This window comes from Phocaeicola sp. RTP21198st1_B8_RTP21198_201120, from assembly GCF_040929485.1.
GTDB classification, from domain to species: Bacteria; Bacteroidota; Bacteroidia; order Bacteroidales; family Bacteroidaceae; genus Phocaeicola; species Phocaeicola dorei.
The window spans coordinates 1-57,671 of sequence record NZ_JBCOCI010000019.1 but is presented as its reverse complement, the minus strand read 5'-3'; the positions used below and the strand labels follow the sequence as shown (position 1 = coordinate 57,671).

Annotated in this window: 56 protein-coding genes (1 of these 56 running past the window's edge); 19 read left to right on the top strand and 37 right to left on the bottom strand. The window is 43.3% G+C overall.

Translation table 11 applies throughout. The features are described 5' to 3' along the window. The 4 genes from AB5935_RS09850 to AB5935_RS09835 form a co-directional block, all read left to right on the top strand. Positions 1–263, top strand: the 3' portion of a protein-coding gene (locus AB5935_RS09850) for a putative porin (protein WP_007842433.1). Its footprint begins 1,849 nt before the window's first position; 263 of the gene's 2,112 nt are visible here — the last part of the coding sequence; its start codon lies beyond the left edge, outside the window; its stop codon occupies positions 261–263. Between the two features lie 8 nt (positions 264–271). Continuing rightward, positions 272–1,090 carry a transporter substrate-binding domain-containing protein gene (locus AB5935_RS09845; protein ID WP_007837160.1) on the top strand — a complete coding sequence of 273 codons (819 nt, stop codon included), beginning with the start codon at positions 272–274 and terminating at the stop codon, positions 1,088–1,090. Positions 1,091–1,178: 88 nt separating this feature from the next. Further along, positions 1,179–2,168, top strand: a complete 990-nt coding sequence (locus AB5935_RS09840) for a Gfo/Idh/MocA family protein (protein WP_007837159.1) — start codon at positions 1,179–1,181, stop codon at positions 2,166–2,168. 9 nt (positions 2,169–2,177) lie between these two features. Next, the gene (locus tag AB5935_RS09835) at positions 2,178–3,305 is read left to right on the top strand and encodes a DUF4421 domain-containing protein (protein ID WP_007837158.1); all 1,128 of its coding nucleotides are present in this window, start codon (positions 2,178–2,180) and stop codon (positions 3,303–3,305) included. Between the two features lie 142 nt (positions 3,306–3,447). On the opposite strand, the gene AB5935_RS09830 is transcribed toward AB5935_RS09835, so the two are convergent. From AB5935_RS09830 to AB5935_RS09815, 4 genes are all read right to left on the bottom strand, one after another. Then, the gene (locus AB5935_RS09830) at positions 3,448–4,344 is read right to left on the bottom strand and encodes an Rpn family recombination-promoting nuclease/putative transposase (protein ID WP_008652829.1); all 897 of its coding nucleotides are present in this window, start codon (positions 4,342–4,344) and stop codon (positions 3,448–3,450) included. 132 nt (positions 4,345–4,476) lie between these two features. Then, a complete protein-coding gene (locus tag AB5935_RS09825; protein WP_007845439.1) occupies positions 4,477–6,048 on the bottom strand; it encodes a hypothetical protein in 1,572 nt (523 codons plus the stop codon). Positions 6,049–6,091: 43 nt separating this feature from the next. Then, positions 6,092–7,489, bottom strand: a complete 1,398-nt coding sequence (locus AB5935_RS09820) for a hypothetical protein (RefSeq protein WP_038606001.1) — start codon at positions 7,487–7,489, stop codon at positions 6,092–6,094. A 373-nt stretch (positions 7,490–7,862) separates the two neighbouring features. Beyond that, complete coding sequence (locus AB5935_RS09815; protein WP_038605998.1) at positions 7,863–8,486, bottom strand: HU family DNA-binding protein; 624 nt, start codon at positions 8,484–8,486, stop codon at positions 7,863–7,865. A 404-nt stretch (positions 8,487–8,890) separates the two neighbouring features. Between AB5935_RS09815 and AB5935_RS09810 the strand changes: the two genes are divergently transcribed. From AB5935_RS09810 to prmA, 3 genes are all read left to right on the top strand, one after another. Further along, positions 8,891–10,978: a BT4734/BF3469 family protein gene (locus AB5935_RS09810; RefSeq protein ID WP_038608933.1), complete on the top strand. Its 2,088-nt coding sequence runs from the start codon at positions 8,891–8,893 to the stop codon at positions 10,976–10,978. A gap of 287 nt (positions 10,979–11,265) precedes the next feature. Beyond that, the gene (locus tag AB5935_RS09805; RefSeq protein WP_007837142.1) at positions 11,266–11,526 is read left to right on the top strand and encodes a thioredoxin family protein; all 261 of its coding nucleotides are present in this window, start codon (positions 11,266–11,268) and stop codon (positions 11,524–11,526) included. Between the two features lie 10 nt (positions 11,527–11,536). Further along, positions 11,537–12,382 carry a 50S ribosomal protein L11 methyltransferase gene (gene prmA, locus AB5935_RS09800; protein WP_007842410.1) on the top strand — a complete coding sequence of 282 codons (846 nt, stop codon included), beginning with the start codon at positions 11,537–11,539 and terminating at the stop codon, positions 12,380–12,382. 220 nt (positions 12,383–12,602) lie between these two features. Here prmA and AB5935_RS09795 read toward each other — a convergent pair whose 3' ends face one another. The 3 genes from AB5935_RS09795 to AB5935_RS09785 form a co-directional block, all read right to left on the bottom strand. Then, positions 12,603–12,971, bottom strand: a complete 369-nt coding sequence (locus AB5935_RS09795; RefSeq protein ID WP_005846143.1) for a YccF domain-containing protein — start codon at positions 12,969–12,971, stop codon at positions 12,603–12,605. Positions 12,972–13,017: 46 nt separating this feature from the next. After that, on the bottom strand, positions 13,018–13,884 hold the full coding sequence (locus AB5935_RS09790) for a glycoside hydrolase family 25 protein (protein WP_007842408.1): 867 nt from the start codon (positions 13,882–13,884) through the stop codon (positions 13,018–13,020). A gap of 126 nt (positions 13,885–14,010) precedes the next feature. Further along, positions 14,011–15,654, bottom strand: coding sequence for a diphosphate--fructose-6-phosphate 1-phosphotransferase (locus AB5935_RS09785; RefSeq protein ID WP_008652858.1), 1,644 nt, complete (start codon positions 15,652–15,654; stop codon positions 14,011–14,013). A gap of 150 nt (positions 15,655–15,804) precedes the next feature. On the opposite strand from AB5935_RS09785, the gene AB5935_RS09780 reads away from it, so the two are divergent. Both AB5935_RS09780 and AB5935_RS09775 read left to right on the top strand, forming a co-directional pair. After that, positions 15,805–16,053: a hypothetical protein gene (locus tag AB5935_RS09780; RefSeq protein WP_005846136.1), complete on the top strand. Its 249-nt coding sequence runs from the start codon at positions 15,805–15,807 to the stop codon at positions 16,051–16,053. A gap of 10 nt (positions 16,054–16,063) precedes the next feature. After that, the gene (locus AB5935_RS09775; protein ID WP_007837128.1) at positions 16,064–16,621 is read left to right on the top strand and encodes a lysophospholipid acyltransferase family protein; all 558 of its coding nucleotides are present in this window, start codon (positions 16,064–16,066) and stop codon (positions 16,619–16,621) included. A gap of 85 nt (positions 16,622–16,706) precedes the next feature. On the opposite strand, the gene glaB is transcribed toward AB5935_RS09775, so the two are convergent. Beyond that, positions 16,707–18,524, bottom strand: coding sequence for an alpha-1,3-galactosidase (glaB, locus tag AB5935_RS09770; protein WP_038608931.1), 1,818 nt, complete (start codon positions 18,522–18,524; stop codon positions 16,707–16,709). Positions 18,525–18,606: 82 nt separating this feature from the next. Between glaB and AB5935_RS09765 the strand changes: the two genes are divergently transcribed. The 4 genes from AB5935_RS09765 (at position 18,607) to AB5935_RS09750 (ending at position 26,275) form a co-directional block, all read left to right on the top strand. Beyond that, positions 18,607–21,477 (top strand): xanthan lyase, encoded by a 2,871-nt coding sequence (locus AB5935_RS09765; RefSeq protein ID WP_038608929.1) that lies wholly within the window; start codon positions 18,607–18,609, stop codon positions 21,475–21,477. Between the two features lie 90 nt (positions 21,478–21,567). Beyond that, positions 21,568–21,885: a hypothetical protein gene (locus tag AB5935_RS09760; RefSeq protein ID WP_007837119.1), complete on the top strand. Its 318-nt coding sequence runs from the start codon at positions 21,568–21,570 to the stop codon at positions 21,883–21,885. Between the two features lie 41 nt (positions 21,886–21,926). Next, on the top strand, positions 21,927–23,804 hold the full coding sequence (locus tag AB5935_RS09755; RefSeq protein ID WP_007845454.1) for a YgiQ family radical SAM protein: 1,878 nt from the start codon (positions 21,927–21,929) through the stop codon (positions 23,802–23,804). Between the two features lie 266 nt (positions 23,805–24,070). After that, a complete protein-coding gene (locus tag AB5935_RS09750; protein ID WP_007845456.1) occupies positions 24,071–26,275 on the top strand; it encodes a sodium-translocating pyrophosphatase in 2,205 nt (734 codons plus the stop codon). A 124-nt stretch (positions 26,276–26,399) separates the two neighbouring features. Here AB5935_RS09750 and AB5935_RS09745 read toward each other — a convergent pair whose 3' ends face one another. The 22 genes from AB5935_RS09745 to AB5935_RS09640 form a co-directional block, all read right to left on the bottom strand. After that, a complete protein-coding gene (locus AB5935_RS09745) occupies positions 26,400–26,816 on the bottom strand; it encodes an ACT domain-containing protein (protein WP_038608927.1) in 417 nt (138 codons plus the stop codon). 13 nt (positions 26,817–26,829) lie between these two features. Further along, complete coding sequence (locus tag AB5935_RS09740; RefSeq protein ID WP_007837108.1) at positions 26,830–28,131, bottom strand: phenylacetate--CoA ligase family protein; 1,302 nt, start codon at positions 28,129–28,131, stop codon at positions 26,830–26,832. Between the two features lie 94 nt (positions 28,132–28,225). Further along, positions 28,226–29,530 carry an aminotransferase class I/II-fold pyridoxal phosphate-dependent enzyme gene (locus tag AB5935_RS09735; protein ID WP_038608925.1) on the bottom strand — a complete coding sequence of 435 codons (1,305 nt, stop codon included), beginning with the start codon at positions 29,528–29,530 and terminating at the stop codon, positions 28,226–28,228. A 4-nt stretch (positions 29,531–29,534) separates the two neighbouring features. Further along, positions 29,535–30,116 (bottom strand): indolepyruvate oxidoreductase subunit beta, encoded by a 582-nt coding sequence (locus tag AB5935_RS09730; protein ID WP_007837105.1) that lies wholly within the window; start codon positions 30,114–30,116, stop codon positions 29,535–29,537. Then, positions 30,113–31,729, bottom strand: a complete 1,617-nt coding sequence (locus tag AB5935_RS09725) for a thiamine pyrophosphate-dependent enzyme (RefSeq protein ID WP_007837104.1) — start codon at positions 31,727–31,729, stop codon at positions 30,113–30,115. The genes AB5935_RS09730 and AB5935_RS09725 overlap by 4 nt, the downstream gene beginning before the upstream one ends. 23 nt (positions 31,730–31,752) lie before the next feature. Then, positions 31,753–32,514: an amidohydrolase gene (locus AB5935_RS09720; RefSeq protein WP_038608923.1), complete on the bottom strand. Its 762-nt coding sequence runs from the start codon at positions 32,512–32,514 to the stop codon at positions 31,753–31,755. Positions 32,515–32,776: 262 nt separating this feature from the next. After that, complete coding sequence (locus tag AB5935_RS09715; protein WP_038612212.1) at positions 32,777–35,092, bottom strand: DEAD/DEAH box helicase; 2,316 nt, start codon at positions 35,090–35,092, stop codon at positions 32,777–32,779. 342 nt (positions 35,093–35,434) lie between these two features. After that, a complete protein-coding gene (locus AB5935_RS09710; RefSeq protein ID WP_038608921.1) occupies positions 35,435–37,159 on the bottom strand; it encodes an ATP-binding protein in 1,725 nt (574 codons plus the stop codon). Between the two features lie 127 nt (positions 37,160–37,286). Further along, positions 37,287–37,703 carry a hypothetical protein gene (locus tag AB5935_RS09705; protein ID WP_038608919.1) on the bottom strand — a complete coding sequence of 139 codons (417 nt, stop codon included), beginning with the start codon at positions 37,701–37,703 and terminating at the stop codon, positions 37,287–37,289. A 12-nt stretch (positions 37,704–37,715) separates the two neighbouring features. Next, positions 37,716–38,588, bottom strand: a complete 873-nt coding sequence (locus tag AB5935_RS09700; protein ID WP_120053302.1) for a YjbH domain-containing protein — start codon at positions 38,586–38,588, stop codon at positions 37,716–37,718. 5 nt (positions 38,589–38,593) lie between these two features. Continuing rightward, positions 38,594–38,869, bottom strand: a complete 276-nt coding sequence (locus tag AB5935_RS09695) for a hypothetical protein (RefSeq protein WP_038608915.1) — start codon at positions 38,867–38,869, stop codon at positions 38,594–38,596. Further along, a complete protein-coding gene (locus AB5935_RS09690) occupies positions 38,866–39,972 on the bottom strand; it encodes an MraY family glycosyltransferase (protein ID WP_038608913.1) in 1,107 nt (368 codons plus the stop codon). The genes AB5935_RS09695 and AB5935_RS09690 overlap by 4 nt, the downstream gene beginning before the upstream one ends. A gap of 454 nt (positions 39,973–40,426) precedes the next feature. Beyond that, the gene (locus AB5935_RS09685) at positions 40,427–41,524 is read right to left on the bottom strand and encodes a glycosyltransferase family 4 protein (protein WP_038608909.1); all 1,098 of its coding nucleotides are present in this window, start codon (positions 41,522–41,524) and stop codon (positions 40,427–40,429) included. A gap of 18 nt (positions 41,525–41,542) precedes the next feature. Then, positions 41,543–41,707 (bottom strand): hypothetical protein, encoded by a 165-nt coding sequence (locus AB5935_RS09680; protein ID WP_227235867.1) that lies wholly within the window; start codon positions 41,705–41,707, stop codon positions 41,543–41,545. 7 nt (positions 41,708–41,714) lie between these two features. Beyond that, complete coding sequence (locus AB5935_RS09675; RefSeq protein ID WP_038608907.1) at positions 41,715–42,821, bottom strand: glycosyltransferase family 4 protein; 1,107 nt, start codon at positions 42,819–42,821, stop codon at positions 41,715–41,717. Between the two features lie 68 nt (positions 42,822–42,889). Next, positions 42,890–43,921, bottom strand: coding sequence for an EpsG family protein (locus AB5935_RS09670; RefSeq protein WP_038608905.1), 1,032 nt, complete (start codon positions 43,919–43,921; stop codon positions 42,890–42,892). A gap of 33 nt (positions 43,922–43,954) precedes the next feature. After that, a complete protein-coding gene (locus AB5935_RS09665) occupies positions 43,955–44,749 on the bottom strand; it encodes a glycosyltransferase family 2 protein (RefSeq protein WP_051926254.1) in 795 nt (264 codons plus the stop codon). 33 nt (positions 44,750–44,782) lie between these two features. Then, the gene (locus AB5935_RS09660) at positions 44,783–45,547 is read right to left on the bottom strand and encodes a glycosyltransferase family 32 protein (protein WP_038608903.1); all 765 of its coding nucleotides are present in this window, start codon (positions 45,545–45,547) and stop codon (positions 44,783–44,785) included. A gap of 26 nt (positions 45,548–45,573) precedes the next feature. Beyond that, positions 45,574–46,026: an acyltransferase gene (locus AB5935_RS09655; RefSeq protein ID WP_051926253.1), complete on the bottom strand. Its 453-nt coding sequence runs from the start codon at positions 46,024–46,026 to the stop codon at positions 45,574–45,576. Between the two features lie 30 nt (positions 46,027–46,056). After that, positions 46,057–46,332, bottom strand: a complete 276-nt coding sequence (locus tag AB5935_RS09650) for a hypothetical protein (protein WP_368327413.1) — start codon at positions 46,330–46,332, stop codon at positions 46,057–46,059. A 28-nt stretch (positions 46,333–46,360) separates the two neighbouring features. Then, on the bottom strand, positions 46,361–46,534 hold the full coding sequence (locus AB5935_RS09645) for a hypothetical protein (protein ID WP_165861705.1): 174 nt from the start codon (positions 46,532–46,534) through the stop codon (positions 46,361–46,363). A gap of 17 nt (positions 46,535–46,551) precedes the next feature. After that, on the bottom strand, positions 46,552–46,704 hold the full coding sequence (locus AB5935_RS09640) for a hypothetical protein (RefSeq protein WP_165861706.1): 153 nt from the start codon (positions 46,702–46,704) through the stop codon (positions 46,552–46,554). Between the two features lie 125 nt (positions 46,705–46,829). Between AB5935_RS09640 and AB5935_RS09635 the strand changes: the two genes are divergently transcribed. Beyond that, complete coding sequence (locus AB5935_RS09635) at positions 46,830–47,870, top strand: hypothetical protein (RefSeq protein WP_038608901.1); 1,041 nt, start codon at positions 46,830–46,832, stop codon at positions 47,868–47,870. Between the two features lie 134 nt (positions 47,871–48,004). Next, positions 48,005–49,912 (top strand): bifunctional DNA primase/helicase, encoded by a 1,908-nt coding sequence (locus tag AB5935_RS09630; RefSeq protein WP_038608900.1) that lies wholly within the window; start codon positions 48,005–48,007, stop codon positions 49,910–49,912. 146 nt (positions 49,913–50,058) lie between these two features. Here the strand turns inward: AB5935_RS09630 and AB5935_RS09625 are convergent, their stop codons facing one another. Beyond that, positions 50,059–50,298 (bottom strand): DUF4248 domain-containing protein, encoded by a 240-nt coding sequence (locus AB5935_RS09625; RefSeq protein WP_007845481.1) that lies wholly within the window; start codon positions 50,296–50,298, stop codon positions 50,059–50,061. A 275-nt stretch (positions 50,299–50,573) separates the two neighbouring features. Here AB5935_RS09625 and AB5935_RS09620 point away from each other — a divergent pair, with 275 nt between their 5' ends. The 4 genes from AB5935_RS09620 to AB5935_RS09605 all read left to right on the top strand — a co-directional run bounded on the left by AB5935_RS09620 (position 50,574) and on the right by AB5935_RS09605 (position 51,986). Then, positions 50,574–51,047: an HU family DNA-binding protein gene (locus AB5935_RS09620; protein ID WP_007845482.1), complete on the top strand. Its 474-nt coding sequence runs from the start codon at positions 50,574–50,576 to the stop codon at positions 51,045–51,047. A 76-nt stretch (positions 51,048–51,123) separates the two neighbouring features. Beyond that, positions 51,124–51,228, top strand: a complete 105-nt coding sequence (locus AB5935_RS09615; protein ID WP_007845483.1) for a smalltalk protein — start codon at positions 51,124–51,126, stop codon at positions 51,226–51,228. A 9-nt stretch (positions 51,229–51,237) separates the two neighbouring features. Next, the gene (locus AB5935_RS09610; protein WP_007845484.1) at positions 51,238–51,651 is read left to right on the top strand and encodes an N-acetylmuramoyl-L-alanine amidase; all 414 of its coding nucleotides are present in this window, start codon (positions 51,238–51,240) and stop codon (positions 51,649–51,651) included. A 26-nt stretch (positions 51,652–51,677) separates the two neighbouring features. After that, positions 51,678–51,986: a hypothetical protein gene (locus AB5935_RS09605; protein WP_007845487.1), complete on the top strand. Its 309-nt coding sequence runs from the start codon at positions 51,678–51,680 to the stop codon at positions 51,984–51,986. A gap of 148 nt (positions 51,987–52,134) precedes the next feature. Here the strand turns inward: AB5935_RS09605 and AB5935_RS09600 are convergent, their stop codons facing one another. From AB5935_RS09600 to AB5935_RS09575, 6 genes are all read right to left on the bottom strand, one after another. Beyond that, positions 52,135–53,022 carry a hypothetical protein gene (locus AB5935_RS09600; protein WP_007845489.1) on the bottom strand — a complete coding sequence of 296 codons (888 nt, stop codon included), beginning with the start codon at positions 53,020–53,022 and terminating at the stop codon, positions 52,135–52,137. A gap of 9 nt (positions 53,023–53,031) precedes the next feature. Further along, a complete protein-coding gene (locus AB5935_RS09595; RefSeq protein ID WP_227235871.1) occupies positions 53,032–53,613 on the bottom strand; it encodes a hypothetical protein in 582 nt (193 codons plus the stop codon). Positions 53,614–53,668: 55 nt separating this feature from the next. Then, positions 53,669–53,986 (bottom strand): hypothetical protein, encoded by a 318-nt coding sequence (locus AB5935_RS09590; RefSeq protein ID WP_227235870.1) that lies wholly within the window; start codon positions 53,984–53,986, stop codon positions 53,669–53,671. Further along, on the bottom strand, positions 53,983–55,401 hold the full coding sequence (locus AB5935_RS09585; RefSeq protein ID WP_007845493.1) for a lipopolysaccharide biosynthesis protein: 1,419 nt from the start codon (positions 55,399–55,401) through the stop codon (positions 53,983–53,985). Before AB5935_RS09585 ends, AB5935_RS09590 begins: the two co-directional genes overlap by 4 nt. A gap of 492 nt (positions 55,402–55,893) precedes the next feature. Further along, the gene (locus AB5935_RS09580; protein WP_007845495.1) at positions 55,894–57,195 is read right to left on the bottom strand and encodes a cytidylyltransferase domain-containing protein; all 1,302 of its coding nucleotides are present in this window, start codon (positions 57,193–57,195) and stop codon (positions 55,894–55,896) included. Positions 57,196–57,212: 17 nt separating this feature from the next. Then, positions 57,213–57,671: CBS domain-containing protein (locus tag AB5935_RS09575; RefSeq protein WP_368327412.1), on the bottom strand; the 459-nt coding region annotated here is incomplete at its 5' end.

Below are 57,671 nucleotides of genomic sequence, written 5' to 3'. Positions count from 1 at the left end.
GTTATTTCAGTAAATATTACGCGCCAGACTACTCCCCCGTCATCGGACAATTCTATAACCAGAATCCTGATGACAAAATCGAGATAGGAGCTTTTCCGATAGTCAACGTCTATGCCAACCTGCATTTAAAACGTACCCGCTTCTTTATTATGATGTATCATGTCAATGCCGGTTCGGGAAAATCCAATTACTTCCTGGCGCCACACTACCCAATCAATCCGCGAATGATAAAGTTCGGCCTTTCATGGAATTTCTTTGATTGACGGTCTATATGAAAAAATATCTGAAATACGTTCTGATGGGTATCCTTGCAGCAACCCTATCCTCCATCTTCTTCAAAAAGAAAACGGAGGCTGAAACCAGTCTGCCCCGCGATTATGCAGAAATAGCGGCATCGGGAATCCTGCGTGCCGTTACCGAGTACAACTCAATCAGTTTTTATGCCGACGGCGACACCGTTTCCGGTTTCCACTACGAACTGCTCCATGCTTTTGCACACAGCAAAGGACTGAAACCGGAAATCACTCCCGAAATGAGCTTTTCCAAAAGACTGGAAGGCGTACAAAAAGGAACATACGATATATTGGCCAACAGCACGGTAGTTACCACAGAATACAAAGACTCCCTGTTGTTTACCCGCCCCATTATACTGAACAAACAAGTACTGGTACAGCGTAAACCCGAAAAAGAAAACGATAGTCTGTACATTCACAGCCAGTTGGAACTAGCCCGCAAGACCCTTCATCTAGTCAAAAACTCACCTGCCATTCTGCGCATACATAATTTAAGTAACGAAATAGGTGATACCATCTATATCAAAGAAGTGGAGAAATACGGACAAGAACAATTACTGGCCATGGTAGCACATGGTGACATAGACTATGCCGTATGCGACGAGAGCATTGCCAAAGCTTCCATCAATGATTTTCCACAATTGGATATAGAAACAGCCATCAGCTTCTCACAATTCTATTCATGGGGAGTAAGCAAACATTCTCCAATATTGCTTGACAGCCTGAATTCCTGGTTAAATGATTACGTCAAGACTCCTGCATTCAAACTGTTGCGCAAGAAATATTACAATAACTGATTTTTATCCGGCTGAAATTGCAAAATAGTCCTATCTTTGCAATATAAATTGTTATTATTTTAAGCGGAATGACAAAAAAGTTATTACCATGGTTAAATTAGACAAAGTAAAATGGGGCTTCATCGGTTGCGGAGAAGTGACCGAGAAGAAAAGCGGACCAGCCTTTGCCCTGATCGAAGGTTCAGAGGTAGTGGCTGTAATGAGCCGTGACAAAGAAAAAGCTCAATCATACGCCAAAAGACACAACATTCCCCGCTGGTACTCCGATCCGCAGCAGTTAATAGGAGATGAAGATGTCAATGCTATTTATATAGCCACTCCCCCTTCCTCTCATGCCACTTTCGCCATTATGGCTATGAAGGCAGGAAAGCCCGTGTATATTGAAAAACCAATGGCAGCCAGCTATGAGGACTGCGCACGCATCAACCGCATATCACAAGAAACTGGTATCCCTTGTTTCGTCGCTTACTACAGACGTTATCTTCCCTATTTCCAAAAAGTACGCCAAATGGTAGAGGATGGTGAAATAGGTAATGTCATCAATATACAGATACGTTTCGCCCAGCCTCCCCGTGATTTGGATTACAACAGCACCAACCTGCCCTGGCGTGTACAACCTGATATTGCCGGCGGCGGTTATTTCTATGATCTGGCTCCTCACCAGCTGGATTTATTACAAGATATGTTCGGCTGCATTCTCGAAGCCCAAGGATACAAGAGCAACCGTGGCGGGTTATATCCGGCAGAAGATACGATAAGTGCCTGCTTCAAATTTGATTCCGGTCTGCCGGGATCAGGATCATGGTGTTTTGTCGCCCATGAATCGGCCAAGGAAGACCGTATAGAAATCATCGGAGACAAGGGGATGATCTGTTTTTCCGTTTTCACTTACGATCCCATCGCCCTACATACTGAAAGAGGACGCGAGGAATTTCTTCCCGAAAATCCCCCTCATGTACAACTTCCGCTCATAAAAGCCGTAGTAGAACACCTGCAGGGAAAAGCTGTCTGTACCTGCGACGGCATCAGTGCGACACCCACCAACTGGGTAATGGACCGTATACTTAATAAACTCTGATTTCCGCCTATGGACATCCGTAAATTATGCCTGCTCTGTCTGTCTTTTCTTTCTGCCTTTAATGTATATGCACAAGCGGAAAAGAAAGACTCGACAGTACAGGACAACAAGGGTGTTCTCATTACATTGACTGACGGAATAGCAACGACTGTCCGCCATACCGGAAGAAAAATAAGGAAAGTAGGAAAAGAATTCAATGCGATTGACACTACCTATATCTCGCCCAACCTTTACAATCTGGCTTTCATGCTGGAATCCAGCAGTTGGTACGAATACTATCGGTTAGGTAGTAAAGGAAACAACGGCGAACAAAGTTTGGGATTCTCCCCCAATGCCAGTTTCAAGCTGGGAGTCTATTTCGGATGGCGCTGGATATTTCTAGGATATTCTTTCGATGTAAAAGATATTTTCGGCGGACATAAAAACAAGGCAAAGAAAACCGAAATGGCACTGAATCTTTATAGTTCCAAATTTGGTGTGGATTTATATTACAGAAAGACAGGAAGCGATTTCAAGATACGTTCTTCCAGCGGTTTTGATCTGAATACTCCCATTAAAAATTTGAATTTCAACGGATTGCAAAGTAAAATCAAAGGACTGAACGCCTATTGGATTTTCAATTATAAAAAATTCTCTTATCCGGCAGCCTATAGCCAGTCCACCAACCAGCGTAAAAGCGCGGGTTCCCTGATGGCGGGCTTTTCTTATTCCCAGCACAACATATCTTTTGATTACGAAAAGCTTCCCGGTGAAGTGAGAGTCCAACTACATGATGCTTTACTTTTCAAGAAAGTGAAATATTCTGATTACAGCATCAACGTGGGTTATGGCTATAACTGGGTATTTGCAAAAAACTGGGTTTCCAATCTTTCACTCTTACCGGCCATTGCCTATAAAAAATCAAAAATAGACGATACACCTAATACTGACAATCATTGGATAAAGGATATCAATTTTGACCTGATAACACGTGCTGCCGTGGTCTATAACACCAACAAATATTTTATAGGAGCTTCGTTGGTGATGCATACATACGACTATCGAAAAAAGGACTTCTCCCTCACTAATACTTTCGGAACTGTCCGTATATATGCAGGATTCAACTTTTGGAAAAAGAAAGAGTTCCGTGATAAATAGGAGGAGGATGACAAAAACGGAAAGTGAAAAAAGAGAGATGAAGAATCCAATCACATCCATTTGTTCTCACAAGATCCCTCACCATGACTCAAAATGACAGAATCCGTGATTACACAACAGAATCCTGACATACCTTCATTCATTAAAGTCTATCTATTTCATCTATAGACAAGCCTGTAGCTTGAACAATAACAGCAATAGGAATATTCAAAGATTTCAAGTTACGGGCTGTAGCTATTTTTTCTTCTTGGCGACCTACCATGATACCTTCCTCACGTCCTTCTACACGACCTTCCTCTAATCCTTCTAATTTAGCGGTACTCAATACATCATTTTGTATCATCAATGCATCCAGATGCCGATCATAAGCCAGTTTATCAGCCTTATTCATATTATAATAAATAAGTTTCTGTCTCGCCTCCTCCAATCCGGGAGTCGTTGTATCCGGACGGATAGTTCCAGTCTTAAGATATTCTATCCATTCTTCCAAAGGAGTAACCGCCACTTTATTAAACTCATTCACACGAATAAGAAAATATTCAGGAAATATTTCGGCAGGCAATTTGCGGATAATAGCCCCTTGTTCTTTAGTGGTTACTTTCAAACAGTCACCAGTATGGACACCGAGGAATGTATTCTGACCATGGTAGAGGTAATCATTTCCTTGGCCAATATCAAAATAAAGAATACTGATAGAATACACTTTCTTGACATTTGCATAAATTCCACCTAAATCTATATGTTCGGTTATTGCTTTTGCCACTCCATAAAGTATTCGTTCAAGATAATATAACTCCCGCGTATTCTGCACTTCCACTAGTATTATTTCATCCTTGCTATTACGGGCTCTAATATCTACCCGGTTGAACTTATCATCCTCCCGTTGCTGGTTACCTTCGCTCTCAAGGATTTCCATGATTTGAATCTTCTCACCCAAAAGTACGGTAAGAAAACCTTCTAGGACACCAAAATTGGCTTTGTTGCGTAAAAGACGCTTGATTGCCCAATCAAACCGTATGTATTTATCTTTCTGTTCCATAAAAACCTCTTTTTACAAAGATAACCCTTTTGTTTGAAAACCAGGATGAAACATTAGCAAAAAATATACCGGAAAGCAATAAAGCATTCCCGGTATATCACAAGTTAATTATATTAGACTCACAATTAATTCTTAGAAACGAGCACCGACAGTCAAAAGCAACTGATGCCGTTCATTGTCCACTTTAGTTGCCGGAAGATCTATATCATCAAAAGCATAAAAGTTTGATTTATACATATCATATTTATATGCCAAATCCGCATAAATTACACTGCCACGGTATCCAAGACCAAACGTAAATGTATTCTTAGACTCCGTATTATTAAAATCAGTACGCGTGCTATATAAAGACAAGGCACTATAAGCATCTTTAGAAAAAGCAGCCGAAGAGTAATTATATCCTGCACGAATGCTAAACTCAGGTATAATCCTCGTTTCCATTCCGATACGGAAAGTATGGACACCTTTCAAATAATTCTCAACGCTGGGCTGATCTCCCAATTCATAACCATCCACATCCTTGAGCTTACTGGAAGAATAATCCTGATATTCATATTCCGCACCTACTGCCACTGCACCCGCAAAAGTAGTACCTGCGCTGATATTAAATTTCCACGGAGTGGTAAGATTATAATCATAGGTCAAATAATCATATTCCGGAGTTACCAGAAAATCACTCAATGTCTGGTTATAGGGTGCCTCACAAGCTAAAATATTAGAAGATAAAGCGGCATTATAGCTTTCTCTTAAATCATACCATGTAGGCGTGTGCACAGCAAATCCCAAACGGAAAGGGGAACTTTCTATAGGCCGTATAATAACACCCAATTTTAAATCCATACCAGTCCCTTCCAGCCTATAATAATTATCCAATGTATACCCCCCATTATCCGCACCGTTATCATCATTCAAATTTTCCGTATAAGAAGTATAACGATCATAATTCACATCATAGACCCCCAGGGTAGCTCCTAAATAGACCCTATCTTCAATATTGAATGAAACATTAAAATCATATTGACTGATACCTCCTGTTTCCTTACTAAAGAAGTTATTGTTAAAACCATTCCACCCCCATGGAGCATGAATATTCTTTTCAGAATCATTAACCCAGTCAACCACACCGGTTCTCACCCCCATTACTCCTAAAACAGGTAACTGATTCCAATATTTGGTATAAGGATTCTTCACATCCAGTATGTCATTAAACTCGCTTTCCGTCAATCCATATCGTTCCATCTCCTGAGCCAGCTGGAAGCTTTGTGACAAATTATCCAACGCCCCTCCCATAGAGAAAAGGCGATTGAAGTTTTTACTTTTATGGTAATTGAATCCGAAATTCACAAAACGCAAAGAAGTATTATTGCCTATCTTATTGCTATAAACAAATCCAATCTGGTCAAATGAAGCGCGCGTTTTGTTTTCATTCATTGACACACCACTAAAGTTACTCTTTGTCGAAGTATTATTAAAACCAAAAGAAATAGACACGTCATTACTACGAAAAATGCCGATACCCGCAGGGTTGGAGCTTATGACAGATATATCACCGCCCAAAGCTCCCATGGCACCACCCATACCAACAAATCGTGCTGTTCCATTCAAGTCATTCCCCAGCAACTTTTCCGCATCATAAGCATTTTGTGCGCTTGCCGTTGTCATTGCCAACAACGCACAAGCGGTTACTATTACTTTATTTTTCATACATCAATTCTATTAAATTCAACTGTCTAGTTTAATCTACCACTTATCTGGTACGCGATCTGCCGCCACCACTTGAACGGGAAACACCGCCACCGGAACTGCGAGAAGCACCACCGCCACTAGAAAAACTACTACGGGAAGAAGAAGTTCCACTACTACGGTAAGAGTTAGACGAACTATTACGAGAAGGACTACTGCTACGAGAGTATGAACTGCTACGAGAATTCGAAACGCCACTATTGTTACGATAAGCGCCACGACTTGCAGCCCCTGTTCTCTGATAAGCAGATCCTGCTGCATTTCCCACACTGCTCCGAGTACTGCTTGGTCTGGTATAGGAAGAACCCCTTCCTTCTGTCGGACGTGAATACGAATTACCCGGACGAACTCCTGCTGCCTGATTTGGTGAAAGAGTTTCTCCGGTACGGGTTCTGATAGCACTTCTATTAGGACGAACCGAATTTACACTGTTAGATCCCGAAACCACTCTTCCTGATGAAGAACCGTTACGTGTTGCGGTACGATAACTATTAGCACTATTACGGACATTTTGTCTGGAATTTCCTACGTATGAATTACGACTATTCCTATCATAACTATTCACGTAATTATTCCGGCTTGGGCGTGAAGAACTATAGCTATTGGTATATCTTCCGGCATGTATCCCCGGGTTACGTCTGCTTGAGCCATACCATCCATGACTACCTCCCCAGTAGCCACCACCCCAACCGTGACCGAAGTAATGCGGATAATAATGGTGATGGTGATAATGGTAGCCCCAATAGCCACCCCAGTAGCCGCCACCCCAATAACCGGGATAGTACCAACTATTGTAGTACCATGGCGAACTCCATCCCCAACTGAATCCCCAACTGGCGCCATATGGATAATTCCAACGCCAATCCCACCATAAGCGGTTCGTGTAAGTGGGAAAGACGTATGCATACAATCCGTCATCATATACATTCCAATCCCATGAAGGCAAACCGTAAACTACATCCCAATAGAGCGGACTGCTTACCGGAATGGCGTAACGGGGATTACGGAAACGGACGATACGCATCGCGTATTCATAATCGTCTTGAGAACCCTCAAAACCATTAACCCATTCTCCTCTCTCATTCAAAGGTTTCTCCTCAATATACAAGGTATCATTCTCCATCGAGAAATTATTATCACGTGAAGTATAACGACGATTATACTCATCCACATCGCGAACCTTTCCTTTCACATCCTTCACCACCACTGTAGAACCGGGGGCTGCGTAAACAGTAGTCGTGTTCTGCTTCTGCGGAACCACCACTTTCACCTCTTGCTTAACCTCCTCTTTCTTTTCAGCTTTTTTCTTAGGGATGAAATAAAGGTCGTCATCAACGCTTTGTGACATTGCCCAATAAGGCAAGCACACCATCATAAGCGAAGTTAATACAATCTTTTTCATACTCGTACCTGTTTTATTTGTTATTCTATCTACTTTTTCTAGTGCAAAGATAGCCAGAGGTTTCAGTTCATAACAAAGAAAATCCCTATTAGTTGGTAGGGATTTCCCTATTTTAGTAACGGACTTCAACTATTTTATCTATTTCTGCACACACGGAAAACAGAAGAACGTCCGTTCACATACGTTGATGGTAAACAAATCTGGTGGTAAAACAACTTTTTATAATAAGTTGCACCCACTTATACCCTCATGCCCTCACTAAAAGCCATAACCTACTCATTATTAAACCACTACCCACAGTGAGGGCATGTTAAAAAGTGAGAGCATTGCCCTCATGCCCTCACTCCTAATTTCTTGCTTCTCTCACTTTAAATCATTCATTCACAACATAATACCCATTTATCGGCTTATAAACCGGTTGTTTGGGAAGTCCCACATTTTTCAGCTTTCCTTCCTCGCACAAGCGGCGTAAATGGCGGCTGGCCGTGCTTTGTGTCATACCGCAAAGAAGCTGGAAACTTTTCCGCTGCACAAAATCACAGGTTGTGAAGTACTCCGTCAGCAATGCGTCAATCTCCTCATCGGTCAGTTTACTGGAATGAAACGAGAACCGGGTACGCTGCACCTTTACCTTTCCCACCTCATCCATCAATAGTTGATCGGGACGGTAAACAATCCCCTTGAGCCTCACCTTCGTATTCTTACGTTTCGTCTTTTCCGTTACCGGCCCGGTACTCACCAGGTTGGGACGGAAGAAACCGATGCCGTCCAGATGCACCTGTTTGCCTTCCGCCAACTCCTCGCCCATGGCACGTGACAGCGCATCGAGCACGGCTACCACATCCGTTTCAGTCAACGTACAATGTTTCTGAATACGGGCACGGAGCTGGGCCGTGCTCACCTTTCCGTTCAGCCGGAGACGCGGGTGCAACGTATTCTCTTCCCCTTGTTGCTCAGGTGATTTGGGATTCTCGTACCAATCAAATAGTATTGCCATACTGTTCTTCTTTTATTAATGAACTTTCAATATCTGTTAATCACGGACGTGATTAAGTTTAACTACCTTTGTGGTTAACTTTAATCACCCTTGTGACTAGACTTAATCACAAGGGTGGCTAACTAATTATAAACATACAAAAATAAGAAAAGAAAAGGTAGAAAACAAATAAGGAACAGGGAAATACGCACTGAGACTAAGAATAAAAACACAGGAAAGAAAGGAAAAAGAAAAAACGGCATTTAATCCGGAAAGCACTTGCAGAATCCGGAAAGAAACCTTACCTTTACTAAAAATATGCACACATAGACACTCGCCAAACGCGGTCTTCTCCACACGACAGAACATCATCTTTTTCCATGGGAGGTACATAAAGCCAAAAAACATTTAAACGAAAGACAAATATGAAAATTACACTCATCAGGAAAGATGAAGAACAGGGGACAGAAGCCTTGTCACTATGCGATTCGGACGCATTCCTCGAGAAAATAAAGACAGAGAACAAAGCAGGACACATATCGGAACTGCGTGAAATACTGCCCCGGCTGACAGGATCGTCCGCCCACTACGCCCATATCGACAAACTGCCGCGTGTCTATCCTGCTGTAGAATATACCCGTAAGCAAAATGGCGAGAAACGCATGAAACATTACAACGGACTAGTGCAGCTGGAAGTGAACCGGCTGGCCGACCTGTATGAGGTGGAATATGTGAAACGCCAAGTAGCACAACTGCCACAGACCTTTGCCGCTTTCTGCGGTTCAAGCGGACGGAGCGTAAAGATATGGGTACGCTTCGCACGCCCCGACGGCACTCTGCCCACCATACAGGAGGCTCTCCTGTTTCATGCTCACGCCTATCGGCTGGCGGTGACCTGCTACCAGCCCATGCTTCCTTTCGGCATCACACTGAAGGAACCGGACCTGATGCAAAGCTGCCGCATGACCGTGGATGAACAACCTTACTATAACCCTTCGTCCGTCCCCTTCTGCATAGAGCAACCGCTTGCCCTGCCCGATGAAGAGTCTTTCCGCCAACGCAAACAAAACAGCGAAACCGCACTGGAACGAATGACGCCCGGATGTGAAAGTTTACAGACTTTGACACTGATGTACCAATCGGCACGAAAAAGAGCATTGGCCGAAATGGAAAACTGGAAACGTGATGACGGACTGGAGCCCTTGCTGCCCCATCTGGTAGAACAATGCTTCAAAGCAGGCATCCCCGAAGAAGAAGCCGTGCGGCGTACACTGATGCAGTATTTCCACGAAACGAACACGGAAGCCATCCGCATGGCTTTCGGCAACGGATATCGGGAGATGAAAGGCTTTGGCGAGAAAGGTGGCCTCAACAAAGAGCAGGAAGCCACCTTCCGGCTGGAGGAATTTTTGAAACGACGGTACGAATTCCGTTTCAACACCGTACTGGACGAGGTGGAATACCGCCAGCGGGACTCTGTTCATTTCTATTTCAAACCCTTGGAAAAACGTACCCGAAACAGCATCGCCCTTTACGCTTTGAAAGAGGGACTGCAAGTGTGGGACCGCGATATCGACCGCTTTCTCACTTCCGATTTCGTCCCTCTTTACAATCCTGTAGAAGAATACTTGTGTGACCTTCCCCGATGGGACGGTACTGACCGCATCCGCGCACTTGCCCGGCTCGTTCCCTGTGGCAATCCGCATTGGGAAGAACTCTTTTACCGTTGGTTTCTGGGCATGGTGGCGCATTGGAGGGGGATGGACCGCCAGCATGGCAACAGTACTTCGCCTTTGCTGGTGGGTTCACAAGGATTCCGGAAATCCACTTACTGCCGCATCCTGCTGCCGCCCGAACTGCGTTTCGGCTATGCCGACAGCCTGGACTTCAGCAGCAAACAGGAAGCGGAGCGTGCCTTGGGACGATTTTTCCTTATCAACCTGGATGAATTCGACCAGATTACGATGAACCAGCAAGGTTTTCTGAAACATCTGTTACAAAAACCGGTGGCCAACCTGCGAAAGCCCTATGGAACCAGCGTACGCGAATTACGCCGCTATGCCTCCTTCATCGGCACCAGCAATCAGAAGGATTTGCTCACCGACCCCACGGGAAGCCGTCGCTTTATCTGTATCGAGGTGACCGCTCCCATTGATACCCATGTCACCATAGACTACCGCCAGCTCTATGCACAAGCCATGACATTGCTTTATCAGCAGGAACGTTACTGGCTGAATGATGAAGATGAGGCTGTTTTGCGGCAAAGCAACAGAGAATTTGAGCAAATTTCGCCTTTGGAACATTTATTCCATTGTAATTTTTCTTCTGCTACCACTGATGAAGAGGGAGAATGGCTGACTGCCATGGAGATTTTCAATTATCTCCAAGAAAACACACGTGATAAGCTATCCGTCAATAAAATAAATTGGTTCGGACGTATTCTACATAAACTGAATGTACCCAAAAAAGCCAGTATCAGAGGTACTTTATACCACGTGGTCAAGTTGGAATAATTTATTTTTCAAGAAATGAGTATGAGGTCAATGCCCTCATACTCATTTATGTTACCATCATCAATAGCACACTCATTATAAGCGAATTATACCACTAATGAGAGTATGAGAGCATTATTGAGAGTAACTTCCTGTTGATATCCTACCGGAATGAAGAAAATAAATAGATGCTGAACGGGTATAAAGAGAGAAGCAATTAATACCGATTCTGCTCTTATTCTCATTTTTTCTCCCTATCTTTGCCACTACCCTTTTTAAGAGTATATAAACCTAAAATAAACAGCCACATGAAACCAGTGAAATTATTTTATCAGGAAAGATGCCCGTTCTGCAAAAAAGCACTGCGCTATATTGAAGAACTAAAAGAAGAACACCCTGAATTCCAACCTATAGAAATAGAAATGATAGAAGAAACCCAACATCCTGATATAGCCGACCAATACGACTATTATTACGTTCCCACGTTTTATGTGGACGGTGTGAAAGTACATGAAGCGGGTATTTTCAAAAATGAGATGGAGGCATTGCTCCGTAAAGTGATAGAATAAACGAAAGCGTATGAAATATTTAGAAGTAACCTTTACAACACATCCCTGTAATGAAACAGTGAATGATGTAGTATCTGCACTGGCCGGAGAAATAGGATTTGAAAGTTTTGTAGAATGTGAAGCAGGAGTACAGGCTTATATCCAGCAGACTTTGTTCGATGAGGAAGCATTAAAAGAAATGATTGCGAGCTTCCCCCTGCCCGACACTACTGTGACATATACCATTAAAGAAGCCGAAGACAAGAATTGGAACGAGGAATGGGAGAAGAACTTCTTTCAACCCATCGTCATCGGTGACCGTTGCTGCATTCACAGCACGTTCCATAAAGACACCCCGAAGACTGAGTATGAAATTCTGATTAACCCGCAAATGGCTTTCGGCACAGGGCACCATGAAACGACCAGCTCTATAATCAGCGAGCTGTTAGAAGCTGATCTGAAAGGAAAATCAGTCTTGGATATGGGATGCGGCACTTCTATTCTTGCCATCCTTGCCTCCATGCGCGGAGCCAATCCTGTGACAGCCATCGACATTGACGACTGGTGCGTCAATAATTCAAAAGACAACATTGCACTGAACCATATCCATAACATTACAGTGGAACTGGGGGATGCCAACTTGTTGAAAGGCCGCAAGCCGTTTGATGTAATTATTGCCAATATCAACCGGAATATTCTTCTGGCAGACCTGCCTCATTATGCCGCCTGTATGCATCCGGGTTCAGAAATATTTATGAGTGGATTTTATATGCAGGATATTCCTTTTATCCGCGAAAAAGCGGAAAGTCTGGGAATGGAGTTCGTACACCATCGGGAAAAGAACAACTGGGCAGCTGTGAAGTTCATCATGAAATAATACCATTTTTAAGTATGAAAAGGACTTGATAAAGACAGGATTACCACCAATCACGCAGGATTTGCATTGATTTATTCGAGGACAAAAGAACGGATTTTCTCTCTTTTGTCCTTTTGTTCTTCTTACCTGAAAATTAGAAACGGTATCAAGCGGTGACAAACGCACATAAGACACTGCATTTTATCCAAAGTGACAACACGATCATATCGGTATACAATATTTATACAATCTCCTTTCCGAAAGGAGTAAGTGCCAAGCCCGCCAGCTTGAAATGTTGCAGTCCGAATGGAATACCGATAACAGTGATGCAAAGCAACACCCCGAATGCCAAATGAGAGAGGCTGATCCAGATTCCACCTACAAGTATCCAGATGATATTCATCAACACACTAAGACATCCGCCATCACCGGGACAACTGCGTATTTCCCGCCCAAAAGGGCAAAGAGCCAGCATAGACAACTTCAAAGTTTGGAAACCGAAAGGAATGCCGACGATAGTGATCATCAGCAACAGGCTGGAAACAATATATTCCACGCAGATCAGAAATCCGCCGCAAATCAGCCAAATAATATTGAGCAGTAAGTTCATAAAGCAAATATAGAGAAAGTTTTCGAAACCGCAGGCACAGTATCCTTTATTTCTTTATAGTCATTAGTTGCAATTCCTCCAACGAACCGTTGAAAATATTCAAGTCCACCTTCTCACGAATGCCCGGCAACGTACCCACATCCGTATGCTGCCAGAATTTCCATTCTCCCCTGTATTCCACCGAGTCTACATAATAATGGGCTATCCAGTAAGGATAAGAATTGAAGACCGAATCATTCAGATAACGAGTTTTAAACTTATAAGAAGTATAAAGAATAGGCTTCACTTTGTAGTGCTGTTCTATTTTGTCAAGCCACAGTTTAAGGTCACGACGGAGCTGATTTTCGTCCTTGCCTCTCTTCTCGATATCGAGTACGGGAGGAAGGTCACCTGAATCCAGCTTTACGGAATTAATAAAGAAATCGGCCTGACGGATGGGATCTGTTTTCGGATTGTAAAAATGATAAGCCCCACGGATAAACCCATGTGTTTTCGCCGAATCAAAATTGGTGATAAAAGCCTTGTCCCCATAATCTCCTCCTTCCGAAGCTTTCATAAAGACAAAATGAATAGGAAATTTCCCCTGTCGGGTCTGAGTCAGCATTTTCCAGTCTATGTTTCCTTGATAATGGGAAACATCAATGCCATGCACCTGAAAACCCGAAGGCATACATACACCGTATGCTTTAAAGCCATAGCAAGGCTTCCAGCGATAAGAGTAAGGACGGATAAAGAAATAAAAGAAAGCGGCAAGGAATAAAAAAGCAATAAGCCCCGCAATGACATACCGAAGCCATGACGGCATCTGTCTTTGTGGTTTCTTTTTCGCCTTCCGCTGTGTAGCCCGACGGACAGGTTTCGCGGCTGCCTTCTTTTTAACGGGAGCAGGACGTGTGCTTTTCGCTCTTACCATTTTATCCTATTTAGCTGTTTTTACCTTTACCTATTCCCACATACTATGTAATAAAACCCATCGGGAGAATGGTTTTACAATCAGCCCCGATGGGTTTCCTTTATGCTTTATAGAAATAAGAAAGAATTATTTTCCTTGTTCCAACTGCAATGTCTTGGTTGCCTGGTCACAAACTTCTGTAGGACCGAAGTACTGGATAGGACCCGGATATACATAGTCTGTTTCAATAGCCCAACGTTCACGCTGTGCGGCAAACGCCTTGAAAGGAGCACCATCCAATTTTACCAACGCTTTCTGGATAACCGGTTTCATTTCACCGTGACGACGTTCCATGTTCATCATCATTGTGATAGGCACACCACCTGCAATCCATTCTTCGGCAGGAGCAGTAGTGTTACGTACAGAAGACATATAGCCGGTCTTACCGTTGGCAATCAACATAGAAGCGGTGTAACCCAACGAGTAGCAATAGTCAGCATCGAAGTTTGACGGAGCAGCGCAACGTCCTTCGTAACCGAAGAAGTGATGCTGAGCGGCAAATTTACCTACATACTTGCCTTCTTCCTTCCACTGAGCCAATTTAACGGCTACCATATCAGACAACAGCTTTTCTGTTTCAATCAATGATACCTGTACGTTTCCGTGCGGGTCACGGTCCAAAGTAAGCTGACGTGCAACGCCTTCGGGCAGAGAAGCATAGATTTCCGAGTTTTCCTTAGAAAGCTTGGAGATGATATATTCACGTTGGTGAGATTTCTTGATCAATGCGAACTCTGATGCGTTAGCAGCCAGGAAGTCATTCAATTCAGCGATCAATCTCTTCATTGCGGGAATGAATTCAATCAAACCTTCAGGTATCAACACTGTACCGAAGTTATTACCTTGTGCAGCGCGGTTAGCCACTACCTGAGCAATGTAAGTAACCACATCATCCAATGACATGTTCTTCTCTTCCACTTCTTCTGAAACGATACATACGTTAGGTTGAACCTGCAAAGCACATTCCAAAGCGATATGAGAAGCCGAACGTCCCATCAGCTTGATAAAGTGCCAGTATTTGCGGGCAGAGTTACAGTCACGCTGAATGTTTCCGATTACTTCAGAGTAAGTTTTACAAGCCGTATCAAAACCGAAAGAAGTTTCAATCATCTCGTTCTTCAAGTCACCGTCGATAGTCTTCGGACAACCGATTACCTGAACACCGCAGTTCTTCGCAGCATAGTATTCTGCCAATACACAAGCGTTCGTGTTTGAGTCGTCACCACCGATGATTACCAATGCCTTGATGCCTAATTCCTTGATGATTTCCAGACCTTTATCAAATTGTTCTTCCTTTTCCAGTTTGGTACGTCCCGAACCGATGATATCGAAACCACCGGTATTACGGTATTCGTCGATAATATCAGAAGTCAGTTCCATATAATTATGGTCTACCAAACCACCGGGGCCCAGAATGAAACCATACAGTTTGCTGTCTTTGTTCAATGCTTTGATACCATCGAACAAACCGGAAATAACATTGTGTCCGCCGGGAGCCTGTCCACCAGACAAAATGACACCTACATTGATAGCAGGCATATTGACAGCTTCGCCTTCAACGAACTGAATCAACGGCATACCGTAAGTGTTAGGGAACAAGGCTTTGATGGCTTCCTGGTCAGCAACAGACTGTGTAGGTTCGCCTTCCTTTACTTTTACAGCGCCTTTCAACGCTTTAGGAAGTTTGGGCTGATAAGCAGCTCTGGCAATTTGTAATGCACTTTTAGTCATATTCTATTATTCTATTTAAAGGTGTATAATTTCATTTAGTATTCTCGTGCAAATTTCGTTCTTTTTTCGCAAATATGAAAACGTATACAAATAAAAATGCTACCTTTACCGCGAATTTAGAATTATGTATTAACTTAAAACATTACATTTATGGCAAGTAGAAGAAATTTAAAGAAGAAAATAACCAATATAGCAAGTGATTTGTTTTTAGTCAGTTTGATGGAAGGTGTTAACCGTGAAGTGGTTTGCAACTCTGTACACAATGTGATCAAACTGATTATACGCATCAGCCACACCGAGCCGGGTAACGTAAAAGGATTCTACAAGAAATTGAACGAAGATCTGAACAAAGAAATCAAAGTGGTTGCAGACGAACTGGCTAAAGCTACAAAAGCATAAGATTTAAGGAATGAAAAAAGCTATTTGTAGTTTTATCTACTACAAACTATTGGGATGGAAGACCAAGGTGTCTGCTCCCGATTATGATAAATATATTATCTGTGCCGCCCCACATACCACCAATTGGGACTTATTCATAGGCAAACTGTTTATGGGAGCTATAGGCCGCGAAACTGGTTTTATGATGAAAAAGGACTGGTTCTTCTGGCCTCTAGGTCCTATTTTCCGCTGGATGGGAGGGATTCCCGTAGACCGTAGCCGCAAGACTTCATTGGTGGACCAGATGATCAAGATTGCCAAATCGAGTCAAAAATTCCATCTGGCTATCACTCCGGAAGGGACACGCAAAGCCAATCCCAACTGGAAAAAAGGATTCTATTATATTGCACAAGGGGCCGGTCTGCCTATTATTCTGGTAGCCATCGATTACGCAAAAAAGTGCATTACAGCCGAAAAGGTGATACATCCCAGCGGTGATTTGGACAAGGATATGCGTGAGATCAAGTTGTATTACAAGAATTTCAAAGGCAAATATCCTGAAAATTTCAGCATCGGGAAAGTAGAATAATCCCCGTCTGTTATAATTCTTTTTAAATAAGGGAACACTGATTATACGGATTAAAACAAAATCCGCATAATCAGTGTCATTGTATCTATTCTCTTACCACGCTCTCATCCCCATCCTCAAAATTATTCTTCTCTATCTTCACATTCCGGGTGTGAAGCAAGCGGAAACGAGTCGTATTATGATGGAAAGCCGGATAATCTGTATTCTGGCGGATCACATTGTTTTTAAAGACCAATCCGTCAATGGATTTTGCAAAAAGAACGGGGCGGTCAAAGGTTTCAAAATAGTTGTCTTCAATCACCACTCCTTTTTCTCCTTTTCCACCATGGAAATATTTCTTCTGATGCTCCAAATCGGGAATCTCAGGATAAATAGAGATAACAGCTTCCGTAAATTGGAACATATTAGTCAATGCATTGATAAAACGATTGTTACGAATCAGCACGTTCCGGCAAGCTCCCGTTTCAAACCAACCATTGCAATCACCACAAAGCAAAATAGCCGTCCCCGAAGTATGGTCAAACAGGTTACGCTCTACTACCGTTTTCAAAGGAGTGCTGAATAAAGTACCCCGTGCGCGATTATTACGAATGACATTATCCGCAAAATAAACTTCCGGACACCAAGACAGGTTTTCAATACCAAAGCCTTCTTTATCCGTAATCTCCGCATCCAAAGGTTCCGTAAAAATAATGCGGTATTCTTTCGCACCTTTCACCGTATCTTTATTGTTAGGCAGGATTTCTTTCACCCGGTTTTTTCCACCGGCCAGTTCCATGGTGACGGAACGTACAAATTGCACCTCATCTCCGTTCACTCCCCACTCGAACCCGTATGCTTGCGGATGCATGTATTGAGCAATCACTGTATGGTCATCAAGGCGTTGCTTGATTTTCAAATAAGTGCCGTGTACATTAATCGCATCATCCATCATTCCTTCATACAGCCCGTTGCGGGAATCAATCTTGCCTCTGCAACTGGAGAAATGAGTAGCATCCGCCTGCGTGGTAAAATAACGAGGATCCTTATCGCCACGAAGACAAACGCTGAATTCATCCAACGTGATATTTTCACATAACTGAGCCAATAATCCCATACCTTCTGCATAATGCACTTTCACATTCTGCAAACAAGTATTTTTGTCACCGGACAAGAATATACCCGGAGCAGGACGATAATAAGTACGAAGTGCAACCACTGTCCCCGGTATCAACCGGGCGTCTTTCCACTGAGGAGCATGGTAGACACGTGGAGAAACTTCTTTCACCCCTTCCATAGGACACCATAAGTCACTAGTGCGGTATACCAGACGCTTTGTCTTTTCTTCAAAAGCAATCCCTCCCTGGGGAGCACTGGACCAGCCTTCGCCGTATGATTCAAAGAAGCCTTTCTCATTGATGCGGCATTTCACCCATGCGGCAGGTTCAAAAGTAATTCCTTCCTCTCCACTTTTCAACACCTTGACCTGAGTAATGTGGGGAGTTTCAAAATCTATGCTGAAATTACGTAAAGTACAATCCTCTGAACGAAGCAGAGAAAGTGGAAGCATACGGCCATGAAAGATAAAATCGGCACCTTGTCCGTCCACGGTCAGCCCCTTCCAATCCTCCAGAGGAAAACCTACCGTTTTCGGATTATCCTGGTCATGGTTGGAAATATAATACTCACGGACAGCCGCCCCTTCAGGGTGGAAATCGTAACGTCCGGATTCAAAAAGCAGGGTGACCTTATCGCCGGAAGCGACTTGAGTCTTGATGTCTTGTAACGCCTTCTGCAATTTAGCTGAAAGATTCTCGTGTGTGTCCGGTACCAGACCATAATTTCGCATTTCGACTACTTTACTTCCGGCAAAAGTGGAAACAGCGAGCCATACGAAGCAGAAATTAAAGATAATTCGTTTCATTTAGGTTCATTATAGGTTAGTTAGAATGACAAAACTAACAAAAATTCCTAACTTCGCAACCATAAATAAAGAAGAAAACAACATGAAAAAGATATTTTTGTCCTTCCTGCTGGTGATGGTAGGAATATCGCACACTTTGGCACAAGGGTTAGACGCTAATGTGGAACAACGTCTAAAAGATTTCTTCACCCAATATGAAACATCTTACGCCAACATAGGCAAGTGCAAATTAGACCGTTATGAAGTCAATCATAACCAAAAGAAACTGGACGTATATGCCAGTTCCAGCTTCGGCTACCAACCGTTCACACCCGAAAACACGGAAGCCATCTACCGGTTACTCAAACAAAGCTTACCCGGCCCTGTAAATTATTACGATATAACCATTTATGCCGATGGAAAATCCATCGAAGACCTGGTTCCCAACTATCTGAGAAAGAAACAGGACAAAAGCCGCTTATGGCAACGGACAGATTATAAAGGTAATCCATGGGTAAAAAATAATTCCCGCCCCTTTACTGCCAGCAAAGGATTGGAAGGCAGACACATCGCCCTTTGGCAAAGCCACGGAAAATATTATAAGAATGACAAAGGATGTTGGGAATGGCAACGTCCACGCTTGTTCTGTACCACAGAGGATTTGTTCACCCAATCATTCGTCATACCTTATATTATACCCATGCTGGAAAATGCAGGAGCCATAGTGTATACTCCCCGTGAACGTGACTGGCAGCGCAATGAAGTGATTGTGGATAATGACATTCATCCCCAAGGTTGCATCTATCAGGAGATAAAAAGCCGGAAAGGTAAATGGAAAACAGCCCCCACCCCGGCATTCGCTCAAAAACGGTTGATTTACAGGGACGGACAAAATCCTTTTGAAGAAGGTACAGCCCGCTTTGCCTCCACCGAGAAAAAACCGGAAAAAGCCTTTGCACAATGGATTCCCCGTATTCCCGAAACAGGAAAATATGCCGTCTATGTGACTTATCAGACTTTACCCGGAAGTGTGAGTAACGCCAAATATCTGGTTTTCCATAAAGGGGGTGTCACTGAATTTCTAGTCAATCAACAAATAGGGGGAGGCACCTGGGTTTATCTGGGCACTTTCGAGTTTGATAAAGGGACCAACGATTACGGCATGGTGGTATTAAGTAATGAGAGTAGACAAAAAGGAGTGGTATGCGCCGATGCTGTCCGTTTTGGCGGAGGAATGGGAAACATATCGCGCGGTGGAAAAACCAGCGGCCTGCCCCGCTACCTGGAAGGGGCACGCTACGCCGCACAATGGTCGGGCTTTCCCTATCCGGTTTACAGTCCCAGTGAAGGTAAGAATGACTATACCGACGATATAAACGCCCGCAGCCGGATAATCAATTATCTCAGCGGAAATTCTGTGTACAATCCAAAGGAGAAGGGATTGGGCGTTCCTTTTGAAATGACCTTGGGAGTGCACAGCGATGCAGGTTTTTCCAAAGAAGATGATTTAGTAGGCACGCTGGGTATTTATACCACCGATTATAATAACGGTGAACTGAATGCCGGCATCTCCCGTTATGCTTCCCGTGATTTGGCAGATATGGTCTTGACCGGCCTGCAACGGGATATCTCCGCCCAATTCGGTATCCGGTGGCAACGTCGCAGCCTGTGGAACCGCAATTACAGCGAAACTCGTCTGCCTGCCGTTCCCTCGATGATTCTGGAACTCCTCTCCCATCAGAACTTTGCCGATTTGAAACTAGGACACGATCCGCGTTTCAAGTTTACCGTAGGGCGTTCTGTTTACAAATCTGTACTAAAATATCTGAGTACCATGCATGGAACGGATTATGTAGTCCAACCTTTACCGGTAAGTAATTTTGCCATTCATCCCGGAAGCAGAAAAAACACCTTCCGACTAACTTGGCAAGCGGTAGACGATCCGTTGGAACCGACTGCCAAAGCACAACAATACATCGTCTACACCCGCCTGGGACATGGTGGATTTGATAATGGAACGTTAGTACGCGGTACTGAATATATCTTCGAAGCCGAACCGGGACTGGTATATAGTTTTAAAGTTACCGCAGTCAACAAGGGGGGAGAAAGTTTTCCTTCCGAAATCCTGTCAGCCTATCAGGCAAAGAAAAGCAAAGGAACAATCTTGATAGTCAATGGATTCGACCGTCTGAGCGGACCTGCTACCGTAGAATCTCCTTTCTTGCAAGGCTTTGATTTGAATACGGATCCGGGGATACCTTATATAAATACGCCCGCCTTCTGCGGAACGCAACAAAGCTTCGACCGTAGCCGCATAGGGCGGGAAACCAAAGACGGGCTGGGGTATAGCGGCAGCGAGCTGGAAGGAAGGTTGATAGCCGGAAATACTTTCGACTATCCGTTCATTCATGGTAAAGCTATCCAGGCAACCGGAGGGTACTCTTTTGTGTCGTGTAGTGATGAAGCCGTTGAAAATGGTTTTGTCCGGCTGGCAGATTACCCCATTGCAGACCTGATATTCGGAGCCGACAGACGTCCCTTCTCCAACACCCTACAGCAGCTGATCACCTCCTACTGCCAAAAAGGCGGCAACCTGATACTCAGCGGTTCATATATAGGAAGTAACATGAACAGTCCCACAGCACTGAACTTCACCGAAAACATATTAAAATATAGTTTCGGAGGCAGTATGCTCAACTCCACTTCGGGAGAAATATACGGAGCCGGCACCCGTTTCAATATCCCCCGCACCATCAATGAACAAACCTATGCCGTACCCGCTCCCGACTGTCTGACTCCGGTGGCTCCGGCTTACTCTACTTTCGTTTACAATCCGGGAAATTACAGTGCTGGCATTGCCTACAAAGGTACTTATCGTACCTTCGTTCTAGGCTTCCCTTTTGAAAGCATTCAAGGAGTGAAGGAAAGAGCACGGGTAATGAGTGCTATTCTGGGCTTCTTCGGCAGCAAGTGATATTTTTAAACGAAAATAAAAGAACAAATAAGAGGTTATTTCATAAAAACGCCTAACTTTGTCCGTATAAACCATTAAAATTAAACGACTATGTACACTATACAGACTAACGCCTCTGGCACACGTAGCATGGAAATCTCAGAAGAGAACCTGCAAACTATTGAGAAATATGCTTTATTTCAACATCTAATAGATAGTAACGGTATCGTGGACGAGTCGGTACTGGACAAACTGAAGCTGAATATCCGCTCACTGATAACCAGTGAGGAAGGAAATAATAAAGAACTGCTTGACCTTTGCATTGATGTAATTTATCATAATAACATGAAAGCTTTCGGACTTCATCAACTTATTCTGCTTTATATCCAATGGGAGAAGGAGAAAAATAAGGATGAAGAAGAGATATAACTAACTTATCTCTGTAGCAAAATAAAAAACAATACGTATCATTGAAAGAATACAAACTTACAGACTGGTTGCCGACAACCAAGAAAGAAGTGGAAATGCGTGGGTGGAAAGAACTGGACGTTATCTTGTTCAGCGGTGACGCCTATGTAGATCATCCTTCATTCGGTCCGGCAGTGATTGGAAGATTATTAGAGGCACAAGGCTTAAAAGTAGCTATTGTGCCTCAACCTAACTGGCGTGACGACCTGCGCGACTTTAAGAAGCTGGGACGTCCACGCCTCTTTTTCGGTGTGTCCGCCGGATGCATGGACAGCATGGTAAACAAATACACTGCCAACAAGCGTTTGCGCAGCGAGGATGCTTATACTCCCGACGGCCGCCACGACATGCGTCCCGAATACCCCAGCATCGTTTATACACAGATTTTAAAAAAGATCTATCCCGATGTACCTGTCATTTTGGGAGGTATAGAGGCATCTTTGCGTCGTGTCAGTCATTACGACTATTGGCAAGACTGTCTGCGTAAATCAATCCTGATAGATTCAGGAGCCGATTTATTGATCTATGGAATGGGCGAGAAGCCGATTACGGAACTTTGCAAGAGAATGAAGACATTGGCGGACGCCATCGGACAGCCCCATGAATCTGCTCCTGCAGAAAGTCTTCCGGTTCCACATGATATTTTGCAAACAGCCTACATAACCCGTAAGGGCGAACCCATGCGTCCGTCTGATGACACTCAGGAAAAGCCCGATATCGTGCTCCATTCTCATGAAACATGCCTGAAAGATAAAAAGAAACAAGCCGAAAACTTCCGCTTCATTGAAGAGGAAAGCAATAAATACGAAGCCTCCCGCATCTTGCAAGATGTAGGTAACAAAACGGTAGTAGTCAATCCGCCTTATCCTCCAATGACACAAGGAGAGCTGGATCGTTCTTTTGATTTGCCGTATACGCGTATGCCTCATCCCAAGTATAAAGGAAAACGTATCCCGGCGTTTGATATGATTAAATTCTCAGTTAATCTGCACCGTGGTTGTTTTGGAGGATGTGCCTTCTGTACCATTTCCGCCCATCAGGGAAAATTCATTGTAAGCCGAAGCAAGGAAAGTATCTTGAAAGAGGTGAAAGCCATAACAGAAATGCCAGACTTCAAAGGCTATCTGAGCGACTTGGGAGGGCCTAGCGCCAACATGTACGCTATGCGCGGTAAAGAAGAAAAAATATGCCGCCGCTGCAAACGCCCGTCATGTATCCATCCCAAAGTATGTCCCAATTTGAACACGGATCACCGTCCTTTATTGGATATTTACCATTCGGTAGACGCACTTCCCGGTATCAAGAAAAGCTTTATCGGAAGCGGTGTACGCTATGACCTGTTACAATATCAGAGTAAGGATCCGGCAGTAAACCGCAGTACAGCTGAATATACCCGCGAACTGATAGCCAATCATGTCAGCGGGCGTTTGAAAGTGGCTCCGGAACACACCAGCGACCCAGTGCTGCAAATCATGAGGAAACCTTCGTTTTCGCAATTTTATGACTTCAAAAAGACTTTCGACAAAATAAATAAGGAATTGAATATGCGACAGCAGATTATACCTTATTTTATAAGCAGCCATCCAGGATGTACGGAAGAAGATATGGCAGAACTGGCAGTGATCACCAAGAAATTGGATTTCCATCTGGAACAGGTGCAGGATTTCACCCCTACCCCAATGACTGTAGCTACTGAAGCCTGGTACACAGGTTATCATCCATATACGTTACAACCGGTTTTCTCTGCCAAATCACAAAAAGAGAAACTGGCTCAACGGATGTTCTTTTTTTGGTATAAACCCGAAGAACGGCGTGCCATCATCAACGAATTGCGCAAAATAGGACGCGCTGATTTGATAGACAAGCTGTATGGCAAATAAAAGGGTAATGTATCAAATTCACCACAGATCATGTGCAATCTGTGGTGAAACCGTTTTTTAAAGTCTTATTTATCTTTCATCGTGTTTTGATGAAACACAGAAACAGGTCTATGTGTTCCAAGGTACAGATATTGATATTTATTTTCCCCTAAACTTAATTAGAAAAGTACCGCAAATATTAATTGATAAAAATATTGCCTATCCTATTGAATATCATTTATTTTTTCTATCTTTGGGCAAAACCAACTTTTAAATCAATACTGCGTATGGAAACGTATCTCTTCTGGATTGTGCCCATTGCCTCCCTCTTGGCATTGGCACTCGCATGGTATTTCTACAAACAAATGATGCTTGAAAGCGAAGGAACTCCGACAATGGAAAAAATCGCTTCTTATGTGCGCCAGGGCGCCATGTCCTATCTGAAACAACAATACAAAGTGGTAGGGCTGGTATTTCTGGGATTAGTTATTCTGTTTTCTATCATGGCATACGGCTTCAACTTACAAAATCCGTGGGTGCCCATTGCTTTTCTTACCGGCGGTTTCTTCTCGGGACTTTCCGGTTTTTTGGGAATGAAAACGGCTACCTATGCTTCAGCACGTACCGCCAATGCAGCCCAGCACTCTCTGAACAAAGGACTGCGCGTGGCTTTCCGTAGCGGAGCTGTTATGGGATTGGTTGTTGTTGGGTTGGGACTGCTCGATATTTCCTTCTGGTATATATTATTGGATTATTGTATTCCGCCAGATACCTTGAATCCTTCCGCCAAATTATGTGTCATCACCACTACCATGCTTACTTTTGGGATGGGAGCCAGCACGCAAGCACTTTTCGCCCGTGTAGGAGGTGGAATCTATACCAAGGCAGCCGATGTGGGTGCTGACCTGGTAGGTAAAGTGGAAGCCGGAATTCCGGAAGATGATCCCCGTAATCCTGCTACCATTGCCGATAATGTGGGTGACAATGTAGGTGACGTAGCCGGAATGGGCGCCGACCTCTACGAGTCTTATTGCGGTTCTATCCTGGCTACCGCCGCTTTGGGCGCAGCTGCCTTCATTGGTTCGGATGATACTGTAATGCAGTTTAAAGCGGTCATTGCGCCTATGCTGATTGCAGCTGTAGGTATTTTACTCTCCATCATCGGTATTTTCGCTGTCCGTACCAAAGAAGATGCAGGAATGAAAGAGCTACTCGGTTCATTAGCTACAGGAACCAACTTAAGTTCTGTGCTGATTGTTGTTGCCACTTTCCTTATCCTTTGGGCCTTGGGACTGGAAAACTGGGTAAACATCTCTTTTGCTGTGGTAGTGGGATTAATAGTAGGGATCGTTATCGGTCGCTCTACCGAATACTATACTTCTCAATCTTATAAACCTACACAACGATTGGCCGAAAGTGGAAAGACAGGTCCGGCTACCGTTATCATTTCCGGTATCGGACTAGGTATGGTTTCCACCACTATCCCGGTACTGGCAGTAGTAGTAGGCATCATCTTATCCTATTGGCTTGCTTCCGGGTTTGATTTCGCCAATATTTCCATGGGGCTTTACGGTATTGGTATTGCTGCCGTAGGTATGCTCTCAACATTGGGAATTACCTTGGCTACCGATGCTTACGGACCAATTGCAGACAATGCCGGCGGTAATGCCGAAATGAGCGGATTAGGTAAAGAAGTACGCAGGCGCACTGACGCACTCGACTCGTTGGGTAACACAACTGCTGCCACCGGCAAAGGCTTTGCTATCGGCTCTGCTGCTCTGACCGGATTGGCTCTGTTAGCATCCTATGTAGAAGAAATCCGTATCGGATTAACCCGGTTGGGGCAGACCATTCTGGAATTACCAAACGGCATTACCGTAGATGTTCATAACGCCAGTTTCACTGACTACATGCTTTATTACGATGTAACCCTGATGAACCCTAAAGTGCTAAGCGGCATGTTTTTGGGCAGTATGATGGCATTCCTGTTCTGCGGTCTGACCATGAATGCAGTGGGGCGTGCAGCAGCCCACATGGTAGAGGAAGTACGCCGCCAGTTCCGTGAAATAAAAGGAATTCTGACTGGAGAAGCCGAACCCGACTATGCCCGTTGTGTACAAATCTCCACCAAAGGAGCACAACGTGAAATGGTATTCCCGTCTCTTTTGGCTATCATCGCTCCGGTTGCTACAGGATTAGTGTTTGGAGTTCCCGGAGTCATCGGTCTGCTGATTGGTGGGTTGTCCTCCGGTTTCGTGCTTGCCATTTTCATGGCCAATGCAGGAGGCGCATGGGATAACGCCAAGAAATATGTAGAAGAAGGCAATTTCGGCGGTAAAGGAAGTGAAGTTCACAAAGCAACGGTTACCGGTGACACGGTAGGTGACCCGTTTAAAGATACATCCGGTCCCAGTTTGAACATTTTGATTAAACTGATGAGTATGGTTGCCATTGTAATGGCCGGACTGACAGTTGCTTGGAGTTTGTTCTAATAGAAAAGCAGAAAGCCGCTTCAGAGGAGGCGGCTTTCTAACTTTAAAAAAGATTCTGATAAACTATTTTTTAATACTTATCCGGATTTCCATTACTACAAAATGAATGAATATGTCAAAGAAATCACAAACTATTTTTAGTCAAAACATTACAATTGAGTTTGTTCAAGATTTCCATGCATCGATCCACATTAGACGGACGGATAACCACATGTGCCGTATCTCCCTGAGCAAAAGCATACATATATTCAATAAAGATATTCTCTGCTGCCAGATAGTCCAAAACTTTAGCCAAAGAACCAGCCACATTCGGGCAACTGATACATACCACATCGGTCAGCATCACGGCAAAATTCTCGGCACGAAGTACTTCCACCGCTTTTTCCACATCCGATACAATCAAACGAAGAATACCAAAATCAGTAGATTCCGCCATGCTGAACGCATGCATATTGATATCATACTTTGCCAATGTCTTGGTTACGTCATTTATCCTTCCGGTCTTGTTTTCCAGAAAAACAGATAATTGCTTAATTGTCATATTGCGTACTTTTTCATTTTAAAATTCGGTTGTCTATCACACGTTTACTCTTGCCTTCACTACGGGCAATACTGTTAGGCTCCATCAGCTTCACTTCAGCACTGATAGAAAGAACGCTCTTCAATTTGTCACTCAGCGCCTTCTTCATTGCCAGCATACGTCCCATATCGTCCGAGAAGAAGTCTTTGCGGACTTCCACTTGTACCTGCAAAGAGTCAAGATTATTCTTCCTATCCACCACCAGCATATACTGAGGTTCAAACTGCGGCATATCCAGAATAACACTTTCCACCTGAGACGGGAATACATTGATGCCACGGATAATAAGCATATCGTCACTACGGCCTACAATACCCGACATACGAATATTGGTTCTTCCACACGGACATTCACCCTCCATCAGGGAAGTCAAGTCCTTCGTACGATAGCGCAATAACGGCATACCTTCCTTGGTCAGAGTAGTAAACACCAATTCTCCCACTTCTCCATTCGGAAGACGTTCCAGCGTTTCAGGGTTAATGATTTCAGGATAAAAATGATCCTCATTGATATGCGAACCATGTTGTTCCTGGCATTCATAGGAAACACCAGGGCCCATAATTTCACTCAATCCATAAATATTGTAGCCTTTCAAGCCCAGCCGCTCTTCTATTTCCTTACGCATACTCTCCGTCCATGGCTCGGCTCCAAAGGCTCCTATACGGAGGCCGATATCTTTCTTGGTAAGCCCCATACGTTCCACCACTTCTGCTAAATAAAGAGCATAAGAAGGAGTACAAGCAATACCGGTTATACCCAAGTCACGAATCAGACGAACATGCTTTTCCGTATTTCCGGTAGAAGCCGGGATAACAGTCGCCCCCAGATTCTCCACACCATAATGTGCACCCAGCCCACCAGTGAATAATCCATAACCATAACTGACAGAAAAAGTATCATTACGAGTAACCCCATAAGCCGAAAGACAACGCGACATTACTTCGGACCATACGGACAAGTCACGACGTGTATATCCCACAATGGTAGGATTCCCGGTTGTGCCCGAAGAAGCGTGTACACGTACAATTTCCGAAGCAGGAGCAGCCTGAAGTCCATAAGGATAATTATCACGTAAATCCTGTTTGGTAGTAAAAGGAAGTTTTACAATGTCTTCAATAGTTTGAATATCATCCGGAGATAAATCCATCTCCTGCATCTTGTTACGATAAAAAGGGACATTATGATAAACCAGGTTCACCAACTTGTTCAGGCGTTTTCCCTGCAGAGCGCTCATTTCGTCCCGGCTCATGCACTCTTTATTTTTGTTCCAAATCATAATAAATAATTTTTCAATGTGCTAATTAGCCAATGTACTGGTGCACAAACACACCATATGACAATCGGCACATTATCCTATTAGCACATTATTTTCAATGATCTTCATGAAAAGCTCTCATGCGTTCTTCCATCACCGGATAAAGTTCCTCACGCATTCTGGAAGTACAGGCGCGGACACCTTCCTGCTCGCTACCGGTAGTAGAAAGCGAGATGCTGCTTACTCCATAATACAATAACTCCCGGAGCAATTCACCCCCTGTCATATTTCCGTAACCAATGGTAAAGAAGAAACCATCTCCCACCACCTGGGTAGCATCATAGTCATATACGATGTGGAAACCATTGTCGGTAAATATTTTCTTCATGCGTTCCGCACGACGGGCATATTCGCGGGTATCTTCCACAAAATTGATTTTACCTTCAGTAGACAGACGGAGCATCTCAGCGTATGCATACTGAGTGGAAGCCGTACATCCCGAAGTAATCATATAAAGGATGGAAGCAATCAGTGTAGGACCGAATACCCCTGCATCTTTATACCGTTCTGCTAATGCAGGGAACTGGCGGTCGAACAGTTTGTCGCTGATACATGTCAATGCCATACGCTGTCCGGCATAACTGAATATCTTGGAAGAAGAAAGCATCAGGATATAATTATCCGTATATCTTGCCACAGTAGGCGGATAGGGCGGTTCGAAAGGATGTCCCATATCCCGACGGAAATCCATGCAGAAATAAGCGAGGTCTTCCATGACAATCACATCGTATTGGGTTGCCAGTTCACCGATTATCTGCAACTCCTCCTCTTCCAGACAAATCCATGCCGGATTATTCGGATTAGAATAGATAATCGCTGCTATATCGCCTTTACTCAGGAAACTTTCCAATTTCTCACGCAAGGCCTGTCCACGATAATGATAGATATCAAATTCTTCCCACTCCACACCGATAATGCGAAGCTGGGATTTCTGAATAGGAAATCCGGGATCAATGAACAATACCTTGTCTTTCCCCGGAATACGCTGCGTACAGGCTATGAATGAGCCGAATGAACCGGCCACCGACCCGGTGGTAGGCACACAAGCGCGCGGAGAGATTTCCAGATTCAAGAAAGCTTTTACAAAACGGGAAGCCTCCTTTTTCAACTCGGGCACTCCTGCGGCAGCCGGATATTGCGATCCGACTCCCCTGTCCAAAGCGACTTTCTCCGCTTCAATCCCGATCTGATTGGCAGCAAGGCCGGGAGATCCCTGATCCATACGGATAAAAGGAATCCCCGTTTCCTTTTCCAGATACTGAGCTACCAGCAGCACATCACCGATAGTAGCCTGTGCAAGATTGGCGATGTGCAGTTCCTTCACCGCCTTCTCCACTAATTCTTCACTAAATATCTTCATGGCATTACCAGTTCTTTACCGCATTCAAGCCTATATCAAAAGCCTTCTGATTCATTTCAACAATCTTCTCACCTTTTGTGGCAAACACACGCCCTATGCTTTCACGCAACTGTTCCGGTGATACGATCTCAATATACTTCGCAGCCATGCCCAGCAGAATCACATTCGCGCATTTAGGCATACTGTTTTCTTTTGCCATATCCTCTATTTCCAACTTCACCACATGCGGAAGACTTTCCAAAGTTCTCATCAGATCCACTTCTTCAGGATAGTCGGGAATGTTCTTGAAAGGATTAGCAGAAGTAATCACCCAACCTTCTTCCTGCAAGTAAGGCAGATAACGCAACGCCTCCATCGGTTCCATGGAAATAATCAGATCCGCCTCACCCTGAGCGATCAGATCCGAATAAATCGTTTCGTCGGATAGACGCAGATTGGACTGTACATCTCCTCCGCGCTGGCTCATACCGTGTACCTCAGCCTGCTTCAAATTGATGCCTTCTGCCGTAGCAGCTTCTCCTATAATAGTAGCGATAGTCAGGATACCCTGTCCTCCTACGCCCGAAAGTATGATATCTTTTCTCATGCCTTATCTGCTTTTTTCTGTCTTAGTTTACGATTCAATGTCTGGATACATTCTCTGCGCGGAATAATGACAGACACCCCTTTATATTCTATTTCCTCACGAATAGTACGGGTGATTTCTTCCATATTCTTTGGTAATGGAACCACCACACGCACATGTTCGGGTTCTACCCCTAATCCCAGGCAGATCGCCTCGAATTTGTTCGTACCGGCAGAGTCCTGTCCACCGGTCATGGCAGTAGTCAGGTTATCCGAAATCACCACAGTGATATTGGCATGGTCATTGACCGCATCCAGCAGACCGGTCATACCGGAATGAGTGAATGTAGAGTCACCGATAACCGCAATGGCCGGAAATACTCCCGCATCGGAAGCACCTTTGGCCATGGTTATGGAAGCACCCATATCCACACAACTGTCAATAGCACGGAACGGGGGCAACGCACCTAATGTATAGCAACCGATATCACCGAAAATGCGTGCATCCGGATATTCCGCAGCCACCTTGTTCAATGCATCATACACATCCCGATGACCACATCCCTGACACAATGCAGGCGGACGCGGCATCACCACCTGAGGTTTACCAAACGGACGTTTGATTCCCCATCCGATTGCCTCGCCCACATTATCCGGAGTCAGTTCACCGGTACGTGGCAAAGTTTCGGTCAGGCGTCCCTTTATCTCATAGTCTGAGGAAAGAATCGCTTTTACCTGCTCTTCCACAAACGGCTGGCCATCTTCCACTACCAAAACATATCCGCAACGGTCTGCCATCGTCCTGATTTCGTCAGCCGGCAACGGATACTGCGAAACTTTCAATACCGGAATATGGCAACCATCCGTATCTGCCTCTTTCACATAATTATAACCGATACCGCAAGCTATCACTCCGAACTCATAATCATATTCGGGATTCAACCCTTCCAGATAATTATAAGGAGATTTGGAGGAAGCTTCTTCCAGTTTTTCCTGCTTTTTCACTAAATCCAGATATTGTTTACGCGCATTACCCGGCAGCAATACCCAGTGGGCACGTTCATGATCAGGATTCAACTGATTTTCCTCACGGATATCGGCTACTTCCACACCGGCACGCGAATGTGCCAGACGGGTAACCACACGCATCAGCACCGGCAACTTCAGTTTTTCCGATAGTGTATATGCGTAATCCATCATATCGTATGCTTCTTGTTGGGAAGACGGTTCCAGCATGGGAATCATAGCAAATTTTCCATAAAAGCGTGAATCCTGTTCGTTCTGTGACGAATGCATGGAAGGATCATCGGCAGCCAGCACCACCAGCCCACCGTTCACGCCGGTTATGGCAGAATTGACAAACGCATCGGCAGCCACATTCATACCTACATGTTTCATACATACCAAAGCACGTTTTCCTGCGTATGACATACCCAATGCAGCCTCCATGGCCGTTTTTTCATTGGTACACCAAGTGCTGTGCAATTTTCTTTCCTTTGCTAAAGGATTATTCTGGATAAACTCCGTGATTTCAGTGGACGGTGTACCCGGATAGGCATATACACCCGATATGCCGGCATGTATCGCTCCGAGGGCAATTGCCTCATCGCCCAACAATAATTTCTTTTCAGCCATCATCTATTATTTTATTAATTGTTTTATATCAATGTAAAGGGGTCGGCATCATCCAGTACCGGAAATTTCTTCCGGAAAGCCTGCAATGCCTCCATATCTATATCAGCCGACACCGCGCTTTCCCTGCTCCACGGACATTCGGCTATCGTCTTTCCGTAGGGATCGATGATGGCGCTGCCACCCGAATATTCACAGGCAGGATCAACTCCCATGCGGTTCACTCCGGCTACATAACACTGATTTTCAATAGCCCGCGCACGAAGCAGCGCGCTCCAGGCATCCACACGGGGGGTAGGCCAGCTTGCCACATAAAGTATCATGTCATAATCACCCAGGTTACGTGCCCAAACAGGGAAGCGAAGGTCATAACATACTTCCAACAGGATACGTACCCCACGGAAGTTCACCACCACACGCTCCGTACCGGCGGTGAAACGCTTGTGTTCGCCCCCAAAGATAAACAGATGCTTCTTATCATAATGCTGCACGGCTCCATCCGGATGGACAAAGTAAAAACGATTATAATAATTTCCATTCTCACATACCGCTACACTGCCTGCAATAGCACAATTCCGCTCGGCTGCCTTACGCTTCATCCAGTGAAGTGTTTCGCTGTCGGCGCTCTCCGCAATTCCTTCGGGTTGCGTACAAAAACCGGTGGAAAACATTTCGGGTAAAACAAACAAATCAGAATCCGGCAGACAGCTTATTGCCTCGTCGGCCCTTGCTACATTGGCCTGAGGATTGGCCCATTCTATATTTCTCTGTAGAATTGTTATTTTCATTGTTTTTCATATTATAAGACCCACAAAGGTAACAAATATAATAAGATAGCAAGCATTTTATTACTAACTATTTCCTTTCACGCCCCTTTTTCTTACATGTTTTCATAAATATTCCCTATTTATTCCTCATAAAAAAAGAGTATTCTCGCTATAAGAATACTCTTTTTATAATCAGCCATGTCTAAACAAACAACTTGGCAAGATTGGCAAGAAAACAAAAGGAAAGGAATCTATTGACAGAAAGAAAATAGTTCGGGATTCTTCATAGTTTTATCGTCTTCACCTTACCGGGGATAATAGTCAGTCTCACCGTTCCGTCACCCTCTATCTCCACCTTCTGGTATCTGGCTTCCACTACTACCTTGCCGTCCAGGGCCATCAGTCCCCATTGGCATGCATTTTCCTCAAAGGCGCAATAACCACCGACGGGTGGACAAATGTTCCGGTAATGGGGAGGCACTACGATACGTTCACCCAATTTCAGCCCCCACTTCACCCCCATCCGGAAAGGCTGGACATCCCTTATCTCCTCCAGTCTCCGTTGTCTTTTTTCCTCCGCATTCCGCTGCTGCCGCCGAATGATTTCCTCCGCGCGCCGTCCGGCTTCCTCCTTCAGCCTCCGCACCACAGAATCAAAATCCTTCTCTCCGGTTTTAGGTACATTACAGGCTATATATCGCTTCTTTTTTCCTTTTTCCGCATGATAATAGTTCCCACTCTCGTCCATCACCACGATACTACGGTCCGCCAGGTGACCACAACACCAGTACACCTCCTCGTCATCTCCTTCCAGCAGACAGGTAAAAACATCAAAGACCGTAGACCATACCGAATCCACCAACTTGCAGTTTTTCGGAACACGATAGTCGGGAATCTTCAAGTAAAAACCGTAAAAACAAAGACTATCCTTATGCAACCCCTGCGTAGAGGCATAAGCCTTCCGCGTGCGACTATGGAAGGTTTCCCCCACCTTCAGCAATTCCACGTTGCCATAGTCCTCTCCACCATAAGAAAACACGACCGGCTTCTCCCGGTAAGTCCGGCTTGTTTTCAGGTCGATGTAAGAATCAGTACCGTCATCACCCGTGACGCCAAGGAGCTCCCCTTTCATAAACCTCAACCTCCGGCCGCGGTCTATTATTATCTCCGGCTTTCCGGAGTCATCCACAACGCTCACCCGGCCATCTTCCAAACGAACTGCCGCCCGGTTTCCACAGATATCGAACACTTCCCGATACTGAGGCATCATCGTCATTCTGTTTCCACGTTTCAGCCCCCACAGTCCGCTACGCCAGTCATGGAAAGCTTTTAGAACGGAATGTGCCCTCTGTTCTGCCTGTTTCTCTTCTAAATAAAACGAGTTCCGGTTCCTGATAACCTCCAGCAACTGTCCATGTGTCATCACGATTTCCAACTCTTCATCCCGCTTGTCATTCTCCGAGGACGGACAGGACACGGGCAGCCTGTTTTCTGTTCTTACCCGGGACAGGGCGTTGCCCATCATCCGTCCCTCGAACATCGCCTCCCAATCCCGGTCACGGACGGGCAGACCGAATATCCGGTGCAGGCCCACATTGTCTATCAGCATACAGGACTCCTTGTCACCAGATTTCCTCAGTCCCCGTCCCACCTGTTGCAGATATTTTACCAAGGAAAGTGTGGGACGCGCCAGCTGCACGAACTCCACATCGGGACAGTCAAAACCCTCGGAAAAGATATCCACATTGACCAGCACCCTGATTCGTCCCTGCTTGAATCCCTCCACCAATTCCCTCCGCTCCGAAGCAGGAGTCTTGCTGTCGATAGCTACGGCCTCCACCCCGTGCGCACTGTAGCAGGCGGCTATCTGCCGGGCATGAGCTATACTGACAGCATACACAATTCCTTTTTTTCCGTTGGCATACTTCTCGACACTCTCATACAACCGCCGGATGCTGACCTGGCGGTTCAGCACCTCATTCATTTCCTTCACCTGATAATCTCCGTCCGCCCCACGTTTCTTCAATGAATTTATCATCCGCTGCTCCCTGCTGTCTGCACGGATGGACACGTAATCGAAAGCCGACAGCCAACCTTTTCCAATGAATTCCGCAATGCTCCATGAGGTAATCAGCGTATCAAACAAATCGGTGAAGCCTTTACCATTCAATCGACAGGGTGTGGCGGTCATGCCCAGTTTCCTCGCTTCCGGATATCTCTTCCAAAGTTCTTTGTAAGTCTCCGCCAGTGCATGATGCGCCTCGTCAATGACGATCAGTCCGGGGGATTCCTCCATATTCTTCCAGTTACGTGACAGCCACTGGATGGACAGCACCTTCACCGTTCCGGATTCTTTTCCCATTCCATACCGGACCACGGTTTCCTCTATCTGTTGCACCAGCTCCCTGCGGTGCGCCACTATCCAGACACAGGTACCGGAACGGTGGAGGAATTCCCTCACCACCGCCGCCAGCAGATGAGTCTTTCCTGTGCCTGTAGGCATTTGCACCATGACACTCTGATGAAACTCCCACTCCTTAAAGAGCCGGGACTTCATTTCCTGCTGGTAGTCACGAAGACTGTTGTTTTTGCAATACATAGGCGGATGCCGGTCGCCACCGACAACAAAAAAAGGAAGAGGGCATGTCAAAACTAAAATAGTCTATCATTTTGTCATCCTAAGGGAACGCTAGTGAAGGATCTGTTTGCAATCACTTGATGTATACAGATTCTTCGCTTTGGCTCAAAATGACAAGCTAATTAATAGCACTATCGGAGTTTTGACACACTCTCATAAGTTTTTTTCAACTAAAATATCAATAGAGATGCGTTATTATGACCTTAAACGCAAAGAAAGAGATTACAGTATTATCGTAAATACTGTTCTTCTAACCAATTATATCTAATCTATTTAACTGATATACAGTTGTCGCATTTCTCACTATACTTCTTCCATCCGCATCAAATCCCAACCCGAGAATTGCATCACAATCTTGTGCATCTGCGTGCCTTGGCGCAACGCCTCCACTCTTGGCGCACGAGCATAGCTGTCTATCTGCTCCACAGCTTGTTGCCATTGCTCCGCAGCCTTTGCCTCGAAATCTTTCTTCGGCAGATATTTCAGTTCCACTATGTAGCTGTGCTTGGACTGATAGTGTGTCAGGTTGGGCAACAGGAAGAAATCACAGTAGCCGTGGCTCAATTCCAATTCAGGGGCGGTGATGTAATAATCGTTCAGGCTCAGATAAGCCATAAAGAAGCCCTGGATGCTGCGCTCGCCCTCGATGGAGTCACGCACAGAGGACAGGTTTTTATAAGCATCAGCGATGTATTGCAACGCTTCCCGCCACTGACCGTCGAAGGACATCCGGGTGAACAGAGTCAATAAGGAAGATATTCGTATTCCACTGTACTCGTTATAGCCTTCCAGCAGATATTCATAATATTGTTTGCGCACATTGTTGTTCGGAATGCACAGAATCAGCTGCGAACCATACGTACCCTTTATAGTCAGCATACCATAATAGAACAGCAGACTGGGGAAAATATTAGGATTGGTCAGGTCTTTGGCAGGGAAGGACTCTTCCACTTCGGTTATGATCTGCCCCTCTTCAACAATACGACGGATAACACCTCGGCGGTCACCGTCCAGGCGGTCCAGTTGAAGCAGTTTTTTCAGCTTGTTGTAATCGGTTTTCGTATTGGGGTCAACCATACGCTCGGGCGAATGGCCGCTATCCATGTATTGGCGAATGTAATAGAGTACCATATCGCAATTGAACACACGGGCTTCCTGCTTCAGGCACTCCTTGGCAAAACAATAATTGTCATACCACGGTTTCATTTCCGTCAGCATCGCCTCCACGTAACTTTCAGCAGGCAGCATACCCACTTCTTTATAGTAAAGGAGCATGGCACGCACATCCTCGGTGCTGAAGCCCAGCATCTTGTCGAACTTGGGGTTCATGGACAAGTGCCAGCCGATATTGAAGCCGCTGGTCAGGTCGTCCAGTGTCACGGGACTTACGCCTGTCATGAAGATACGCTCGAACATGCCCTTGAACTTCTTGAACACATCGCGGTAGAAGCCGCTGGCATGGGTGATGGCATGGTAAACCTCCTCGCCTTTCTCGTTAAGCACGATGTTGGTAAAGTTGTCGTATTCGTCAATGATGAGATAAAGAGGAATGCGCAGCCTTACTGCACTGTTGCGTATCAGGTCCAGTTTGTCGGCCATCTGCCGGGTCTCGAAGAACGCTTTCACTGTTTCCTCAGGATAGTCATCCCGATAAGTGTGCATGAAGTCGTCCAGCATCAAACTGCAATAATCATTAAAACGAGCCGAAAGCTGTTCAATGTCTCCTCCCACCCGTGAAAAGTCCAGATAAAGCATCTGATACCGTCCCCGGAGCGATGTGGGATGTTCATGAACCCAAAGCCCACCGAACAGGGAGTCGAAACGGTCTGTCATTGCCTTGTCATAGTAAGCTTGCAGCATACTGATGAACAAGCTCTTGCCGAACCGACGAGGACGGATATAAAACAGGTTGTCCGGCTGCTGCTCCAGCAAAGACAAATACATCGTCTTGTCTACATAATACAGATTCCTTTCTCTCACCGTCACAAAGTCGGACACACCGTAGGGCACTTGCTTTATCTCTTCCATTGCTTCATTTCACGTTTATACAGCAACATTGCTTGTTACAAAGTTATATAAACAATTCCAATCAGGCAAAGGTTGCGGACGAATTATCTTCAGATTGCCTGTTGTAGCAAGTTGAAAGTTCTTTTTATTAAAACCGATAATCGCATAGCGACAGAGGAATCCGGTATTTCTTCAGTTTATCTATTTTTACTATTGTCCCTATTTTCTTTGTCGGCAGGTAATAGCAGAACAGAGGATTTCCGGCTGTTTGCCCATAACCTATCAGTACTTTATCCACCTTTTGTCTTAAAGAAACAGCAGCGTCATCCAATCGGCATTCTTCTTCGCGCGTTTGTGGAAGCCATAGACACAACAGTTTCAGTTCCTTACCATCCGAAGTCTGAATGACAAGAGTTTGTTTTTGTTGCAACTCACAATGAAGCACAGCACGGTTGTGGCTAATAAACTTGCAAGCCATACCGGCAAATGTTTCATTATCTTGCGCTGATAAAAAAGAAATAAAAAGAAAAGAGAACAAAAAGAAAAGTTGAATTTTATGTAACATATTATTACGTGTTTATTTCAGGTGTACTTTGAACACGATACCGCCAGAGAAGTATTTGCAGCGATTCAGTTCTACTATGGCATTAATGTAGTCTTTCCAAAAGCTGTATTCCATACCTACATTCACTTGATATTTCGGACCATTGGGATTGAATGTCAAGTTCTCTTTCACGTCTGTATAACCGGGAACGACCTCAGCCATTAAATTGACTCCATTAACAGCTTTTCGTGCCCATGAGCCATTTTCTTTCAAATGAAATCGGAAGTTCGCACCCATAGCAGGATTATTCAATTTATCATCGAAACGGTTACTATATATCCACGAAATGTGCGCACCTAACGTACCTATATTATCAAAATAGACATGTTTGGTTATTGCCAGATAATAACGATTCCAAAAGCCATTACCATAGTCTTGTTCCTGCTGATTGGATAAGGAACCGCCATTCGCCGAATCACCTATCGCGTCATTGGCCCCTATCACCACTTGAGGTGTCCATGATTTCCACCAACCTTCCTTCCACACCCGCAGGCGAAAATGAAAAGAACGGTCCTGGTTGGTGAACTTGCCATACGTAGACGGAACCCAATAGCCGGAGTTATTGCCATAATCCGTAGGAACTGCCTTATGACCAGTACACAGATATCCGGCTTCCAGCCAGGGAAAAATAGTTATATTGATATAATAGTTCCATGTATCATACCACCAACGGGGTACTGTGGCATGATGATTCAGCCAGTTGCCACCTGCCATAAAAGTCTTGTCACGCTGCATGTCGGCAGTAGGAAGATTCATCAATCCTGTCGTGCCATAATTTATTTGGGCCGTTACTGTTTGTACTATAAACAGAAACAGACTGATAAAACAATGTTTTATTACCCTCATGCACCTCATTCTTCGAATTTGTTTTTTAACCGATACCGCTTCCATTTCTTCTTCTCCTCATGTCGCATTATCATCAGCATCAATTTTACGTCCATCAATAGAAAATAAGTGCCACCCACCATCATCAGCAGCCACCAACCGTATTCCTGCCAGACAGGCGTCTCGTTTACCACATAGTATACTCCTGCCACTCCCAGCCAGAACAGCAGGGTAAACACCAGCATACGTTTCCATATCAGTTTTACTGCAAAATGATAAAGGCGGAAAGAAGGAACAATCATATTTGGGAAATATTGCGTTGTGAAATTAACTTGCTGATATAAAGATTCATCAGTGCCCATACGGCCACATCACAGAGGAACAGCACCGTATTGTTCAGGTAGCTGACCAAAAACACATTGGAAGCACAAAACAAAAACGAAATGCATAGAATGGAAATCATCGCTTTACGCGGTGTGAATCCCATGGCAAGAAACTTGTGATGAATATGTGTCTTATCCGGCATAAAGGGGTCTTTACCACGACGTACACGGCCTAGGACCACCCTTACCACATCCAGGCAGGGAACTAACAATACACTGAAAGATATCAATATGGCACCTTCATAATTAATACCCGCTTCATACGTATTCATAGTGTATTGCACTGCCAGGAAACTTAATATATAGCCCAAGGTAAGACTTCCTGTATCTCCCATAAAGATTTTCCGTCCTCTATCCGCATTTCCAAATACATTATAAAAAAAGAACGGCAGCAACACTCCCACGGTAGTAAAAGCCAGCAATGCACTCATCCATCTGTCATCAATGACAGCCAGTGTGCCAAAGACGGACAATGCCACCATACTCAGTCCCGATGCCAGACCGTCAATGCCGTCTATCAGGTTGATGGCATTGGTAATAAAAATCACCAGCACCAAGGTAAGAGGAATACCGATGAAAGCGGAAACGGCATGGATACCGAACAGCCCGTAAAAATCATTGATATAAAGCCCCGCCAACGGAAACATGAAGGCTGCAATCAATTGCACTATAAATTTCTGACGATAGCGAACTCCTATCAAATCATCCGCAATTCCCACAATATACAGCAATGTCAACCCTGTACACATAAACAGTATCTGTACCCAATGTTGGCCTGTATCCACTAAGGAGACCCATCCTGTCATATAACAGATTCCTATCAAGAAAGTTACAGTAAACAAGATGGCCGGGAAAAAGGACACTCCACCCAGCCGGGATACCGGTTTTTTGTGCACCTTCCGTGCGTCCGGAGTATCAAACAGACGTTTACGAAGGGAAATGATTAAAATACGGGGAATGATGATACGGGCAAGGGCTACGGCTATGAAAAAGCCACAGAAGACCACAATAAAGTTTAGCATAATGTGTTAGTTTAAAATGCCTATAATGAAATGAGTGCTCAAATAAGAGCATAGCTATTTTGTAAAGCACTCTCAAGAGTGCCTTACAAAAAAGGAGCAATAAAATTCGTTTGGGATAATTGATTTTCGGGATTATTCAGTCATCTCCCGTTATATATATTTACAAAGAAGTGGAAATCGTTGCAGTTCTTTTTAATATGCCGCATTCATTATCATAATACAGCAGCAATTTTTCTTACTTTGGCAAGTCGCTCTGCAAAAGACTTGTCTCGTTTAGTTACCAGCATGTCATAATCAGCCTGCAGCCTCAAGAGTAAATAAGCAGGAATGTTCAAAGCCTTTTCACACAAGAGGGCAAACTTGGTATTTACGGAACGTTTCCCTCTCACGCAAAGAGAGCCAATTTCTTCGGAATCCGCAAATAAGTTGATTGTTTTTATACTTACATTATATTTCAGCTGCCTATCACCTCCTCATAATGCTTCAGCACAATATCCATGCTGAATTCTTTCTGCATTTTTTCTCTTCCTTTCTTTCCCATTTCCATACGCTGTTCGGGAGTCATCCGGATGATTAATTCCATGCAATGCGCCAAATCTTCTGCATCTTTCAGTTTACAAAGGAAACCATTGACACCATCGTCTATCACTTCCTTACAACCCACTCCATTGGTCGCAACCAATGGCCGTCCGCTGGCAGCACCCTCCATCAGCGTAAAAGGAATACCCTCGCGATAGAAAGAAGGAAGCACTACGCATGTGGAATCTTGAATAAAAGGACGTACATCTGTTGTTACACCCAAATAATCCACAACACCTTCCTTTACCCATTCATCCATTTGTTCTTTCGCTATAGCTTGGGGATTATCCACTCCGAGAAAGCCCAATAGCTTAAACCGCACATCAGAGTATTTTTGTTTCAGCAGTCTTGCCGCATCCACATAACCCCCCACTCCTTTGTCCCACAACATACGGGCAACAAGAAGAAAAGAAATTTCTTCAGGTTCTTCCACTACCGCGAAATGGCTGAGGTCTATCCCCTCACCCGGAAGGATATGCACCTGGGCTGGTTGAATTATCCGACCAGACACGAACGACTCCGCATCATCCTTATTCAGAAACCAGACGCTAGGCGAATTTCTAAAGGCAAATTTATAGAGTCTTTTGGCAATCTTGCTTATCAGATTATCCACTAGAAAAGTATAACCCAATCCGGTAGTAACAGGAGTATAGGAAATGCCTAATGAAGCGGCTGCCATACTGCCATATATATTAGGCTTAATGGTATAAAAAAAACAATAGTCAGGCTTTTCTTTAATCATAATCTGACGATAATGATAACACGTACACAAGTCTTTCAGTGGGTTATTGCCTTTAGCTTCAATATCAATTGGCAAAACCTTACATCCCAACGCTTTCAATTGCTGCTGGTAAGTTTCATCAAAAGGAGATACTACTACTACTTCATGGCCTTGCTTTAGAAAGTGCTCAAAAACAAGGCGACGAAAATTGTACATACTCCATGCTGTATTGCCAGAGAAAAGTATTTTCATAAAAACGATTATATTAATTTATTCCTGTTTCATATCGGGATGAAGCATCTGCCACATCTTTCCATCACCTTCACCTGCGGCTACTATCACTTCATGATTTTCAGAGAGTTTGTTTGACAGATTTATGACTACGGTCTGAGCACCGCCTAACTCGGAGAGAGTGATTATTTGGAGGATTCGCATGATTGAATTATTTCTTAAAGTTCAGATTATCCAATAATATAGCCGCTGATTTATCCCAACTTAAAACATTCTGAGCGTAAATCCGGGCATCAGCACCCATATCCAATATTTTAGATGGATTATTATAGAGTTCACATATTGCATCTGACAAAGCTTTTGGATTATTTGGAGGAATTATCAAGCCACAACCATCCGGAACTTGCTCTTTTAAGCCACCCACATTGGTTACAACCACAGGTTTCCCTAATGCAAAAGCAAGAGGAATCACTCCTGACTGTGAAGCTTCAATATAGGGAAGAATTATCAAATCAACAGATGACAACAACTTTGCAACTTCTTCATCACTAATCCACCTGTTGCAGATTTCCATAGAGTCCTTATATCTGTTAAACGAACCGACATATTCCTGACAATCCCCATTCCCGGCTACCAACAGTTTCAATTTTGGGTTTGTATCCTTTATCATACCCCATGACTCAAGCAGGACATCCAATCCCTTATATTTATTAATCCTTCCAAAAAAGCCTACTTTATTGTATATCTTTCTCTCGGTTGCTAAATCATTATACTTACTGTAATAGCTGAAGTTTGCATGGGGGATGATGCAAATATTCTTTTTAATGCCAGCTTTTTCCAGCTCTTTTCTAGAATGTTGAGACAAGACCACCAGCCTGTCAGAAAAGAATATATCTGCTTTATTCATCAACATGCTGAACAGATTGCTTTCACCCAAATGAGGGGCTACATCATGAATCACCTTTATTATTTTAATTTTCCGAGGCAGCAATGAAATCACAAGGTTATGCCAAGGATGAATCATGGGTGTAAATACATAATCAGGAGAATATTTTCTGATAATTCGTACTAATTTAGCGAACAGGCATATATTCAATGACCTGATAACAAAATCTTTTTTGTTTGTATAAGTATCAATCGTCACCAAGCTCAGATTCCTAAACTTCCTGCTCAACAGCATCCATTCATTTATATTCCCGCTATAGTTTGAAACAATAGCCAGAATCGGAACCTGTTTTTCCAGTAACGCTTGAGCAAATTCAATACTATAAACGGGTCCTGCGCCCCGGCGTCCCAAGTATAAAAGCACCAATCTCATTTTATTTTTGATATATAAAAGGCGAAGTGAATGTCATGACTATAGCCGATATAATTTCAGCCGATAATTCATAAGTCCGACTGCTCAAATATGGTTTGATATGGATAATACAATGATTTTTTATATTTTGCCCACTGCCCTTCTTTTGAAGAACTCATGTGAGCAGTGTAAATATAGAACCCAAAAATAAACAGCAACATAAAAACAAAGATGGGCTTAGGCATCCTCATACATTTACGAAGATGTGGAATCAAGATCAATATTGCCGAGAAGAAAAATGTGCAAAAGCGTTCTGCCATATGGGGATTCACGCTGAAAGATGCATAAAGTGATGCTCCTATGCAGGTATAAACAGCAAAGATATGTAACTGTTTTCTACACAATTTCTCATAATTAACAAGTGTGACTATTGCGAGTGCATATATCAAAAAACGAAGAAAAGAACCGCCTCCCATATTTTCGTTGACATACTTTTTAAAAACAACGAACAAAGGATTGCCTATGTCCAACAATGCTAATCTTTTAACAGCAAACTCTCCCCCTAATAGTCCGACTATAAAAAGAGTCCATAGCATTTTCCTCCCCATTCTCTTTAATGGCAATAACAGGATAACGGCTATCACACTGGAATAATGACACAAAAAAGCCAAGACTATGAATAGTATTTTCTTTTTCATCTTGAAATCGGGATGGCACATCAGATAGAAAATGACTGAATAAGCCATTGCTTGGCGGACCAACCCAAAACTGGCGCATAACAATGGTGGAAAGCAAATATAAAAGAGCGTACTTTCCGGATAGCAGTTCATCTTTTTTAATCCGGCAAGGAAAAAGCCAGCCGTCCAAAGGGAAGTTATAAAAAAGAAAACGGAAAAGTGGGTGTTATGGGCAACATCAATAAGCATGCGTGGTATAGGCTCTGTTTCCAGATTATTGTCTTGAATAATCTGGTAATATGAAAAATAATCAAACCCTATGCCATAACGCAATCCTACAAAAAGAGTTATCAAGAAGAAAGATATATTCAGTTTGTTAGCATTGCTTACATTAGAATAATTGACAAGAAATATCAAAAGAAAGAAAGTAAAATAGCCAGCCATTTTTTCTATTATTGGTTCCGCTTCTATTTGTTGCTAAATTATTTTATATCTCGCCAGTCTTCGCAATAGTGGACATAGTAAAAAATTGGGAACTATTGTTTTCACACTCCTCACCAGCCAACGCAGAAAAAGCGTTTTTCTTTCTGCCCAAAATATATTCTCGCCCCTTCTCTTCAAAATCAAAAAATGCTCTTTGGTTGAAGAAACATAATTTTCATAAGTCGCCCCTGAATCGGTAGGCGTCAAAGCTACTGTTATATCCACATAGCAAAAAGAATGACCAGACAGATAAAGGATAGACAACTGGTTATAATCTGCCGCGAATCGATATCTCAAATCAAATAAATATTTTTTCAGAAGGGATGTCCTTATAAAAACAGATTGATGAGAAAATATCATTTTTCTTTCAATTAATTCTAACGGTCCAGGTTTCATTATATATAAACCGTATTCATTAGAAACTGCCACATTACCATAATAAGCATCATGTTGAGAATCGTACTTTTCCATCAAATTACATACTTCTGCTATCGAAGAAGAGGCATAAAAAGTATCATTTACATTCATGAATAAAGTATATTTTCCCGCAGCAATCTTTATTCCTTTATTCATCGCATCATAAATCCCCTTATCAGGTTCACTCACCCAATAAGAGATCTTATCCGCATACTTTTTGATGATATCTACTGTATTGTCTGTACTCCCCCCATCAATGATAATATATTCAATATGGGGATAAGTTTGATTAATAACAGAAATAATAGTTTGCTCAATGGATGAAGCTGCATTATATGAAACAGTTATGACCGTAATTAAGGGACTTTCCATTTTTTAGTATTTGCGTATATAATCACATCGATATCACATTTTTCTAAAGAGCGCCGGATAATGTGTTACCAGCCATCGCTTTATTTTCCTTGGAAAAGAATAGTCCCTCCAACTCGAATCGCAAAAGTGCATTGAATAAGAATCAACTCTTCGTGTAGCCGAATTACCAGCAAAGACCCATGAAGGGTAAATATGAATTCCGTTACTTATAATTTGTTCTTTATCAATATATCTGAAACCATGTTTGACAGCAAGCATTGGCATGACAGACGGATTTATCAAATCCATGAAAAGTCCACCATCCTCACCAACAAAATGACGCGTACCAAAGAAGTCCATGCATTCTTTAATAAACGGATTGCCTTTTTCTGCGCCAAAAAGAGCTGCTAGCATACCTAAACCACAAACTTCATTACCTTCTTTCAAAGGAACACCATCTTTATTGATATCTTTTTTTCCATGAGCTTCAAAGAGAGCTGGATGAAACTCTACAGAGGTAAAGAAACCATTATTCAGAAACTCGTCAAAAGACTTGTAGACCATCACATCAGTATCCATATAAATCCCTCCTTCGGTATAAATGGCATAATGCCTAATGTAATCGGAAGCAAGAGACCACTTACAGTGTTCTATGGCTTCCTTCACCCAAGGCACTGAGTCAATGTCAAAATTATTTTCGCTCCAGCACTTAATTTCGTAGTCCGGCATAACCTTTCGCCAGCTATTAATGCATTTTGTTACAGAAGGAGTCTGTTTACCCCCTCCTAACCAGACATAATGGATTTTTTTAGGAATCATATTCAGATCTTAATTATTTTTCATTATTAATAAAACGGTAAATATCCACTACCATCAAACTCATATCTTAAATCTTCATTTCTCTTTCCTATCACCTTGGCGGGCACTCCACCAACCAAAGTATAAGGCGGGACATCCTTGGTCACTACCGCTCCGGCTGCCACCACCGCACCTTCACCAACGGTCACACCATGAAGAATAATAACATTCGGACCTATCCATGCACGATCTTTAACATTTATAGTTCCTCCCTTAATATTTGTACACCTAAAATAAGGATCATTATAATCATGCTGTTCGGTCCAGAAGCTGGCAGCGGTACTTACATTGACATTCTTACCTATGATGATACCTCCATGACGGGCATCGAGAATGGCTCTGTCTCCAATGATAGAACCTTTTCCTATGGTGAGCAAATGATGGTTGCGAATTTCCGCACCATAATAGATGATACCCCCCTTCGCAAGGTTGACACCCAAAAAATTTTTATAGAGCCAACGACGAATGTGTTAGGAGGGGATTCGTCCCGTCTGAAAGTCCATGTAGCGCAAATAACCTATGATGTAAGAAGCGGCTTTCGCTTTAATCTGCTGTATGAGCGATAGTTTGTATTCTGAAATTGGATCACCCAGCACGCTAAGATCGGTCTTTCTTCCGGCAACTTTCGCCGCATCTTTTTCCTTCTTCATCAACAAAACCACTTTAAGCGGTAATGCCAATAATGCGAAAACTATCCATTTGAAGAATAGCAATACTAATAATGTAACAATAAGAATTATCTCCATAATCGTTATCCTTTGATTTTAATTTCTACTATTTTTCTGTTTCCAAACACTTATTTCTGTTACTCCCCTCCACTTCATCCTTCTTCTCCCCCGTCAAATACTCCCATGAATTCTCCGTCACCACATTCCACCACTCTTCTTTCACCGCTTCTATCTCCTCGTCCAGTCCGCAATCGCCATAGTTCTCGACCAAAGGATGCATGATAGTGGCATAAAAATTCAGATTGTCAGTTTACCATTAAGAGCACTGTAATAACTATGTTCCGTCATGTGGATGGATTTACAAAACCCCTTTACATTGACACCACTGGCCTTTCTAAGGACTTTGATGCTCTCGGCCAACTTCTTCGTAGAAAATTCTCTGTCTTTCATTTTTTTCAGTTTAAATATTGTTAATAATACTATCTGTCTACTAATTGTCTGTCCACTGTGGACAGACGCGTCTATTTTTTCCTTTGTAACTTCGCTGCCATTATTACAAAAAAAACAAAGCACACATGGCTATAAAAGCATTGAAACAAAGCGTTTCCATCAGCGAGACGCAGAAAATGATCCATCAGTGGAAGGGACGGGGAATAAACGACCCCACCATAACCAAGTTACTGGACCTCTACCTGGGAATGCCCGCTTACATGAATTCCCAAGGTATCTATCCGCACTGCAATTTCTATGACATCCGGTTGTCACTCCGCTTTTCGTACACATCAACACTGGTCGCCGCAGTAACAAACTGCCTGTCATTCGGAATGATATGGGACGAACCACACACCAAAGTCATCGCATTTTACTCACCATTATGGTATCGCCAGGAGAATGGAAATCCAACGGAATCACCGCAGAATCCTGCGCAAGAAACACCGCAGGATTCTGCTTTTAATAGTAATATATTATATAATATAAATAATATATATCCTCCGGAGGATTCCCGTAAGGGATATTCCGCCGGAAACGGAGTACGAAACACAGAGGAAACAGATTCCCGGAAGACTCCTTCGGAAATTCCTGCGGAAACGCCTGACGGCGGAAAAACGTCACCGGCCCTGTCTCCCGCCACAGACTTCTTCCACCGGCTCAACGCCAGTCCCGAAGAAAAGCAGCGGGTACTGGTCCCACTCATCAACAGCATAGCCACCAGCCACCACTATACCCGTCCAAGGGCGTTACAAGGACTGGTTATCCTGGTGAACCAGTTTCTCATCCCTTACTTCGACTCCGATCCCCGCTTCTCCCGGGTCTCGCACACGGGAAAAATCATCTGGCTGCAAAACCTCATGAAGACACGCCACGGACAATCATTGATGGGGCAAGCCATTGCCCGGCTGGGCAGCGAACTGAACAAGGATCTGGAAGAAAAACATAGAAAACTCCGTGAATTCCGCCCCGTCTCACCCTTCGAGTGGAAGGAGTCCGACAAGAACATCCGTTATTACGATGATCCTATAGACGGAAAAGTGGAAATACCGGAGAATGCGCCGCCACGCCCTGCCGAAACCGCCATCTGGAACGTGCTGTCCAAAGAATGGGTAGACAATGATTAGTAGTTAGTGACGTTTTGTCATTCTGAGCTCGCGAAGAATCTGAATGCATCCACTTTATGTTTCCGGATTCTTCGTCCCTACCAATGACAAATACACCCGAATATTTATTTTTTAATTCTTAATTTTCAATTCAAATGAAACCCTATTATTCACTCTCAGACTTTCCGGACCGCAAGAATGCGGGAAAGAATTTCATCGCCCGATGCCCCAAATGCGGCACCATGCATCTGTATATCTCAAAAGCCAAAGGACTATATCATTGCTTCTACGCCGGATGCGACTTCAACGGCATTCTGACCGATTACTGCAAGGACAACCGTCCCATGTTCCCTTACAAAAAAGGAGATTCTCCCTCAAATACCGGAACATACCGCCCACAGGATAGCCGGAATGCGGAAAACTCCGTAAACGAAGTCCCCATGCTGCCGGGCGACTACAAAGCCCTCGCCCCCACCGTGATGCAAAAAATCAAGCCGCTGGACGAATCGCCCGACTGTACGGACTCCGACCAGTTGGCCGCACGCCGCTACCTGGCCGACCAGGGCATCTCCCTCACCACCGCCATTGCGGCACACATCGGCTGTCTGCGCCATTACTGCATCACCAAAAACAGTGAGGACAAGCGCGAACAGGCTTCCAGCATCTTTCCCTGCATCGCATACGTGAATTATGTGGACGGACGTCCCGTCAATGCCAAGTACCGCTCATGCAGCCCCATCCAGTCTCCAAAGCCCGAAGAGGGACAGCCCCTGACGTACAGCAAATTCTGGAGTCAGGATTCGCCCACCACACCGTGCGCCCCCTATAACATAGACTGCATCAACCCGCTGCTGGTGGAAGAGGAGATTATCCCCCGCCTCATCATCGTAGAAGGAGGAAAAGACGCGTTGACATTGATGGAAGCAGGATACCGCCATGTCATCAGCGTACCCTCGGGAGCGGCAAGCGACCTGGCAAAATGCTTCGAGGCCTTCATCCCCTGGCTGGACCAGGTACAGGACATCGTGATCTGCGGTGACTCCGACCTGCCCGGGCGCATACTGGTAAAACATCTTTCCGATTATTTCGGGGCACGCTGCCTTTTCACCATCCTGCCCGGAGGATGCAAGGACATAGGCGATGTGATGAAGCTCTACGGCACCGAAGTGGTGCGTAACGTCATAGACGATGCCTGTGCCTGCCAAACCACCGATATCATCACGGTGGAACAACGCAGGGAGGAAGTGATAAACGTGCTGCACGGCAAATACGACCATGGCTACAGCGTGGGCTACGGACCGCTGACCGACCGCGTTTTCCACCCCACCGACATAGGAGGCCTGATCATCATGACCGGAATGCCCAACAGCGGAAAGACTGATTTCCTGAATGACCTGACCAGCCGCATCATGCGCGACACGGAACGCTTCGTGTGCTACCTCTCCTTCGAGGTGCCGGACAAGGACAAGCATATCGCCCACCTGGTCCATCTGCTGCTGGGCAAAGCCAACACCACCGCCTATACCGACGAACAGCTGACGCCCTATATTGATTTTCTGAACACTCACATGATTCATCTGGATATGCACGAGGTGCCGCCCACTCCCGGAAATATCCTGCATCGGGCCGATCTGATACGCCGCAGGCATCCGTTGAAATATCTGGTTATAGATCCTTATCTTTTTGTAGAGGCGCAAAGCGGAAAGAACGAGACTGAGACCCAGAGCATCAAGTCGATGCTGACCCGTTTCCAGTCGTGGGGGCGTGACAACCACATCTGGGTAATCATTGTGGCGCATCCGCGCAGCCTGAAGAAAATAGACGGCAAGAACGAGATGGAGGACATCAACATGTACACCATATCGGGCAGCGCCAACTGGGCGAACCTGGCCGATTTCATCCTTTCCATCACTCGCATAAACGAACCCGACCGCGCCTTCACCCGTCTGGATGTATTGAAAGTGCGCGATCAGGAACTATGCCGCACGGGAACCGTGTACTACACCCGCCAACCTTGCGGACGTTACGAAGAGCACGAGAGCGAGGAGGAATGCGGTGGTTAGTGATTAGTGTGGTTAGTGAAGCTGCTCGGTTGGTTTTACACGTTAGCAAGCATAGGCTTATGCATAGGCAAGTATAGGCTTACGCATACGTATGCATAAGGCAACGCCACCGTATGCATGTACACGCACAGCCCACTAACCACTAATTACGGTCTTCCCAGATAATGGAAAATCAATCCCACTTGCACTGAATTGAAAATGCGTTGTCTGTCCACATAGCCCGAATCGAGCAGAGCCTGATAAAGCGACTTGTGATGGTGTATCCAGGCGGAAAGACGGTTCAACGCCGCCACGGGAGTAATATCGGGGGCGTACCCCATGGCCAGATCCCGTTTATAATAAGGTTTCACCGGCCATTCGCCGGAATACGCTTCTTCTTTGTTCATAACATTCACTTTTTTTACTACCATATTTCGACTTAAAATCATCAATTACCTATCAGTAATATTGCCAATTTCATATCGTTAATCTTTATAGCAAATGTAATGAAAATAGCTCACATATAGAAATAGTTCAAGACCTTTAATTCACTTTATCTCACCCTCTGTCACAGTGTGTCATACACCGTCATGCCGGTTTACGCCTCTTCACAACCCCCTCTTTCCGGAGTGTTATCTTTGTCATGTTCAATTCATAGTAACCATTTAAAAACAAAATGATTATGGCATTAAATTACAGTGTTTCATTGCGTCCCAATCCGCTGGACAAGGATGCAGCCCCCAAGGCTTACGCCACAGCACAAATCAACGGTGAACTTACCTTGAAACAGCTCAGCAAGCGTGTTTCTTCACAAACCACCGTGAGCCGCGCCGATGTGGTGGCCGTCCTTACCGCCACCGTGGACAATCTGCTGGAAGCCCTCACCGAAGGCAAACAAGTGGACTTTGGCGAACTGGGCAAGTTCCGTCTCCAGATAGCCAGTGTAGGTACGGAAAAACTGACGGATTTCACCGCTGCCCACATCACCGGGGTGAATATCCAATATGTTCCCGGTGAGGATTTGAAAACCATCTTCGGCGCACTGGAATTCCAGCCCGTAGCCAGCCGGGCCGCACAGGCAGCCGCACTGCGTGCCGAAAAAGAGGGAAAAGCCGTGGCAGACCTGCTGAAGACCAAAGACGAACCGGGAGTCTAAAGTCATGGAGGGAGGAGTAACTCCCTCCCCCTGTCTTGTTTATTCTTTAATGTATCACTCTTAAAACTTTATCTTTATGGAAAATCAGAAAAGAAAATCAACCTGGAGCCTCATCCTCAAAGTAATCATCGCAGTGGCGACCGCCATAGGCAGCGTCATAGGTATACAAAGTTGCATTTAGTCGGCCGGGATGCGTAAAATAACACTGATCATCATCCATTGTTCCGCCACCCCTGAGGGGCGAAACCTGGACTTTGAAGCCTGCCGCCACGACCATATCCACCACCGTGGCTTCAGTGACATCGGTTACCATTTCTACATCACGCGCAACGGCGAGATTCACCGTGGCAGACCGATAGAGAAAATGGGGGCGCATTGCAAGAACCATAACCGCCATTCCGTAGGCATCTGCTATGAAGGAGGCTTGTCTTCCGGCGGCGTACCCACGGATACACGGACGCTGGAACAGAAAGCCGCCATGCTGGCGTTGCTCCGCGAACTGCGAGAGCTGTTTCCCACGTCATTGATTGTGGGGCATCATGATCTGAATCCCATGAAACCGTGTCCATGTTTCAATGTAGTGAAAGAAATGGCAGGCATATAAATATGAATCATTAACCGCTAACTGATATGAAACTACTGATAGACCAACTGATAGTCCTTGACCGGGCTTTTTACCGTTATTATCTGGAGATGCTACTTACCCTGGAACACACCCATGCGCTTACTCCCTGGCAGATGTCCATACTGCTGTGGCGTGCCAAAATCTTCCATGTGGAAATCCTTTATCCGGAACTGCTGCGTATCAGCATCGGCAATGAACAGGAAAAGGATGAAATCCGATTCATGAAGATGTGGAAGCTGAAGGAGCTGGAAAAGGTGATGACCGTGTGGCAACGAAGACAGTGCCAAGAAATTAAAAGGGAAAAGTGGAGATAAGACTCTTTTCCATTTGCTTTTGAGAATGAGGGCAGGAACTTAGAAGGTTTCTGTCCTCTTTTTGTTAATAGTAAAAAGTCATTCAATATATGTAAGCACTAAAATGAAGATATACTTCTTAATTTAGAGCTAACCAATGGAAGCATTATTATAAGTCAATTTGTTTTCGTTCATAACTATCAATCAAAGAGCATTCTGTACAATTGACTATACGTACACCTTGAGACACCGCATAGGCAGCCATAATATCATGATTCTTGAAGACAGCCATTTTCTCTTCCAAATAATCACTCATGCGCCAAACTGTAGAATCCCATCGAAGCATAGGTTTCAATTCCACTTTATTTTTATCATAGAAATGGGTATCACAAATGCATAATTGATTTTTTGAATTAACGGTCAAAGAATCAAAAAATGTATGATCCACGCCATATAAATCAATCTCACTATAACCAGAGTTTATACCTACATAAATCGCCATCAAAGCAACTGTAACTACACTAGGCATTGACAAACCATGCCTATAGAAATAATGACGAAATTCTTCATAACCTGTATATACTGTAAGATTTAAGGGCACGATATGAATATGACTATTATGCAGACCGCTAAATGCCAAAAATTGTCTTTTCAAAGAAGCAGGTATATAAAGATTCATCTCCCAATCCACCTTCTTATTCAAATCATCAAACAACTTCATAACCCTATCATGATTGTGATTTTCTTGAAAGAACATAGGATCAGCCATACAAAAATGCTTTGGTCTAATCTGAGTAAAAATATCCATTGAACCAAAGAAATTCAAGACTATGAAGTCAGTATTCTTAAACTCATCCGTCGTCAATCTAGGTAATACATTCTTCATAGAAGGACCATTAGCAAGCATGGCCACTTTCCCTGAATACACTTTTTTTAGGGGATTTTTCAAATTACCTTTTGTCTGAAATAGCAAATGTGCAAGAAAAAAAACAAACTTAACAGTTTGTTTAACGAACGAAAAAGCACTTTTTATTTCTTTTTTTACCATCTTATCCATAATTTTTTGTTATTCTAATCTTTTTACCCGGCCAGATGCATCGCCCATCATCAAAGCTAAAACTTCTTCTTTAGAAACCTGATTGTAATCGCCTTTGATGGTATGCTTGAGACATGAGGCAGCAACGGCAAAATCAATTGTCTTTTGGTCATCACCTTCAAAAGAAAGCAAACCATAGATAAATGCTAGGAACATCCTTCCAATCGCTGTCACATAATCCCCAACCATCCATATTTGAAAATTATCACTTTTTAGAATTGGTTTGAGAAGAACCTCCCCATTATCATAAAAATAAGTTTTTTTATTGCACAACCGATTATTTCCATCTACACACATCGAATCAAAAAAGGTATGATCTACACCGTATAATCCAATTTGCTGATAGCCAGAATTGGTCCCAACATAAATAACCATATTCGCCACTGTTTGAGCTAAAGGCATGGACAAACCATGCTTATAAAAAAAATGTCGCAAGCATTCGAAACCCTTATAAGTTATGGTATTAAGAGAAACAAGCCGAATATGAGGATTAGACAATGCACTAAACACTTTAAAGTCATCCACAGAGCCTATAGGTGTATAGATATTCATATCCCAATCCACATTCCTGTTCAATACAGAAAAAAGATTTCTCACCTCCTTTTGCTTATGGTTTGGATGAAAAAAACATAGGGTCTGCCAGACAATAATGCTTCGGCTTGATTCTGGTAAAGACAGCTTCCATTCCAAAGAAATTCAAGACAATGAAGTCAGTATCTGAGAATTTATCCATTTGCAATTTGGGCAATACTTCTTTTAAAGATGGACCATTAGCCAAGATAGCTACCTTGCCTGAATATCTTCGGCTAAACGAATTATGCAACTTGCTCTTAAAAATCATTTCCACTAAAAACGCTGCAAAATTAATGGAATCCCGACCTATAGATAAACATTGTTTTATTATCCTCTTTATCTTCTTTTTCATTTCGCAATATATCTTTTAATGATTTTCCTTTTTAATAAATGAAGCAAGTCACAATTCAATAAAAGCAATAATCCTATCGTAATAAAACCTGCAACAAGACTATTCGCGCTACCCGTCAAACATACTGAAACTATATATATACAAGTCAACAACAGCATCAGTAACAAACGGGGGATATGGGTCAATTTTACATACGTCCAACTATACGCAACCCTTGAGACCGACATAACCATAAACGACAGGACAACGGACAGGACTGCTCCCCAAATACCCCACAACGGTATTAGCAAAAAATTGAAAACGATAGAAGATAAACCTCCATAAACACTTGAATAGAAAAAATATCTGCTCTTCCGGACAGCGGAAAAAGTACTCCCCGCCAATCCTGACACACAAGAAAAGAAAATACCCAATGTGAGTACGGGAATATATATCCATGCATCTAAATAATCTGATGAAGTAAAAAAAGAGACTAACCATTTACTGATAAATGTGACAATGACAAGCAACACCAAGAGTATTAAAAGCACACCCCGGAATATCTTATTATAGAAACTAGCGTAACCATCTTTGCCATATTCTTCTAATACGGATATCTGCCAGGAAGAAACAAATATAGTAAATATCATGGCTATAATTCCAGGAAATTTGTTTGCTACGGCAAACAGACCGATGCCATGTAATCCCACATACGTCTCCATTATAGGCCTGTTCAGTGCATTTACAAGCCACCACATCACACCGTTTGGAATCAAAGGCACAGAATATTGAAGCATTTCACGACAGTATTCATTATTCACACTACCCGGTGAACAATATTTGTAACTTCCCGAAAAGAAGAAAGAATACACGCCCGTAAAAAGATTTGCCAGAATAAGAGAAAGTACATAACCGACAACTCCCTTCAAAGGGATCAGAATGAATGAACAAATAGCTGTAAGCAAGGTCAATACGATTCCAGCCATTCCATAAACAATCATCTTATCAATGCTGCGTGTAAACTGCTGAAAAAACTGCTGCAAAAGTGTTGCTGCCATCAAACCGTATATCAACCAAAGATAATCCGTAAAACTGTTTGAAAAACCATATATGGAAGAAACAAAATCTACAGTCCCAAACAATAAGAAGGAGACAAAAAACGCCTGCAATACAAAAACAATACCTGAAGAGAAATATTGCTTTTGCTTCTCCACTTTCTGCCCTTTTGGAAAGATAAATATAGATTCTGCTATGCAACAAGAGACAATGCTAACCAGAAAACTGACATAGACATTTATTATATCGGTTACTCCGTAATCCTCAACTGATAGCCAACTAGTATAGAATGGCAACATAACCAAGCCTATAAGCTTACTGCCGGCATTGCCGATGAAGACCAAAAGCGTGTTTTTACCTAAACGCTTGTATTTGTTCATTTCTAATTAATGAATTATACGAGAATTTCTATAGAGACATACTTATCGTCTTTTCGAAATCAGGATAAGGAATCTCTTGAAATAATCCAGTACTGACACACCCTGCATCTTGTAAGTGGAGATGATGGTATGATATACCGCTGAGACATGGACCATCTTATCACTTCCGAAGAATAACGAATTCTTTCGCTCACCGGCTAAGAGGCAAATAAATCGTCCGGCAATGAAACTGTTGATTGAATAAAAGCCACCATTTAAGTAAGCAAACAGCTGAGTCCAAAAAGTATTCATATAAACCCGATACAAAGTCTCATCACAGTTCACGATAGCATCCTTCTTCAAACAGGTTATAAGGTACTTTGTTAAATATGCAGAATTTTTCTATCGAACCAATTTATAACGGACAAAAAGACGTTCAAAATCAGTATTACTATACATATACTTTGCCAATAAATTAGCTCTATAATTATTAGAACAAACGGATACTTTTTATTAAAATTCTCCTATTTTTTCAACAATATCTAAAGGATTAGAGTAACGAGCAATTTCACTAGCCACATTATTTTCCATTCCTATTTTTTCAATTATTGCTTTCATTATCTTATTTTCGTATGCAACAGGTATGACAACTACCCCATCATTATCAGCAAATATTAAATCAGAAGGTGAGATTGTTACCCCCAAAACATTAATAGTCCGATTAAAATTGGCTAAAGTAGCACGTTTACGCACGTCTTTACAGTTATAGCCTTTTGAAAAAACAGGATAATTCATTTTCATAACATTATCTCTATCACGAGTCACTCCACCAACAATCGTTGCAGAGGCCCCAGAACGGATGGATAACATTGTATTTAGTTCACCAAAATAAGCATAATCGGGACATTCATTTTCAACTACTATAATATCATTATCCGAAATCTCCGCATAAGATTTCAAAGCATCATAAATACCATGAAAATCTTCTCCTTTTTCTAGTTTTCGTATTTTCAAAGTTCGTGCACGCCCCAAAACCTTTGTACCCCCAATATTACATTTCAAACCTGTTATCACACAATTATATAAACCAATATCATCTAAAACGTCAGATAGCATTGCACTATTTACAAGTTTCTTTAAGAATTCCAATTTTCTATTTTCTAAAGATTTCAATCCCTTAGAAATTATCTCTGCCAATTCAAAGTCTAATGGATAATTCACATCAATAGCTTCAATAGGCTCAGCTTCTAGTAAATAAGGCTTTATACCATAACGGCGTTTCATATTTAATGCTACATCACTATTTGTTATATACAACCCCATTGTTTCTACGATTGTATCAGGTAAATCCTTACTATTTGGGATATGCATTCTATCATAATTGGGACCTTCTTTACTCCATGTATATTGTTTCTCATTTTTCACCAAAATAACAGAATCATAAAGATCACCCTGCTCCTTCAGTATATTGATCCCTTTTTCAATTGTAGAAGGTTTAATAAAAGGACTGGTACCTAAAATCTGTATATAAATATCAGCATTTATCTTTTTTGCTTCATTATAAAATAGACTGTGTCCGTCAGTTTTATTGGTAGCTAATTCTGGATCACGTTTCAAATAAATACAATTCGTATGTTTTGCAATTTCATAAATTTCATCTTTTTCTGTATCTAGAAAAACTTCATCAATAAAAGAACAACGTACGAGTTTTTCCAATGTATGTAAAAATAAAGGTTTACCGTTCATTAATGTTGTATTCTTATTTTTAATACGTTCACTAGAACCCTTAACTGGCAAAAAAGCAACTATTTTCATATCTGATTACTATTAAATTAAATCATACAATCTCTATAATCTATAAAACCCACAAAATCATTATTATCATCTAAAACTATTAATGTGTGAATTCTTTTCTCATTAAATAAATGTTCTATATCTACAATCTTTTCTTTCTCATATACTATTATTGGATTTGTTACCATAATATCTTTTACAACCATATCAAATGATTCTTTCTGATATCTTTGAAATGTTCTACGAATATCCCCATCAGTAATTAATCCAACTAAATGACGAGAGTTTAAGACAACTGCCATACCTAACCTTCCATCACTTATAATTGTCAGAGCCTCTGCTATTCTCATATCAGAATTAACAATAGGTAAATTATCTTTTCGCATCAAATCCCGCACATTAGTTAAAAGTTTTTTTCCCAAGCTACCCCCAGGGTGATATTGTGCAAAATCTTTAGCTTGAAAGCTACGTATTTTCATCAATGCACATGCTAAGGC

Coding starts and splice junctions, on each gene's coding strand:
- AB5935_RS09845 (WP_007837160.1), top strand. CDS start 272: ATGAAAAAATATCTGAAATACGTTCTGATGGGTATCCTTGCAGCAACC.
- AB5935_RS09840 (WP_007837159.1), top strand. CDS start 1,179: ATGGTTAAATTAGACAAAGTAAAATGGGGCTTCATCGGTTGCGGAGAA.
- AB5935_RS09835 (WP_007837158.1), top strand. CDS start 2,178: ATGGACATCCGTAAATTATGCCTGCTCTGTCTGTCTTTTCTTTCTGCC.
- AB5935_RS09830 (WP_008652829.1), bottom strand. CDS start 4,344: ATGGAACAGAAAGATAAATACATACGGTTTGATTGGGCAATCAAGCGT.
- AB5935_RS09825 (WP_007845439.1), bottom strand. CDS start 6,048: ATGAAAAATAAAGTAATAGTAACCGCTTGTGCGTTGTTGGCAATGACA.
- AB5935_RS09820 (WP_038606001.1), bottom strand. CDS start 7,489: ATGAAAAAGATTGTATTAACTTCGCTTATGATGGTGTGCTTGCCTTAT.
- AB5935_RS09815 (WP_038605998.1), bottom strand. CDS start 8,486: ATGGCAATACTATTTGATTGGTACGAGAATCCCAAATCACCTGAGCAA.
- AB5935_RS09810 (WP_038608933.1), top strand. CDS start 8,891: ATGAAAATTACACTCATCAGGAAAGATGAAGAACAGGGGACAGAAGCC.
- AB5935_RS09805 (WP_007837142.1), top strand. CDS start 11,266: ATGAAACCAGTGAAATTATTTTATCAGGAAAGATGCCCGTTCTGCAAA.
- prmA (WP_007842410.1), top strand. CDS start 11,537: ATGAAATATTTAGAAGTAACCTTTACAACACATCCCTGTAATGAAACA.
- AB5935_RS09795 (WP_005846143.1), bottom strand. CDS start 12,971: ATGAACTTACTGCTCAATATTATTTGGCTGATTTGCGGCGGATTTCTG.
- AB5935_RS09790 (WP_007842408.1), bottom strand. CDS start 13,884: ATGGTAAGAGCGAAAAGCACACGTCCTGCTCCCGTTAAAAAGAAGGCA.
- AB5935_RS09785 (WP_008652858.1), bottom strand. CDS start 15,654: ATGACTAAAAGTGCATTACAAATTGCCAGAGCTGCTTATCAGCCCAAA.
- AB5935_RS09780 (WP_005846136.1), top strand. CDS start 15,805: ATGGCAAGTAGAAGAAATTTAAAGAAGAAAATAACCAATATAGCAAGT.
- AB5935_RS09775 (WP_007837128.1), top strand. CDS start 16,064: ATGAAAAAAGCTATTTGTAGTTTTATCTACTACAAACTATTGGGATGG.
- glaB (WP_038608931.1), bottom strand. CDS start 18,524: ATGAAACGAATTATCTTTAATTTCTGCTTCGTATGGCTCGCTGTTTCC.
- AB5935_RS09765 (WP_038608929.1), top strand. CDS start 18,607: ATGAAAAAGATATTTTTGTCCTTCCTGCTGGTGATGGTAGGAATATCG.
- AB5935_RS09760 (WP_007837119.1), top strand. CDS start 21,568: ATGTACACTATACAGACTAACGCCTCTGGCACACGTAGCATGGAAATC.
- AB5935_RS09750 (WP_007845456.1), top strand. CDS start 24,071: ATGGAAACGTATCTCTTCTGGATTGTGCCCATTGCCTCCCTCTTGGCA.
- AB5935_RS09745 (WP_038608927.1), bottom strand. CDS start 26,816: ATGACAATTAAGCAATTATCTGTTTTTCTGGAAAACAAGACCGGAAGG.
- AB5935_RS09740 (WP_007837108.1), bottom strand. CDS start 28,131: ATGATTTGGAACAAAAATAAAGAGTGCATGAGCCGGGACGAAATGAGC.
- AB5935_RS09735 (WP_038608925.1), bottom strand. CDS start 29,530: ATGAAGATATTTAGTGAAGAATTAGTGGAGAAGGCGGTGAAGGAACTG.
- AB5935_RS09730 (WP_007837105.1), bottom strand. CDS start 30,116: ATGAGAAAAGATATCATACTTTCGGGCGTAGGAGGACAGGGTATCCTG.
- AB5935_RS09725 (WP_007837104.1), bottom strand. CDS start 31,729: ATGGCTGAAAAGAAATTATTGTTGGGCGATGAGGCAATTGCCCTCGGA.
- AB5935_RS09720 (WP_038608923.1), bottom strand. CDS start 32,514: ATGAAAATAACAATTCTACAGAGAAATATAGAATGGGCCAATCCTCAG.
- AB5935_RS09715 (WP_038612212.1), bottom strand. CDS start 35,092: ATGTATTGCAAAAACAACAGTCTTCGTGACTACCAGCAGGAAATGAAG.
- AB5935_RS09710 (WP_038608921.1), bottom strand. CDS start 37,159: ATGGAAGAGATAAAGCAAGTGCCCTACGGTGTGTCCGACTTTGTGACG.
- AB5935_RS09705 (WP_038608919.1), bottom strand. CDS start 37,703: ATGTTACATAAAATTCAACTTTTCTTTTTGTTCTCTTTTCTTTTTATT.
- AB5935_RS09700 (WP_120053302.1), bottom strand. CDS start 38,588: ATGAGGGTAATAAAACATTGTTTTATCAGTCTGTTTCTGTTTATAGTA.
- AB5935_RS09695 (WP_038608915.1), bottom strand. CDS start 38,869: ATGATTGTTCCTTCTTTCCGCCTTTATCATTTTGCAGTAAAACTGATA.
- AB5935_RS09690 (WP_038608913.1), bottom strand. CDS start 39,972: ATGCTAAACTTTATTGTGGTCTTCTGTGGCTTTTTCATAGCCGTAGCC.
- AB5935_RS09685 (WP_038608909.1), bottom strand. CDS start 41,524: ATGAAAATACTTTTCTCTGGCAATACAGCATGGAGTATGTACAATTTT.
- AB5935_RS09680 (WP_227235867.1), bottom strand. CDS start 41,707: ATGCGAATCCTCCAAATAATCACTCTCTCCGAGTTAGGCGGTGCTCAG.
- AB5935_RS09675 (WP_038608907.1), bottom strand. CDS start 42,821: ATGAGATTGGTGCTTTTATACTTGGGACGCCGGGGCGCAGGACCCGTT.
- AB5935_RS09670 (WP_038608905.1), bottom strand. CDS start 43,921: ATGGCTGGCTATTTTACTTTCTTTCTTTTGATATTTCTTGTCAATTAT.
- AB5935_RS09665 (WP_051926254.1), bottom strand. CDS start 44,749: ATGGAAAGTCCCTTAATTACGGTCATAACTGTTTCATATAATGCAGCT.
- AB5935_RS09660 (WP_038608903.1), bottom strand. CDS start 45,547: ATGATTCCTAAAAAAATCCATTATGTCTGGTTAGGAGGGGGTAAACAG.
- AB5935_RS09650 (WP_368327413.1), bottom strand. CDS start 46,332: ATGGAGATAATTCTTATTGTTACATTATTAGTATTGCTATTCTTCAAA.
- AB5935_RS09645 (WP_165861705.1), bottom strand. CDS start 46,534: ATGCATCCTTTGGTCGAGAACTATGGCGATTGCGGACTGGACGAGGAG.
- AB5935_RS09640 (WP_165861706.1), bottom strand. CDS start 46,704: ATGAAAGACAGAGAATTTTCTACGAAGAAGTTGGCCGAGAGCATCAAA.
- AB5935_RS09635 (WP_038608901.1), top strand. CDS start 46,830: ATGGCTATAAAAGCATTGAAACAAAGCGTTTCCATCAGCGAGACGCAG.
- AB5935_RS09630 (WP_038608900.1), top strand. CDS start 48,005: ATGAAACCCTATTATTCACTCTCAGACTTTCCGGACCGCAAGAATGCG.
- AB5935_RS09625 (WP_007845481.1), bottom strand. CDS start 50,298: ATGAACAAAGAAGAAGCGTATTCCGGCGAATGGCCGGTGAAACCTTAT.
- AB5935_RS09620 (WP_007845482.1), top strand. CDS start 50,574: ATGGCATTAAATTACAGTGTTTCATTGCGTCCCAATCCGCTGGACAAG.
- AB5935_RS09615 (WP_007845483.1), top strand. CDS start 51,124: ATGGAAAATCAGAAAAGAAAATCAACCTGGAGCCTCATCCTCAAAGTA.
- AB5935_RS09610 (WP_007845484.1), top strand. CDS start 51,238: ATGCGTAAAATAACACTGATCATCATCCATTGTTCCGCCACCCCTGAG.
- AB5935_RS09605 (WP_007845487.1), top strand. CDS start 51,678: ATGAAACTACTGATAGACCAACTGATAGTCCTTGACCGGGCTTTTTAC.
- AB5935_RS09600 (WP_007845489.1), bottom strand. CDS start 53,022: ATGGATAAGATGGTAAAAAAAGAAATAAAAAGTGCTTTTTCGTTCGTT.
- AB5935_RS09595 (WP_227235871.1), bottom strand. CDS start 53,613: ATGAATATCTATACACCTATAGGCTCTGTGGATGACTTTAAAGTGTTT.
- AB5935_RS09590 (WP_227235870.1), bottom strand. CDS start 53,986: ATGAAAAAGAAGATAAAGAGGATAATAAAACAATGTTTATCTATAGGT.
- AB5935_RS09585 (WP_007845493.1), bottom strand. CDS start 55,401: ATGAACAAATACAAGCGTTTAGGTAAAAACACGCTTTTGGTCTTCATC.
- AB5935_RS09580 (WP_007845495.1), bottom strand. CDS start 57,195: ATGAAAATAGTTGCTTTTTTGCCAGTTAAGGGTTCTAGTGAACGTATT.